This is a genomic window from Moorella sp. E308F, from assembly GCF_006538365.1.
GTDB lineage: Bacteria > Bacillota > DSM-521 > Neomoorellales > Neomoorellaceae > Neomoorella.
The window spans coordinates 1-56,997 of the sequence record NZ_BJKN01000001.1 but is presented as its reverse complement, the minus strand read 5'-3'; the positions used below and the strand labels follow the sequence as shown (position 1 = coordinate 56,997).

At 53.1% G+C, this 56,997-nt stretch carries 62 protein-coding genes, 2 pseudogenes and 2 riboswitches (1 of these 66 only partly in view); of the genes and pseudogenes, 56 read left to right on the top strand and 8 right to left on the bottom strand.

The annotated features are described in order from the left end of the window. From E308F_RS00305 to E308F_RS00270, 8 genes are all read left to right on the top strand, one after another. Positions 1-3,269, top strand: the 3' portion of a protein-coding gene (locus tag E308F_RS00305) for a DNA polymerase III subunit alpha (protein ID WP_141262709.1). The gene continues 271 nt to the left of window position 1, outside the view; only the last 3,269 of its 3,540 coding nucleotides appear in the window; the start codon falls outside the window, past its left edge; it ends in the stop codon at positions 3,267-3,269. An 81-nt stretch (positions 3,270-3,350) separates the two neighbouring features. After that, entirely contained in the window at positions 3,351-3,833 is a 483-nt protein-coding gene (gene coaD / locus E308F_RS00300) for a pantetheine-phosphate adenylyltransferase (RefSeq protein ID WP_141262708.1), read from the top strand. Positions 3,834-3,852: 19 nt separating this feature from the next. Beyond that, the gene (mtrB, locus tag E308F_RS00295; RefSeq protein ID WP_141262707.1) at positions 3,853-4,086 is read left to right on the top strand and encodes a trp RNA-binding attenuation protein MtrB; all 234 of its coding nucleotides are present in this window, start codon (positions 3,853-3,855) and stop codon (positions 4,084-4,086) included. A 5-nt stretch (positions 4,087-4,091) separates the two neighbouring features. Further along, a complete protein-coding gene (locus E308F_RS00290; protein WP_141262706.1) occupies positions 4,092-4,292 on the top strand; it encodes a glutamate decarboxylase in 201 nt (66 codons plus the stop codon). A 57-nt stretch (positions 4,293-4,349) separates the two neighbouring features. Then, entirely contained in the window at positions 4,350-5,309 is a 960-nt protein-coding gene (gene pfkA / locus E308F_RS00285) for a 6-phosphofructokinase (protein ID WP_141262705.1), read from the top strand. A gap of 19 nt (positions 5,310-5,328) precedes the next feature. Further along, the gene (gene pyk / locus E308F_RS00280; RefSeq protein WP_141262704.1) at positions 5,329-7,077 is read left to right on the top strand and encodes a pyruvate kinase; all 1,749 of its coding nucleotides are present in this window, start codon (positions 5,329-5,331) and stop codon (positions 7,075-7,077) included. A gap of 34 nt (positions 7,078-7,111) precedes the next feature. Beyond that, positions 7,112-8,506, top strand: a complete 1,395-nt coding sequence (locus E308F_RS00275) for an oxaloacetate decarboxylase subunit alpha (RefSeq protein ID WP_141262703.1) — start codon at positions 7,112-7,114, stop codon at positions 8,504-8,506. Positions 8,507-8,526: 20 nt separating this feature from the next. After that, a complete protein-coding gene (locus tag E308F_RS00270) occupies positions 8,527-9,303 on the top strand; it encodes a DUF169 domain-containing protein (protein ID WP_141262702.1) in 777 nt (258 codons plus the stop codon). A gap of 3 nt (positions 9,304-9,306) precedes the next feature. Here E308F_RS00270 and minC read toward each other — a convergent pair whose 3' ends face one another. Next, entirely contained in the window at positions 9,307-10,008 is a 702-nt protein-coding gene (gene minC / locus E308F_RS00265; protein ID WP_141262701.1) for a septum site-determining protein MinC, read from the bottom strand. Between minC and E308F_RS16070 the strand changes: the two genes are divergently transcribed. Both E308F_RS16070 and E308F_RS00260 read left to right on the top strand, forming a co-directional pair. Beyond that, the gene (locus tag E308F_RS16070) at positions 10,009-10,233 is read left to right on the top strand and encodes a hypothetical protein (RefSeq protein WP_216364420.1); all 225 of its coding nucleotides are present in this window, start codon (positions 10,009-10,011) and stop codon (positions 10,231-10,233) included. It begins immediately after the preceding gene. Between the two features lie 25 nt (positions 10,234-10,258). Further along, entirely contained in the window at positions 10,259-12,076 is a 1,818-nt protein-coding gene (locus E308F_RS00260; RefSeq protein ID WP_141262700.1) for a hypothetical protein, read from the top strand. A gap of 128 nt (positions 12,077-12,204) precedes the next feature. Here E308F_RS00260 and E308F_RS00255 read toward each other — a convergent pair whose 3' ends face one another. From E308F_RS00255 to E308F_RS00240, 4 genes are all read right to left on the bottom strand, one after another. Beyond that, entirely contained in the window at positions 12,205-13,440 is a 1,236-nt protein-coding gene (locus E308F_RS00255; RefSeq protein WP_141262699.1) for an NAD(P)/FAD-dependent oxidoreductase, read from the bottom strand. A 21-nt stretch (positions 13,441-13,461) separates the two neighbouring features. Then, positions 13,462-16,692, bottom strand: coding sequence for an FAD-dependent oxidoreductase (locus E308F_RS00250; RefSeq protein ID WP_141262698.1), 3,231 nt, complete (start codon positions 16,690-16,692; stop codon positions 13,462-13,464). 7 nt (positions 16,693-16,699) lie between these two features. Further along, positions 16,700-17,914, bottom strand: a complete 1,215-nt coding sequence (locus tag E308F_RS00245; RefSeq protein WP_141262697.1) for a (Fe-S)-binding protein — start codon at positions 17,912-17,914, stop codon at positions 16,700-16,702. 78 nt (positions 17,915-17,992) lie between these two features. Continuing rightward, positions 17,993-18,322, bottom strand: coding sequence for a MerR family transcriptional regulator (locus E308F_RS00240; protein WP_141262696.1), 330 nt, complete (start codon positions 18,320-18,322; stop codon positions 17,993-17,995). Positions 18,323-18,544: 222 nt separating this feature from the next. Between E308F_RS00240 and E308F_RS00235 the strand changes: the two genes are divergently transcribed. The 4 genes from E308F_RS00235 (at position 18,545) to E308F_RS00220 (ending at position 24,314) form a co-directional block, all read left to right on the top strand. Then, positions 18,545-18,928 (top strand): MerR family transcriptional regulator, encoded by a 384-nt coding sequence (locus E308F_RS00235; RefSeq protein ID WP_141262695.1) that lies wholly within the window; start codon positions 18,545-18,547, stop codon positions 18,926-18,928. Between the two features lie 120 nt (positions 18,929-19,048). After that, a riboswitch (cobalamin riboswitch) is annotated at positions 19,049-19,300 on the top strand. Positions 19,301-19,406: 106 nt separating this feature from the next. Beyond that, a complete protein-coding gene (locus tag E308F_RS00230; RefSeq protein WP_141262694.1) occupies positions 19,407-21,524 on the top strand; it encodes a ribonucleoside triphosphate reductase in 2,118 nt (705 codons plus the stop codon). A 15-nt stretch (positions 21,525-21,539) separates the two neighbouring features. Further along, the gene (locus tag E308F_RS00225) at positions 21,540-22,271 is read left to right on the top strand and encodes an anaerobic ribonucleoside-triphosphate reductase activating protein (protein ID WP_253260364.1); all 732 of its coding nucleotides are present in this window, start codon (positions 21,540-21,542) and stop codon (positions 22,269-22,271) included. An 87-nt stretch (positions 22,272-22,358) separates the two neighbouring features. Further along, positions 22,359-24,314 (top strand): FAD-dependent oxidoreductase, encoded by a 1,956-nt coding sequence (locus E308F_RS00220; protein ID WP_141262693.1) that lies wholly within the window; start codon positions 22,359-22,361, stop codon positions 24,312-24,314. An 86-nt stretch (positions 24,315-24,400) separates the two neighbouring features. Here E308F_RS00220 and E308F_RS16065 read toward each other — a convergent pair whose 3' ends face one another. Continuing rightward, positions 24,401-24,646 (bottom strand): hypothetical protein, encoded by a 246-nt coding sequence (locus E308F_RS16065; protein WP_216364419.1) that lies wholly within the window; start codon positions 24,644-24,646, stop codon positions 24,401-24,403. 25 nt (positions 24,647-24,671) lie between these two features. Here E308F_RS16065 and E308F_RS00215 point away from each other — a divergent pair, with 25 nt between their 5' ends. The 14 genes from E308F_RS00215 to E308F_RS00150 all read left to right on the top strand — a co-directional run bounded on the left by E308F_RS00215 (position 24,672) and on the right by E308F_RS00150 (position 35,413). Beyond that, positions 24,672-25,526 carry a metal ABC transporter substrate-binding protein gene (locus E308F_RS00215; RefSeq protein ID WP_216363873.1) on the top strand — a complete coding sequence of 285 codons (855 nt, stop codon included), beginning with the start codon at positions 24,672-24,674 and terminating at the stop codon, positions 25,524-25,526. A gap of 12 nt (positions 25,527-25,538) precedes the next feature. Beyond that, complete coding sequence (locus E308F_RS00210; protein ID WP_141262692.1) at positions 25,539-26,264, top strand: metal ABC transporter ATP-binding protein; 726 nt, start codon at positions 25,539-25,541, stop codon at positions 26,262-26,264. Positions 26,265-26,356: 92 nt separating this feature from the next. Next, positions 26,357-27,181: a metal ABC transporter permease gene (locus E308F_RS00205; RefSeq protein WP_172613541.1), complete on the top strand. Its 825-nt coding sequence runs from the start codon at positions 26,357-26,359 to the stop codon at positions 27,179-27,181. A 40-nt stretch (positions 27,182-27,221) separates the two neighbouring features. Beyond that, positions 27,222-27,827: a class I SAM-dependent methyltransferase gene (locus E308F_RS00200; RefSeq protein ID WP_141262691.1), complete on the top strand. Its 606-nt coding sequence runs from the start codon at positions 27,222-27,224 to the stop codon at positions 27,825-27,827. Between the two features lie 283 nt (positions 27,828-28,110). Beyond that, positions 28,111-29,172 (top strand): YedE family putative selenium transporter, encoded by a 1,062-nt coding sequence (gene yedE, locus E308F_RS00195; protein ID WP_141262690.1) that lies wholly within the window; start codon positions 28,111-28,113, stop codon positions 29,170-29,172. A gap of 23 nt (positions 29,173-29,195) precedes the next feature. After that, positions 29,196-29,747 (top strand): DUF3343 domain-containing protein, encoded by a 552-nt coding sequence (locus E308F_RS00190; RefSeq protein ID WP_172613542.1) that lies wholly within the window; start codon positions 29,196-29,198, stop codon positions 29,745-29,747. Then, the gene (locus E308F_RS00185) at positions 29,747-30,625 is read left to right on the top strand and encodes an NAD(P)H-hydrate dehydratase (RefSeq protein ID WP_141264039.1); all 879 of its coding nucleotides are present in this window, start codon (positions 29,747-29,749) and stop codon (positions 30,623-30,625) included. Before E308F_RS00190 ends, E308F_RS00185 begins: the two co-directional genes overlap by 1 nt. 28 nt (positions 30,626-30,653) lie before the next feature. Next, complete coding sequence (locus tag E308F_RS00180; protein ID WP_141262689.1) at positions 30,654-30,872, top strand: sulfurtransferase TusA family protein; 219 nt, start codon at positions 30,654-30,656, stop codon at positions 30,870-30,872. A 178-nt stretch (positions 30,873-31,050) separates the two neighbouring features. Continuing rightward, positions 31,051-31,186, top strand: a riboswitch (molybdenum cofactor riboswitch). Positions 31,187-31,274: 88 nt separating this feature from the next. Continuing rightward, positions 31,275-32,003 (top strand): Rossmann-like domain-containing protein, encoded by a 729-nt coding sequence (locus E308F_RS00175; protein WP_141262688.1) that lies wholly within the window; start codon positions 31,275-31,277, stop codon positions 32,001-32,003. 56 nt (positions 32,004-32,059) lie between these two features. Then, positions 32,060-32,845: a molybdate ABC transporter substrate-binding protein gene (gene modA, locus E308F_RS00170; protein WP_216364418.1), complete on the top strand. Its 786-nt coding sequence runs from the start codon at positions 32,060-32,062 to the stop codon at positions 32,843-32,845. Between the two features lie 19 nt (positions 32,846-32,864). Further along, the gene (locus E308F_RS00165; RefSeq protein WP_141262686.1) at positions 32,865-33,662 is read left to right on the top strand and encodes an ABC transporter permease; all 798 of its coding nucleotides are present in this window, start codon (positions 32,865-32,867) and stop codon (positions 33,660-33,662) included. Beyond that, entirely contained in the window at positions 33,659-34,726 is a 1,068-nt protein-coding gene (locus E308F_RS00160) for an ABC transporter ATP-binding protein (RefSeq protein ID WP_141262685.1), read from the top strand. Before E308F_RS00165 ends, E308F_RS00160 begins: the two co-directional genes overlap by 4 nt. A 46-nt stretch (positions 34,727-34,772) precedes the next feature. After that, positions 34,773-35,015: a CopG family ribbon-helix-helix protein gene (locus E308F_RS15660; RefSeq protein WP_172613544.1), complete on the top strand. Its 243-nt coding sequence runs from the start codon at positions 34,773-34,775 to the stop codon at positions 35,013-35,015. Next, entirely contained in the window at positions 35,003-35,413 is a 411-nt protein-coding gene (locus E308F_RS00150; protein WP_172613545.1) for a type II toxin-antitoxin system VapC family toxin, read from the top strand. Before E308F_RS15660 ends, E308F_RS00150 begins: the two co-directional genes overlap by 13 nt. Positions 35,414-35,509: 96 nt before the next feature. Here E308F_RS00150 and E308F_RS16060 read toward each other — a convergent pair whose 3' ends face one another. Both E308F_RS16060 and E308F_RS00140 read right to left on the bottom strand, forming a co-directional pair. After that, the gene (locus E308F_RS16060) at positions 35,510-35,686 is read right to left on the bottom strand and encodes a hypothetical protein (protein ID WP_216364417.1); all 177 of its coding nucleotides are present in this window, start codon (positions 35,684-35,686) and stop codon (positions 35,510-35,512) included. Beyond that, positions 35,652-36,005 (bottom strand): hypothetical protein, encoded by a 354-nt coding sequence (locus tag E308F_RS00140; protein WP_141262684.1) that lies wholly within the window; start codon positions 36,003-36,005, stop codon positions 35,652-35,654. The genes E308F_RS16060 and E308F_RS00140 overlap by 35 nt, the downstream gene beginning before the upstream one ends. Before the next feature lie 202 nt (positions 36,006-36,207). Between E308F_RS00140 and E308F_RS00135 the strand changes: the two genes are divergently transcribed. From E308F_RS00135 to E308F_RS00005, 28 genes and pseudogenes are all read left to right on the top strand, one after another. After that, entirely contained in the window at positions 36,208-36,462 is a 255-nt protein-coding gene (locus tag E308F_RS00135) for a FeoA family protein (protein WP_141262683.1), read from the top strand. Positions 36,463-36,481: 19 nt separating this feature from the next. Beyond that, complete coding sequence (locus E308F_RS00130) at positions 36,482-36,733, top strand: FeoA family protein (protein WP_141262682.1); 252 nt, start codon at positions 36,482-36,484, stop codon at positions 36,731-36,733. Between the two features lie 116 nt (positions 36,734-36,849). After that, positions 36,850-38,901 (top strand): ferrous iron transport protein B, encoded by a 2,052-nt coding sequence (gene feoB / locus E308F_RS00125; protein WP_141262681.1) that lies wholly within the window; start codon positions 36,850-36,852, stop codon positions 38,899-38,901. A gap of 334 nt (positions 38,902-39,235) precedes the next feature. Beyond that, positions 39,236-39,520, top strand: a complete 285-nt coding sequence (locus E308F_RS00120; protein ID WP_075516063.1) for a DUF2325 domain-containing protein — start codon at positions 39,236-39,238, stop codon at positions 39,518-39,520. Positions 39,521-39,549: 29 nt separating this feature from the next. Next, positions 39,550-40,173, top strand: a complete 624-nt coding sequence (locus tag E308F_RS00115) for an HD-GYP domain-containing protein (RefSeq protein WP_141262680.1) — start codon at positions 39,550-39,552, stop codon at positions 40,171-40,173. 134 nt (positions 40,174-40,307) lie between these two features. Further along, a complete protein-coding gene (locus E308F_RS00110; protein ID WP_141262679.1) occupies positions 40,308-41,651 on the top strand; it encodes an NAD(P)/FAD-dependent oxidoreductase in 1,344 nt (447 codons plus the stop codon). A 211-nt stretch (positions 41,652-41,862) separates the two neighbouring features. After that, positions 41,863-42,147 (top strand): DUF4405 domain-containing protein, encoded by a 285-nt coding sequence (locus tag E308F_RS00105; protein WP_141262678.1) that lies wholly within the window; start codon positions 41,863-41,865, stop codon positions 42,145-42,147. A gap of 23 nt (positions 42,148-42,170) precedes the next feature. Beyond that, entirely contained in the window at positions 42,171-43,094 is a 924-nt protein-coding gene (locus E308F_RS00100) for a radical SAM protein (protein WP_172613546.1), read from the top strand. Positions 43,095-43,167: 73 nt separating this feature from the next. Beyond that, positions 43,168-43,599, top strand: coding sequence for a hypothetical protein (locus E308F_RS00095; RefSeq protein ID WP_216363874.1), 432 nt, complete (start codon positions 43,168-43,170; stop codon positions 43,597-43,599). 176 nt (positions 43,600-43,775) lie between these two features. Next, positions 43,776-44,937: pseudogene (locus E308F_RS00090) on the top strand (MFS transporter). 295 nt (positions 44,938-45,232) lie between these two features. Continuing rightward, positions 45,233-45,667, top strand: a complete 435-nt coding sequence (locus E308F_RS00085; RefSeq protein ID WP_141262676.1) for an MOSC domain-containing protein — start codon at positions 45,233-45,235, stop codon at positions 45,665-45,667. 391 nt (positions 45,668-46,058) lie between these two features. Next, positions 46,059-46,283 carry an FmdB family zinc ribbon protein gene (locus E308F_RS16770; protein ID WP_141262674.1) on the top strand — a complete coding sequence of 75 codons (225 nt, stop codon included), beginning with the start codon at positions 46,059-46,061 and terminating at the stop codon, positions 46,281-46,283. Positions 46,284-46,302: 19 nt separating this feature from the next. Then, positions 46,303-47,145 (top strand): MBL fold metallo-hydrolase, encoded by an 843-nt coding sequence (locus tag E308F_RS00070; RefSeq protein WP_141262673.1) that lies wholly within the window; start codon positions 46,303-46,305, stop codon positions 47,143-47,145. Positions 47,146-47,210: 65 nt separating this feature from the next. Continuing rightward, positions 47,211-47,837 (top strand): SPASM domain-containing protein, encoded by a 627-nt coding sequence (locus E308F_RS00065; RefSeq protein WP_216364416.1) that lies wholly within the window; start codon positions 47,211-47,213, stop codon positions 47,835-47,837. A gap of 172 nt (positions 47,838-48,009) precedes the next feature. Beyond that, the gene (locus E308F_RS00060; RefSeq protein ID WP_141262671.1) at positions 48,010-48,387 is read left to right on the top strand and encodes an iron-sulfur cluster assembly scaffold protein; all 378 of its coding nucleotides are present in this window, start codon (positions 48,010-48,012) and stop codon (positions 48,385-48,387) included. A 3-nt stretch (positions 48,388-48,390) separates the two neighbouring features. After that, entirely contained in the window at positions 48,391-48,810 is a 420-nt protein-coding gene (locus E308F_RS00055) for a Fur family transcriptional regulator (RefSeq protein ID WP_141262670.1), read from the top strand. A gap of 80 nt (positions 48,811-48,890) precedes the next feature. After that, the gene (locus tag E308F_RS00050; protein WP_141262669.1) at positions 48,891-49,790 is read left to right on the top strand and encodes a metal ABC transporter solute-binding protein, Zn/Mn family; all 900 of its coding nucleotides are present in this window, start codon (positions 48,891-48,893) and stop codon (positions 49,788-49,790) included. Positions 49,791-49,840: 50 nt separating this feature from the next. After that, the gene (locus tag E308F_RS00045; RefSeq protein WP_216363875.1) at positions 49,841-50,566 is read left to right on the top strand and encodes a metal ABC transporter ATP-binding protein; all 726 of its coding nucleotides are present in this window, start codon (positions 49,841-49,843) and stop codon (positions 50,564-50,566) included. After that, a complete protein-coding gene (locus E308F_RS00040; RefSeq protein ID WP_373995619.1) occupies positions 50,553-51,362 on the top strand; it encodes a metal ABC transporter permease in 810 nt (269 codons plus the stop codon). Before E308F_RS00045 ends, E308F_RS00040 begins: the two co-directional genes overlap by 14 nt. After that, positions 51,353-51,781 carry a Fur family transcriptional regulator gene (locus tag E308F_RS00035; protein ID WP_141262667.1) on the top strand — a complete coding sequence of 143 codons (429 nt, stop codon included), beginning with the start codon at positions 51,353-51,355 and terminating at the stop codon, positions 51,779-51,781. The genes E308F_RS00040 and E308F_RS00035 overlap by 10 nt, the downstream gene beginning before the upstream one ends. Positions 51,782-51,947: 166 nt before the next feature. Continuing rightward, positions 51,948-52,199, top strand: a complete 252-nt coding sequence (locus tag E308F_RS16390; RefSeq protein ID WP_253256456.1) for a hypothetical protein — start codon at positions 51,948-51,950, stop codon at positions 52,197-52,199. A 44-nt stretch (positions 52,200-52,243) separates the two neighbouring features. After that, positions 52,244-53,707, top strand: coding sequence for a 4-alpha-glucanotransferase (gene malQ, locus E308F_RS00030; RefSeq protein WP_253260363.1), 1,464 nt, complete (start codon positions 52,244-52,246; stop codon positions 53,705-53,707). Then, the gene (locus E308F_RS16385) at positions 53,613-53,867 is read left to right on the top strand and encodes a 4-alpha-glucanotransferase (RefSeq protein WP_253260362.1); all 255 of its coding nucleotides are present in this window, start codon (positions 53,613-53,615) and stop codon (positions 53,865-53,867) included. Before malQ ends, E308F_RS16385 begins: the two co-directional genes overlap by 95 nt. Before the next feature lie 149 nt (positions 53,868-54,016). After that, a complete protein-coding gene (locus tag E308F_RS00025) occupies positions 54,017-54,634 on the top strand; it encodes an FmdE family protein (protein ID WP_141262666.1) in 618 nt (205 codons plus the stop codon). A 35-nt stretch (positions 54,635-54,669) separates the two neighbouring features. Beyond that, a pseudogene (locus tag E308F_RS00020) lies at positions 54,670-54,837 on the top strand (iron chelate uptake ABC transporter family permease subunit); the annotation flags it as partial. Between the two features lie 157 nt (positions 54,838-54,994). Then, positions 54,995-55,450 carry a DUF134 domain-containing protein gene (locus tag E308F_RS00015; RefSeq protein ID WP_141262665.1) on the top strand — a complete coding sequence of 152 codons (456 nt, stop codon included), beginning with the start codon at positions 54,995-54,997 and terminating at the stop codon, positions 55,448-55,450. A gap of 12 nt (positions 55,451-55,462) precedes the next feature. Further along, on the top strand, positions 55,463-55,966 hold the full coding sequence (locus E308F_RS00010) for a PDGLE domain-containing protein (RefSeq protein WP_141262664.1): 504 nt from the start codon (positions 55,463-55,465) through the stop codon (positions 55,964-55,966). 436 nt (positions 55,967-56,402) lie between these two features. Continuing rightward, the gene (locus E308F_RS00005; RefSeq protein WP_172613786.1) at positions 56,403-56,834 is read left to right on the top strand and encodes a replication initiator protein A; all 432 of its coding nucleotides are present in this window, start codon (positions 56,403-56,405) and stop codon (positions 56,832-56,834) included. The last annotated feature ends 163 nt before the right edge of the window (positions 56,835-56,997 follow it).

Sequence of the window (56,997 nt, the reverse complement as noted above, 5' to 3'; positions counted from 1 at the left end):
TCCTGGCTGCCGATGCTAACGGTTACCGGAATCTGGCGGCCCTTGTTTCGGCCGCCTACCTGGAGGGCTTTTATTATAAACCCCGGGTGGACAGGGAACTTTTGAGCCGCCATAGCCAGGGCCTCATTGCTTTAAGTGCCTGCCTGGCCGGCGAGGTACCGGGGTGGCTTTTAAAGGACCAGGAAGATAAGGCTTATGAAGCTGCTGCCTGGCTAAAGGAGGTCTTTGGCCGCGAGAATTTCTACTTGGAACTCCAGGACCAGGGCCTGGCGGAACAGCGCAAAATAAATCGCCGTCTCATTGAACTGGGGCGGAGATTAAATTTACCCCTGGTCGCCACCAATGATGTTCATTACGTCTTCCAGGACCAGGCCCGCGTCCATGATATCCTCCTCTGTATCCAGACTGGTAAAACCCTTAACGATCCCAACCGCCTCCGCTTTCCCAACACCCAGTTTTATTTAAAAAGCCCTGGAGAAATGGCGGCCCTTTTTACCGAAGTACCATCTGCTTTGACCAATACCCTGGCCATTGCCGAACGTTGTAACTTCGACTTCACCTTTGGCCAGCTGCACCTGCCGGCCTACCGGGTACCGGCGGGAGAGGATACAGCCAGTTACCTGCGCCGCCTCTGCTATGAGGGTTTTAACAGGCGTTACCCCCGGGATGACGGTACGGCGCGGCAGCGCCTGGACTATGAGCTGGCCATTATTGAACAAATGGGTTACCCGGGCTATTTCCTGATTGTCTGGGATATAGTCAATTTTGCCCGCCGGCGGGGTATCCCGGTAGGGCCGGGAAGGGGCTCGGCTGCCGGCAGCCTGGTGGCCTACTGCCTGGGGATAACCGCCGTAGACCCCCTGCGCTATAACCTCCTCTTTGAGCGCTTTCTCAACCCGGAGCGGGTTAGTATGCCCGATATAGATATTGACTTTTGCTTTGAGCGCCGGGACGAGGTTATCCAGTATGTTCAGGAAAAATACGGCAGGGAGCACGTGGCCCAGATTATTACCTTTGGCACCATGGCCGCCCGGGGTGCTGTCAGGGATGTTGGCCGGGTCCTGGGGATGCCCTTGAGTGAAGTCGACCGGATTGCCAGGTTGGTCCCCCTGGAGCTGGGCATTACCCTGGACCGGGCCCTGGCAACAACGCCAGAATTGAAGGAAAGCTATGAAAGCAGTACGGCCGTACGGGAACTCCTGGATACGGCCCGGGCCCTGGAGGGTATGCCCCGCCATGCCTCTACCCATGCGGCCGGGATTGTTATTACCCAGGAACCTCTAACCCACTACCTGCCCTTGCAAAAAAACGGCGAGGCCGTGACGACCCAGTTTCCTATGCAAGTAGTAGAAGAACTGGGTCTTTTAAAAATGGATATCCTGGGTCTCCGCACCCTGACGGTCATCGACCGGGCCTGCCGGGCTATCCGTATGAACTATGGCCGCGACCTGGATCTGGAAAACCTGCCCCTTGATGATGAGGCTACCTACCGGCTCCTGGCAAGTGGAGAAACCAGCGGCATCTTCCAGCTGGAAAGCAGCGGCATGCGGGCCATTTTAAAGGAATTAAAACCGGAACGCTTTGAGGATATTATCGCCCTTGTGGCCCTGTACCGGCCCGGCCCTCTGGGTAGCGGCATGGTAGAGGATTTTATAGAGCGCAAGCACGGCCTAAAGCCCATTACTTACCTCCACCCGGCCCTGGAACCTATCCTGAAGGATACCTACGGTGTCATCCTTTACCAGGAGCAGGTCATGCGCATTGCCAGCGAGCTGGCCGGCTTTACCCTGGGCCAGGCTGATATATTGCGCCGGGCCATGGGCAAAAAGAAGCCGGAAGTCCTGGCGGCCCAGCGTGAGCATTTCCTGGCGGGGGCTGTCAAAAAAGGCCTTCCTGAGGAGATTGCCCTCAAAATCTTTGAACTCATGGAATACTTTGCCGGGTACGGTTTTAATGCCAGCCACTCGGCGGCCTATGCCCTGGTTGCTTACCAAACGGCCTATCTCAAGGCCCATTACCCGGCGGAACTGATGGGCGCCCTGCTGTCCAGTGTGGCCGAACACCTGGACAAAATGGGGCCTTATCTTGCCGAATGTCAACGTTTGGGGATCAAGGTCCTGCCACCTGATGTCAACGAATCTGGTGTGGATTTCACCATCGCCGGCGGGCACATCCGCTTCGGCCTGGCAGCTGTCAAAAATGTCGGCCGTGCCGCCGTGGAGGCCATCATTGCCGCCCGGGAGGCCGGGGGTCCCTTTACTTCCCTCCTGGACTTCTGTCGCCGGGTGGACTCAAGGCTTGCCAACAAAAGGGTGGTGGAGAGCCTCATCCGTTGCGGCGCCTTCAACTCCCTGCACCCCAACCGGCGGCAGCTGCTGGCTATCCTGGATTCCTGTTTTGAGCTGGCGGCCCAGCGCCAGGAGGAACGCCGCAGCGGCCAGATATCTTTACTGGATATGGTACCGGAAGAAGTTAACGAACCCCCCCTGCCGGATCTGGCCGATTTTTCCCGGGCCGATATCCTGGATATGGAAAAGGAACTCCTGGGCTTCTACTTAAGCGGTCACCCCCTGGAACCCTATGCAGCAGCCTTGCAGCAGTTCGTTTCCCATACCCTGGCTGATCTCGCCGAAATACCCGACGGCAGCCAGGTTGTCCTTGGCGGTCTGGTAAGCGGTTTGCGCCGCCTGGTCACCCGCAAGGGTGAGCCCATGGCCATCCTCACCCTGGAGGACTTCAGCGGCCAGGGGGAAGTCGTCCTTTTCCCCCGTGTCTACAGCCAGGGCCGCGCCTGGCTCGCCCCCGACCGAGCGGTTATTGTTTATGGCCATACTGATAAACAGGAGGAAGGGGTCCAGGTCCTGGCCGACCAGGTTAAACCGGTAAGGGTAGGCCCCGGCGAGGCAGGAACACCGGCCGGCGGTCTTCCGGTCGAGACGTCGTCGACCGGAGCAGTGAGCCGGGAGCGGGCATACGGCCAGGAGGCAGTGGCAGCGCCGCCTGCCCATACCGGCACCGGGAAGGCGGGGGAGCGCAGGTCTGGTCGGCGCCTGTATCTGAAGTTGACGGGAAAAGAGCAGGGGGCAGCACTGCAGGATATTTTGACGGCTTTTCCAGGTGACTGCCCGGTGTACCTGCACTTGAGCAGCGAGGGGCGGACCCTTATTCTCCACCGCCGGCTATGGGTTGAACCGGTTCCGGCCCTGCTGGCAAGTTTGGCCCGCCTGTTAGGTGGGCAAGATAAAGTTAAATTAGTACCGGAAAAATAGATAATTTAAAGTCTCCTTAGCAGGAATATCAATGGAGGAGTGGAATTAGCTAAAATTAAGGAGAAAAGGGGGTGAGAGCCATTGAGGGTGGCTGTATATCCAGGTACCTTTGATCCTATCACCAACGGGCACCTGGATATCATCCGGCGGGCCATCGGGATCTTTGACCGGGTGATTGTAGGCGTTGCTGCTGATAATTATAAAGAAACCCTGTTTTCCCTTGAGGAAAGGGTAAAATTAATAAAGGCTGTTACCAGAGATTGGCCTGCGGTTACGGTCAAAGCCTTCTCCGGGCTGCTGGTTGATTTTGCCCACCAGGAAGGGGCTGTGGCCATCGTCAGGGGTCTAAGGGCTGTTTCCGACTTTGAATATGAGTTCCAGATGTCCATCATGAATAAAAAACTGGCCGGCGACCTGGAGACTATATTTTTAATGACAGCTACCGAATACTCCTTCATTAGTTCAAGCATTATTCGCCAGGCAGCCTCCCTGGGAGGGTGCATCCGCGGCCTGGTACCGCCGGAAGTAGAACGTGCTTTATTACAACGCTACGGATTTTTGTAAAAGGAGGTGGAGGCTATAAATGGAGGTTAGGGACAATGTGACCGCTGCCGATTTTATTGCCATTAAAGCCCTGGAGAACGGGGTAACCATCATTGGCTTGACGCGGGGCAAGGATACTAAGTTTCATCACTCCGAAAAACTAGATAAAGGAGAAATCATGATTGCCCAGTTTACCGAGCATACCTCTGCTATGAAAATCCGCGGCCGGGCGCTGGTGCTCACCAAATACGGGAGTTTAGAAGCGGGGGAGTGAGCGGTATGTGGACTGTGATCTACATTGCGTCCAACCGGAAACAGGCCTTGCGCCTGAAAGAGATATTGACCGGGGAGGGTATCATGGTAAACTTGCGGCCCATTGGCTCCTGCCAGATGGAAGACCTGGCGGGGTATGAGCTCCTGGTCCCCGAATCGGAAGCTGAAGAAGCCAATGAAATATTAAATACAGCCCTGGTACGATAAAAAGTGACGGGGATATATACCCCCGCGAAAACCATTTAGTTTTTAGGAGGGAACTTGTTGCGGACCATAGGAGTACTGACCAGCGGTGGTGATGCCCCGGGAATGAATGCGGCCATCAGGGCGGTAGTCCGCCAGGCTGCCGCCCTGGACATGGAGGTAATCGGCATTGCCCGGGGTTACGCAGGATTAATCCAGGGTGACTTTCGCCGCCTCAATACCGGTTCGGTGGCTGACATTATCCACCGGGGCGGTACTATTTTATTAACGGCCCGGTCAGAGGAATTTCGCACGGAAGCAGGTCGGGCCATAGCCCTGGACAACCTCAGGCGGGAAGGTATTGAAGGCCTGGTGGTCATCGGTGGCGATGGTTCATTCCGTGGCGCTGTCCACCTGGCAAAAAAAGGAGTACCGGTAGTTGGTATTCCCGGTACCATCGACAACGACATAGCAGGTACCGATCATACCATTGGCTTCGATACGGCGGTCAATACGGCCGTGGAAGCCATCAACCGCATCCGGGATACGGCAACATCCCACGAACGAATTTTTATCATTGAAGTTATGGGGCGCCATTCAGGCCAGATTGCCCTGGCAGCCGGCATTGCCGGGGGCGCCGAGTCCATCCTGATACCGGAATATCCCGTCGATTATGACCAGGTGGTCGAACGCATTGAGCGGGGCCGCCACCGGGGCAAGCTCCACAGCATTATTGTGGTAGCTGAGGGTGTGGGTAGTGCCCTTGAAGTTAGTCAGGAAATCGGCAAGCGCACCAAATTGGAAAGCCGGGTAACAATACTCGGCCATATCCAGCGGGGAGGAGCGCCAACGGCCTTTGACTGCCTGCTGGCTAGCCGCCTGGGTGCCTATGCGGTAGAACTGCTAGCTTCCGGTGCCAGCAGCCGTATGGTTGGTATCGCGGCCAATGAACTGGTAAACCGGGATCTGGAAACAGTCATCCAGGAAAAAAAGACCATCAATCCTGATTTATACCGCCTGGCCGAAGTGCTGGCTTTGTAAGGAAGTTAAGGAGGCAACCATGCGCCACACCAAAATTGTATGCACCTTGGGCCCGGCGAGTTCCCGGGTTGATATTATCAAAGAAATGATCCGGGCGGGCATGAATGTAGCCCGTTTCAATTTTTCCCACGGCAGCCATGCCGAGCACGGCGCGCGGATGGCTGCCGTCCGCCAGGCAGCGGCGGAACTTGGTGTCAGGGTGGCCCTGCTGCTGGACAATAAAGGCCCGGAAATCCGCCTGGGAGAAATCAAAGGCGAGGTAACCCTCAAGGATGGGGACGAAGTTATACTCACCACGGAACCCATTATCGGCGATGCCCGCCGCCTGCCGGTAAGCTTTGCCGGCCTGCCCGGGGACGTCCGGCCCGGCCAGACAATATTATTAGATGATGGCTTAATTGAGCTGGAAGTACTGGATACCACCGGCACCGAAATTCGCTGCCGGGTTCGCCATGGAGATGTTATTTCCAGCCATAAAGGTGTTAACGTTCCCGGAGCCGAGATAAGCCTGCCGGCCCTAACGGAACAGGACATTAAAGACCTGGAGTTTGGCCTGGAGCAGGGGATAGATTTTATCGCCCTTTCCTTTGTCCGTACGGCTGCCGACGTCATGGCGGCGCGCAAAGAGCTGGAGAAACGCGGCGCCAGGGTGGCGCTTATCGCCAAGATCGAAAACCGGGCCGGTGTAAACAACCTGGAGGAAATACTCCAGGTGGCCGACGGGATCATGGTGGCCCGGGGTGATCTGGGAGTAGAAATCCCGGTAGAAGAAGTACCCCTGGTCCAGAAAAAGATTATTGAGGCCTGTAACCGGGCCGGCAAGCCGGTAATAACGGCCACCCAGATGCTGGAGTCCATGATCCATAACCCGCGGCCGACCAGGGCCGAGGCCAGCGATGTAGCCAACGCCATTTTCGACGGCACCGATGCCATCATGCTTTCCGGGGAAACGGCCATGGGCCGTTATCCGGTAGAGGCGGTGGCCACCATGGCGCGCATTGCCCGCCGGGCGGAAAAGGAATTGCCCTACCGTGACCTTTTGCTGAAAAAGGGACTGGCCGCCGAACGGACGGCAACCGATGCCATCAGCCATGCCAGCTGTACCATCGCCTATGAGCTGGGCGCAGCAGCCATCATTACCCCAACAGCTTCCGGGTCTACGGCCCGGCGGGTGGCCAAATACCGCCCCCAGGCCCCCATCCTGGCTACCAGCCCAGATGAAAGGGTGCTGAACCAGCTCTGCCTGGTCTGGGGCGTCGAACCCCTGCTTGTCGAGCCCACCAGCGGTACCGATGAAATGGTCAACGCGGCCGTAGCAGCAGCTATACTTTCGGGCCGGGTCAAACAGGGCGACCTGGTCGTCATTACCGCCGGTGTACCTGCCGGGGTGCCCGGCACGACCAACCTGCTCAAAGTACATATCGTGGGCGAGGTGCTAGTGCGGGGCCGGGGGATCGGCAGGGAGGTGACCAGCGGCCCGGTGCGCCTGGTGAAGACGGCGGCCGAGGCCATAGCGAGGGTCCAAAAGGGCGATATCTTGGTTACGGCAGAAACCGGACCCGATTTCCTGCCGGCTATGGAAAGGGCAGCAGCCATTATCACCGAGGCCGCAGGCTTGACTTCCCACGCAGCCGTCAATGGATTCAGCCTGGGAATCCCTGTCGTGGTGGGAGCTAAAGGTGCAACCCAAAAGCTGGCCGACGGTATGATTGTAACTGTTGATGTTGTCCGGGGCCTGGTCTACCGCGGCCAGACGCGGGTGTTATAATGTAAGAAGCTAATTTCGCGAGAGGAGGAAGCTTATGCCCCGGAGGGTGGGTATAACAGATACAACCCTGCGGGATGGCCACCAGTCGTTACTGGCCACCCGACTCAAAACAGAGGATATGCTCCCCATAGCGGCCCAGATGGATGCTATCGGGTTTCATTCCCTGGAGGTATGGGGTGGTGCCACTTTTGATGCTTGTATGCGTTTTTTAAATGAAGACCCGTGGGAACGACTGCGGGCCTTACGCCAGGCCATGCCCCGTACCAGGTTGCAGATGCTTCTCCGTGGGCAGAACCTCCTGGGTTATCGCCATTATGCCGACGACGTTGTTACCGAATTTGTAAAAATGAGTATAAAAAACGGCATCGATATCTTACGCATCTTCGATGCCCTGAATGATGTCCGCAATATGGCCCTGGCTATGAAGGTAGCCAAGGAAGAAGGCGGCCATGTCCAGGCTACTATCTGCTATACCCTGGGACCCGTTTATGACGATGAGTATTATTTACGCCTGGCCCGCAAGCTGGCCGACCTGGGCGCCGATTCCTTGTGCCTGAAAGATATGGCCGGCCTCCTCACCCCGGCGGATGCCTACCGGCTGGTGCAGAAAATTAAGGCCGAAGTAGACCTGCCCCTCCAGCTTCACTGCCACTATACCAGCGGCATGGCGGCCATGACTTATCTCAAAGCCGTCGAAGCCGGCGTCGATGTCCTGGATACGGCCATGTCTCCCCTGGCCCTGGGTACTTCCCAGCCGGCTACCGAGACCATGGTGGCCGCCCTGGCCGGAACTCCATGGGATACCGGCCTCGAACTGGATAAGCTGGTCGAAATAGCCGCATATTTTCGCCAGGTTCGCAAGAAGTACCGGGAATTTGACGTAAGCGACGGTACTGTTGACGCCAACGTATTGCGCTACCAGATCCCGGGCGGAATGCTTTCCAATTTTATATCCCAGCTGGCCCGGCAGAATGCCCTGGAACGCCTGCCGGAAGTGCTGGCCGAAGTACCGCGGGTAAGGGCCGATCTCGGCTACCCGCCCCTGGTTACCCCTTCCAGCCAGATGGTTGGTGCCCAGGCAGTATTGAATGTCCTGGCCGGGGAACGCTACAAGATGGTCACCCGGGAAGTGAAGGATTACATGCGGGGTCTCTATGGCCAGCCACCGGTACCGGTCAATGAAGAGGTCCGCCGTAAAATCATTGGTGATGAAGAACCTATTACCTGCCGCCCCGCCGACCTGCTGGAACCCCAGCTGTCAGCGGCCCGCAAGGAAATAGCGCCCTACATGGAGAAGGAAGAAGACGTCCTCTCTTACGCCATTTTTCCGGCAGTAGCTAAACAATTCCTGGCCGAGCGCCTGGCCGCAAGTACCAGGGTGGATTACGAACTGGTAGCTGCAGCCAGGGAAGCATATTACCCGGCATAAATTAAAAAGGAGGAGAAACCATGGCCGATTTAGACAAAACCACTATGGCCAGAAGGTTGACTGAAGTCCTGCGCCTGGACACGGGTATCGTTGGAGTAAAGCTCTATAAAAATAGAAAGGACCTGCCCCGGCGGCCGTACAACTGGAAGATCAACATCTGCCAGCAGGTGGCGGCGGCCCGCTACCAGGGCCGGGCCAGTGCCGGTACGCCGGACCTGATGGTCTGCGCCATTGGCGCGGCCTGCACCGGCCTCATCAAGACCCCGGAGCGCTTCACCAGCGGTAAAGCCCCCCTGGGCCGCTATGTAGCCGATCTCGAAGCCGGCCGGCGCTTTATGGCCAATACGTATAAACTGGGGGATGCCGGTAAAATATACGACGGTATTTTTGTGGCCCCGGTAGAAGGCTTTACCCAAGAAGACCCCGATGTGGTGGTCATTTACGCCAACCCGGCGCAGGTTATGCGCCTGGTTCATTGCTGCCTACATGAAACCGGGGAACCGGTCAAGGCTGATACGGTAGCTGAAGCGGCTCTCTGTTCTTCCATTGCCTTTGCCCTGAAAGAACAAAAGCCTATCATTGGCTTCCCCTGTGCCGGCGACCGCACCTTCGGGGGCACCCAGAAGGATGAGCTGGTTTTCGCAGCGCCTTACAGTTTGCTGGAAACAATAGTCGAAAATATGGAGAGCCTGCTCATGGGCCACGGTCAGCTCTACCCCATCGCACCCTTTAACAATTACACACCAACTATGGTACCGGCCTATACCATGCAGCCGGAAGACCTGGAAGACAAGTAAAATTCAATTACGGGGAGCTTTACGGTTTAAATATGGTTCAACGATAATTTTGTCACCAACAAGGCGGGCTATCTCCGGATAGGCCCTCCTTATTTTTTCTTCGGGGGAGCGGGCGAGTATCCCGGCGATACTGAGTTGCTCCGGGACCAGCCGGTGGGCAACAATAACGGCTGCCCTGTTACCTGAGACTCCGGCATGGGCGCTGCCCAGGAGCGTTCCCATGACCAGGATGTTGCCGCCGGCTTTAATGGTGGCGCCCTGATGGACGTTACCCACCAGCACCACATGGCCGTTATAAGTTAGTTCCTGGCCGTTACGGAGATTCCCTTCTTCCAGCAGGGTAGAGAGTTCAGCTGCGTCGGCTACGGCAGGAGCAGGCGCTACCTCGTCATAATTGACCCCTGCTACATTAGTGGCAGGGGCGGGTCTTTCCCGCTTTATGTGGGGCCGGTAGCGGTCCGGCAAAGGTATATTTTTTCCCGGAACCAGGCCGTGTGCCCGGCAGATAGCTTCCAGTTCGGCTGTTTCCCGGCTGCTTAAAGGGGAGGTTGGTACCAGGGCAAAGGAAGCGCCCTGAAAGAAGCCCCGGGCTGCGGCGAATTTAGCGGCGAGGTTAGCCCGCAGTTCATTAAAATCCCGGCTGGCATCCAGCAAAATCAGCAGGCCGCCGCGGGTCCCTTTAAAGGTGATACAATCCTGCGCCATGTGGCTGCTCCTTTCCGGGGAAGGAAAGTCTTCGCTAGTAAATTACATCTTCCTGGAAAGATTCGCCTTGAAAAACCATTTTTCCTGCTGCAGGTAAAAAAGTTGCCGCTATTTGTTGCCGGGACCAATGCGGGTAAAATAGATGTAAAGCCTTGTCGATGTTTTAAAGGCAAAAAAGGATTCACATCTCTTCAGGTGAATAATAAGCTATTAATCTTTGGTTAACTTTCCTGGCAGGGGCAAAAGCAGGATGGTTAAAATTAAATTACGGCGTTATTTTTTAAGCTTAACAGCGTTTTTACTCTTGCCCATAGCGGCGAGTACCGGATGGTTGCAACCAAAAGCGGCAACCCATCAGGTACGGGCGGGGCTCTTAATTACGACGCCGGGGACAGATCAGGGCACCCTGGCGGCTTATGCGGCGGTCTTAAAGGAAGAAGGTTTTCCCTGGGTGGAAATTGGCCCTGGGGACCTGAACCTTCCTCCCGGGGAACTGGTAGCGCGCTACCCGGCCATGATTTTGCCGGAAGGGTTAAACCAGGTTTTACCGTCGCCGCTACCCCGGGTATTAACCGACTATGTCCTATCCGGAGGCAAGGTTTTACTGGTCTATGACCCGGGTACCAGGGGGGCCGGCGGGGAAAGGCTACCCGAGCCGGTCCTGGCTGGCCTTGCCGGGGTAAATTACGGCCCGGCCCCGGGTGGGGACCAGAAAACCTATGATGACGGCTACTGGCAGTTCCCCACGCCCCGGCTGGCGGTATCCTGGGGGATCACACCCGGTAAGCTTGACCGGGACAATGCTGTCAGCAGCTATGGGTACGGGCGGTTACGTTACCGCCATAACCGGGCAAGGCTTCTGGATGCCCGGCTGATAGCCTATGACAGCCGGGCAGGCTTAAATCCCGTTATCACTGAAAAATCTTACCCCTCCGGGGGCGTGGTGATTTTTGTTAACATACCCCTGGGTTTTTACAAGCAAATGTCCGACGACCTTCCCTTACGTTCCGTTCTCCGGACATTTTTAATCAAATATGCCCACCTGCCCCGCCTGGTCAATACTCCCCAGGGTAAAGGCGGGTTGGTAGTCAACTTTCACCTGGACAGCAATGCCCATATCGGACCGTTGCGGGCCATGATCCAGCGGGGGGTCTTCCGGCCCGACCTCCAGTATTCCATTCACATCACCGCCGGCCCGGATACATACCGGCCAGGAGATGGCTACGGCTTTGATGCCGCCTCGCCCTTCAAAGGCCGGCCCTGGGTGGAACTGATGCAGAAATACGGGGCCATCGGTTCCCACGGCGGCTGGATCCATAATTATTTTGCGGCCAACCTTAAAAAAATGCCGCGCCAGGAGGTCTGGCGCTACCTGGCCTTGAATTGCGATACCTTGACCAGGATTACCGGCCGGCCGGTGCTGGAATACAGCGCTCCCTCAGGGAATCATCCTCCCTTTGTCAATGAGTGGCTACAGCAACATGGCGTCCTGGCTTACTACAGCCCCGGGGATACCGGCTCCAGCCCTACCCGGAGCATTTTTCACGGCCGCCAGGTGAGCGGCAACTTGTGGTCATTTCCAATCACTCCTTACCAGGAGTATGCCGCCCTGGAGGAATTAATGACCGCCGGTGTACCCCTGGCGGAGGTTAAAGGCTGGTTCGATGACCTCCTTAATTTTATTGAAGAAGAACACGTCATCCGCTTGATTTATACCCACGCCAACAAAAAGGAGTATGCCCTGGAGGCCCTGGCTCACCTCGCCAACCGGGCGGCCCGGGATCAGGAAGAAGAACGCTTGCTGGTCTGGCCTATGAGCCGGTTTGCTGCCTTTTTAAACCGCCATGAACAAACAGAAGCCACCTTTAACCAGGAACCAGCAGGCTGGGTAATAAAGCTTCGGAATAAGGCCGGCCTGGCCGACCTGACGGTAGCCGTCTACACTGGCGGTCACCCTTATCGCGTGATCGGCCATCATCTGACGTGGCGGCAGGAAAGAGAATGGCTGTATATAACCACGACTGCCGGTATAGTTGAGAACGATATTTATTTGCGCCGGCTAAAATAAAAACTTGCCTGCCTTTTCAACACGTAACGACCTGGAGGTACATGCACTCCTGCCTGGGAAACAGAAAAACAAGAAAAGTGGCGTAAATTAACGCCACCTTTTAGAACGGTAGGGTCCTTTGAAGTTTATCAGGCCAGGGCCAGCTCGTCGAAACGGGCTTGATGTTGAATTGCAGTCGCTAACCGATCTATTATTTCCCGGACCATGCCCAGAGGCTTACCGTGGACTTGAGCACCAATAGTTGCCCCGGTTTCCCGGGCATAAGCCACCTTTACCGCCACATCTCTGGCTATCACGCCAGGAGCAATATCGACTGTTAGCATTTCTCTAGCCGTTTCCGGGTTCGTTCTTTGAATGAGACCCACGGAGCCAAAGGCATGATCGCCAATGGTGACAGAGAACTTCTCTAAAGCTATTTCCCTGGGGCGCTTGAGGGCGAAGAGATTGGCGGCGGCCACGCGGGCCTCGCGGCCGCCTTCTATAGCCCGTCTGGCATTAGCGCCCCCGGGACCGGAAAGAGAGCATTTCGCGGCACAATCGCCAACGGCAAAGATATCTCCATCACTGGTGCGCATATACTCATCAACGAGGATGCCAGCGTGTTCGTCGGTTGCCAGACCGGCCTCTCGGGCCAACCTGGTATTGGGCACGACACCTGTGGCCAGAATAACCGTATCAGCAGGTAAAGTCCGGCCGCTGGTGAGCTTCACCTGTTCAATCCGTTTATTGCCCTGCAATTCTTCTACTCCGGTTGCGGTTATAATGTTGATACCTCGCAGCCGGAGGTTTTCCTCCACCAGGGTGCAAATTTCATCGTCAAAAGCCCAGGCCAGGCAGTGGGGGAGAAGTTCTATCATGGTGATGTTTAACTGCCGGTTGGCGGTGCATGCCTCGGCAAACTCTATACCGGCGGGTCCGGCACCCACAATGACCAGGGACCTGGCAGAAGCCAGAGAAGCGCGAATGTTTTCCAGGTAGGGGAACTCTTTTTTTAAGGCAAACACGCCTTGCAGGTCGGCGCCTTTAAAAAAAGCCGTTGCCGGGAGGGAACCGGTAGCCAGAATTAATTTATCATAAATAATATCTTCAGCAAAGGCGGTGGTGACGCATTTGCCCTGGCGGTCAATGGCTGTCACTTCATCGATTACCAGTTCAATTCCCTCATCATAAAGACGGTCGTCCCGCAAGACATTGTTATAGAGCGTACCTTTGGCGCAATTGTAAGCAAGGCACCACGGAATTAAAGCCCGGACTTCTTTACGCACCAGGGTGATCTTTTTGCCGCCATAGTACCGCCTGGCAGCCAGCGCTGCCGTATACCCGCAAATACCCCCGCCCACAACCAGCACATCCGTCCGTTTCATAGCTGCACCCCTTTCCGGTTTTTAACCCAGGCAACTGGCCAGGCGCCCGTTATCCGGCATTGGTGGAGGGAGACGCAGAACCTTTACCGTTTCTTCGTCAATCCCGATTTCACCCAGTATCTTCTTGACACGGCGCCAGGCCTGCTCCTGGCAAAGCATAGGGTCGGGTCCAGAGCGCTGGCTGCCGAAGGCCCTGGCCGGCCGGAAGTGGCACTGGCCTTCAATGCAGCCCGTCAGCCAAATCTTCTGCGCGCCGGCTTCAATGGCCTTAAGCACCTCCAGGGTGCCAATCCGGCTTAAACACGGTACCTGCAATACAAAAACGTCATTCTGGCACTCCAGGCCAGCAGCATTTTCAAAGCTGGCATAAGCGCAGTAGCTGCAGGTGAAGATAACGGTAGGCAGCACCTTCCCTGGCTCATCTGGCAGGGCCTTGAGTTCAGCTTCCATTTCAGTATGACTGTAACCTGTAAGGGTAATGGCTTGCGCCGGGCATGCCGCCACGCAAGCGCCGCATCCCTGGCAGAGCAGGGGATCGATATAGGAACGGTGTTCCTTAATTGCAGGGGCACCATGGGGACAAACACGCACACAGGTAAGACAGGCCGCGCAGGCGCCTTCTACCCGGGCTACCCGTTCGGGAAGGGTTTGGCGCTCTTGCACCAGGAGGGCGGCCGCCTTTACGGCCGCGGCCTGCGCTGAAGCTATGGCTTCCTCGAGATTTTTAGGCCCTTCTGCCAGCCCGCAGGTGAAGATGCCTGGCACCGGCGTCTCAACAGTTTTTAATTTGGGATGGCTGGTAGCAAAGAAACCATTCTCGTCCAGGGGGATGTGGCATAAAGACGCCAGGCACCAATTCTCCGCCCGTGGCTCCATCCCGGTCGCCAGCACCAGGAGATCGGCATCAATGACAATTTCTTCGCCCAGAATGGGATCGTAAACCCTGACTTGTATTTTGCCCTCTGGTCCTGCTTTCTTTGCGGGCACCGTTACTTCCGGCGGCACTTCCAGGTTATAACGCAGGAACAGGATGCCCTGGGAGCGGGCGGTCTCGTACCACTGTTCCTGTAGGCCGTAGGTCATAATATCCCGGTTGAGCACGTATACATCAACTTCCGGGTTGATTTTCTTGAGTTCCAGGGCATTTTTTAAAGTTTCGCTGCAGCAGATCCGGCTGCAGTAAGGATGAGAGTCATCGCGGGAATCTACGCATTGAATAAAGACAACCTTTTGCAGGCTCTCCAGCCGCCGGCTCCGGGTTTTAAGCAGGTCTTCTAACTCCAGGCCGGTAATTGCTGCCGGGTGCTGGCCATACAAGTGCTGCCGCGGCTTCTTTTCTGCAGCACCGGTGGCAATAATAATTACGCCGTGCCGGATGTTCTCCTTTAGCCCGCCTGTGCCTTCTATCTCTGTAGTAAAACTTCCCAGCCGGCCGGTTATGGTCCTGGCTTGAGCGTTCAGGTGGATATGGATGCGGGGGTGTTTGCTGAGACGCTGGCTTAGCCTGGCCAGATATGCCTCAACGTCGGCGCCCTGTAAGGTGTACTGCAGGCGAAGGGCATTACCACCCAGTCGTCCCTCCTTTTCTACCAGGTGGACTTCCAAATCTAGATCGGCCAGGGTAAGGGCGGCAACCATGCCGGCCACCCCACCCCCGATTACCAGGGCGGCGGGTGTTATTGACCATTCCTCCACCATGCCGGCAGGAGCAGTCAATGCCCTGGCCGCTGCCATCCGCACCAGGTCCCTGGCTTTTCTGGTAGCGCGATCTTTCCTGCCACTGTAAATCCGGACCGCATGATCCAGGACATTAACCACCTTTGCTACATGGCCCGGCAGGCCGGCCTGCCGCAGATAAGTTTTTACCAGGGGTTCCAGAGCACGCGCGCTGCAGGCAGCTACTACAATACGGTTTAAGCTATGTTCCTTTATGGCCTGGCGTAATTGTTCGCCTGCCCCCCCGGCGCAAAGGAATAATCTTTCCACCCAGGCAACCCCAGGCAAGGAGCGGCTATATTCTTCCAGCTCCTTTAAATCCAGGCCGGCAGACAACTGGTCACACCCGCAGACAAAGACGCCGGTCCGCGGCGGGATACTATTGCCGCCAGGAAGTGAAACCAATTGTATTTTAGGGGGCAGGGAACTCCTATAAAATAAACCTGCTTCTTTTAGCCAGGAAGCGCAGGCAGCGGCAGCGGCCGAGCCCTGGGTGACGGCATCGATTACGTCGCAGGGGCCGCTAAAGGCGCCGGCGACAAATACTCCTTCCCGTGTGGTGGCCAAGGGAGAAAGGGTAGGGGACTGGCAGAAACCATAGGTATCGACCTTAATGTCCAGCTTGGCGGCGAGGTCCCGGGCGCCATCCGGCGGTCGCAAGCCGGTAGCCAGTACTGCCAGGTCAAATTCTTCGACGTTGATCTGGCCGTTTTCCCGGGCATAGCGAATGACCAGCCGGGGTTCTCCTGGAGACTGGATAATGCTGTGAATGCGGGAACGAACAAGCCTTAATCCGTATTCCCGCCGGGCCTTCTCCAGATATTCCTGGTAAGTTTTGCTGTAGGTACGCAGGTCCATGTAAAACAGGGTTATTTGCGGTAAAGGGAGTTTCAAATTAGCAGCGGTCTCATAAAGCATCAGGGCCTCCTTCAGGGCATACATACAGCAGACGGCCGAGCAGTAAGCCACTCCGTTGGCGGGATCGCGGGAGCCGGCACACTGGATGAAAGCCACCCGTTGCACCGGCTCTTTGCCCGGGGGACGGTGCGGGTACCCACTGTTAGCCAGCTGTTGCTCCAGCTCCAGGCCCGTCAAGACACCGCTATAACGGCCATAACCGTAACGGGCGTTTAAACTAGGGGGTAAATATTCCTCATAACCGGGACAAAGGATGATGGCAGCCACATTGATGGTTTCTTCCCGGCCCTGCCGGTTAAGATGGAGACAAAAATGGCCTGCTTTCCCGGTTAAGTTTTTAACTTCAGCACCGGTCAAGAGTACGATTTTATCTTCCCCGGCCAGCCTGATAAAGTGCGGGGAGCGTATACAGAAGAAACCATTCCAGGGCGTCATAGCGCAGGCGCTGCAGTCGTTGGTGGGAAAGGTCTTGGGTAAAATAGCCAGCTTGCCGCCCGGCCGGGCAGCGCGTTCTACCAGGATTACCTGGTAGCCGAGGCAGGCCAGGTCTAGAGCCGCCTGGACCCCGGCGATACCTGCTCCCAGTACGGCTACCGGCAACGAACCATTTTTAACCATCAATACCTCACTCCTTGCCATTAATTACGAGAGCGTCGGCTACCAGCTCGACTATGTTTTTCGCCTTAACATCGAGGTGATAATGACGGCATAAATCGTTCAATTGGTCAACGCAGTTATGGCAGGGAGTGGCGATAATCTTTGCTCCCGTGCGCCGGATCTGTTCTATTTTCACCTTTCCTTTAGCCATGCGTTCCTGGCCAAACTCGCTCAAAGAGAGCAGGCCGCCACCGCCGCCGCAGCAGTAGTTATTCTCACGGTTGGGTGTCATCTCCCGGAAATCTGCTACCGCCGCCCGGAGTATCTGCCGCGGTTCTTCAAAAATGCCCTCCTTGCGGCCTAGATTGCAGGGATCGTGATAGGTTACCGGTTCGCTGTTGCGGGAGGGGTCAAGGCGGATGCGGCCGTCTTGCAGGTATTCGGCCATGAGCTGGACGATACTGCGCACGCTGAAGGGGAGTTTGTACCCCAGCCACTGCTCCGGCCCCCAGCGAATGGCGCGGAAGGCATGGCCGCACTCGGTCATGATCAACTCCTGGCAGCCCAGGCGCTCCACCTCATCGGCCAGGCGTTGCACCAGGATAGCGCCGGCTTTGTCGTCCCCGGAGAAAAGGGCGTAGTTGGTCGCGTCCCAGTAGCGGCTGGAAAGGGTCCAGCTTTCGCCGGCGGCATGGAACACTTTGGCCGCCGCTAGAATGGAGAGGGGGAAGAACTTCGCTTCCCGCGGGTTGATAACGTACAATATCCTGGCGTCCTTCTTATCAACGGGTATTTCCGCCTCACTGCCGAACTCCGCCTGGAGCTCTTCCTGCATCCAGTCCAGGGTGTCGAGGTAATCCTCCTGGCTGATCCCCATATTATTGCCAGACTCTAGAGCCAGGTCTACCACTTTCTGCAGGTTTACGGGGACGCGGCCTTCTGCCGCCAGTTCCGACCGCATGGCCCGGACCAGGTCGCCCATATTCACGCCCACCGGGCAGTAGACTGTACAGCGGCCGCACATGGTGCAGAGCCAGATCATATCTGACGCCAGGAGCCGGTCTTCCATCCCCAAAAGGAGCAGGCGCACCATTTTACGGGGGTCTACGGGGGCGCCGATGTCGCCGGTAGGGCAGCCGCCGGTGCACACGCCGCAGGCCAGGCAGGTCTGCAGGCTGGCTCCGCCCATGGCCCGGGAGATTTTTGCAAGGCCAGGCGCTTCTGTAGCCAGCAAAATGGACATAAACAACACTCCTGGATAAAATTTAATGAATGGTGCTAGAAGTTAAAAAACGGATATTTCCTTGCCTTGTAACCCTGACTATACTTTCCGGTGGAACTGGTAGCCACAATACCAGTTTTTCTTTTGCCAGCAGGGACGCGCCCCTTCCTTTGGCTCTTCTAAAGGGGTGCTTATGCATTTGCCATCCTGCCAGCAGGGGTAAAAGGCGAGGTAATTAGGGAGGTTTGCGAGCCGGCAATGTTTGCCATCAAGGAGGCGTTTAATAAACATTAACCGTTGTAAGTCCAGTTCCGAATAGCAGCGCCGGCCGTTTTTCCTCATGGGAACAACCAGTCCCTTTCGTTCCCAGCGACGCAGGCGGTGGGGAGAAATATCTAAGACCTGGATAACCATACCGATGGGATACACCGGCCTTCTTCGCCCCGCTTACTATTGATCTTACTTATATCATATTTGTTGAACAAACCCATGTCAATAAACTTATAAAAAATCTTACAACAAAGTTATTTAGATATAGCAAAATTATGTTTTCAGATAGGAGAAAAGCGATACTTGATCTGGGATGATAAGTTAACGTAAAATAAAACTGCCAATAATTTATAAACTGATTGTTAAGCGAGGCGGCTTTTAATGCCTGAACAAATGTTATATACCATCAGCGTGGTCGCCGATTTACTGGGCATACAGCCGGGCACCCTGCGGGTCTGGGAAAGACATAAACTCATCCAGCCCGCACGCAAGAACGGGCGGCGCCTTTACTCAAATAATGACTTGAAACGGCTGCGCTTCATTCAAAAGCTCATCGATAAAGGCTTCAATTTAAACTCCATCAAACACTACCTGGCCTTCTATCCTTGCTGGTTATACGAGGACTGCCCGGCCTGCTCCCGGAAGACTGAACGCATAGGGTGCGCCAAGCCATGCTGGAAGGAGGAAGGGACTTACTGCCAGATCTCCTTTGACGATCCCTCCCTTTGTAATACCTGCCCCCATAGAAAACAGGAAACAAAGTAATTCCAGCAAGGAAAAATAGCCCCAGGTGAATAAAAACAGTGCTTAACCGGGGGATGAGAAGGTTATATAGCGGCAGGATTTTGCCTCATCTTTGTCGAAGATTACTGTGTTGAACATTACCAGAAAAGGATTCTCGCGGGTGCCAGGGAAGCCGGTGCAAGTCCGGCGCGGTGCCGCCACTGTGAGGGGGAGTACCTGCTAAAGGAGCCACTGGTCCAGCACTCAGCAAGATATTTACAGCTACGGGTTAATTTCTTATAGTATTAAGAAGTACCCGGAGTAGTGCATCTAAAGGAGCTGAGTGCTGGACTGGGAAGGCAGCAGGGAGCGTTGAACCCGAGCCAGGAGACCTGCCCGTGAGATTTCACCGTTAAACCACGGCCATGGTGAAGGTGAGGTAAGGGAGGATTTACCCCAGCTACGCAGGCGTGGTTGGGGTTTTTCATTCAGGCAGGCGAAAGGAGATTTAAATTTTATCATGATACCCAAGAAGATCATCAAGCGCGACGGCCGGGTAGTGGACTTTGACGAGGAGAGGATAATCAATGCTATTTACAAAGCGGCCCAGGCTGTCGGGGGCCAGGACCGCCGCCAGGCCAGCCAGCTGGCCAACCAGGTGACGGCCCTTCTGGCGGAAAAATTTGCCGACAGGCTGCCTACCGTCGAAGACGTGCAGGACCTGGTGGAAAAAGTATTGATTGAGAATGGCCATGCCCGGACGGCCAAGGCTTATATCCTTTACCGGCAACAACATGCGGAATGGCGGGATTTCCGCCACCTTCTGGTCAACGTGCAGGAAATGGTCCAGGGCTACCTGGACGGCCAGGACTGGCGGATTAATGAGAACAGCAACATGAATTATTCCCTCCAGGGCCTCAACAACCATATCATCGCCGCCGTCAGTTCCAGGTATTGGCTGGAAAAGGTCTACCCGCCGGCTATCCGCGAGGCCCATGAAAGGGGCGATATCCATATCCACGACCTGGGGTTGTTGGCGCCCTATTGCTGTGGCTGGGACCTGGCCGATTTACTGGAAAGCGGCTTTGCCGGCGTGGGGCAGAAGGTAGAAAGCGCGCCGCCCAGGCATTTCCGGACGGCCCTGGGGCAGATAGCCAATTTCTTTTATACTTTGCAGGGAGAAGCTGCCGGTGCCCAGGCCTTTTCCAACTTCGATACTTACCTCGCCCCTTTTATCCGTTACGACGGCCTGGACTACCGGGAAGTCAAGCAGGCCCTGCAGGAATTCATCTTTAACCTCAATGTACCCACCAGGGTGGGATTCCAGACGCCCTTTGTCAACCTGACCATGGATGTGGTTGTGCCGCAGATTTTAGCTAACGAGCCGGTGATTATCGGCGGCGAGCGCAGGAAAGAATGTTACGGCGACTTCCAGCAGGAGATGGACTGGCTGAATACGGCCTTCTGCGAGGTGATGATGGAGGGAGACGCCCGGGGCCGCATTTTTACCTTCCCCATACCTACCTACAATATCACACCGGATTTTCCCTGGGAAAGCCCGGTGGTAGAAAAAATCCTGGCCATGACGGCCAAATACGGCATCCCCTACTTCGCCAATTTTATCAATTCCGATTTAAAGCCCGAAGACGTGCGGAGTATGTGCTGTCGCCTGCGTCTGGATAACCGGGAACTCAAGAAACGCGGCGGCGGTCTCTTTGGGGCCAACCCCCTCACCGGGTCGATAGGTGTAGTCACCATAAATTTGCCCCGACTGGGTTATCTTTCTAAAACGAAGGAAGAATTTTTCACCGGCCTCAAAGCGAAGATGGACCTGGCAAAAGAGAGCTTGCTTCTCAAACGCAATATCCTGGAAAAATTTACTGAGCAAGGGCTTTATCCTTACTCCCGGTTCTATTTGCGGCAGGTTAAAGAACGCTTCGGCAGGTACTGGGAGAACCATTTTAACACCATCGGTATCGTGGGCATGCACGAGGCCCTCCTGAATTTTATAGGGAAAGGTATTAATACCCGCGAGGGAAGGGGTCTGGCTTTAGAAATCCTGGACTTCATGCGTTCTGTCCTGGCCACCTACCAGGTAGAAACCGGCCAGCTCTTCAACCTGGAAGCCACGCCGGCGGAGGGGACGTCCTACCGTCTGGCGCGGCTGGACAAACGCAATTATCCCGACATCTTCACTTCCGGAACAGAGGAGCCGTATTATACCAATTCCACCCATCTGCCGGTCGGCTACACCGACGACGTGTTTACCGCCCTGGAGCACCAGGACGAGCTGCAGCTAAAATATACCGGAGGTACGGTCTTTCACGCCTACCTGGGGGAAAGGGTGACAGATACAGCAACCTGCCGGCGTTTTCTGCAGACGGTGATGGATAATTTCCGCCTGCCGTATTTCACCATTACTCCTACCTTCAGCATCTGCCCCGAGCACGGATATCTTTCCGGCGAGCAGTGGACATGCCCGGCCTGCGGCCGGGAAACGGAGGTCTGGAGCCGGATCGTCGGCTATTACCGGCCGGTGAAGAACTGGAATAAAGGCAAGCAGGAGGAGTTCCGGGAGCGGCGTGGCTTCCGTCCTGTCTCCTGCGACGACGAACAAACACGCCAGGCGGCAGTTTAGGAAAGGCTGGATAATATGACGGCCATTGCCTGTTTTAAGGAAATGATCCCTATCGCCATTAGAGGCATCCAGCAAACGAGCCTGGTGGACTTCCCCTGCGAGGTTTGCACTACCGTCTTTTTGGGCGGGTGCAATTTCCGCTGCCCTTGGTGCCACAATGCCGACCTGGTGCTGCGCCCTGCTACTTTGCCGGAAGTCAGCCCGGCGGAGGTTTTAAACCTGTTGCTTCGGCGCCGCTCCTGGGTGCAGGCCGTTTGTATAACCGGGGGTGAGCCAACCCTGGCGCCGGGCCTGGAGGAATTTATCCGGTCACTGAAATCCCACGGTTTTAAAGTCAAACTGGATACCAACGGTTCACAGCCTGATGTTATAGCCAGGCTGCTGGCCGGTGACCTCCTGGACTATGTGGCCATGGACATAAAAGCGCCGCCGGAGAAGTATGACCTTTTAACCGGCACCAGGGCGAACCTGGAGGCTGTAAAGGAAAGTATTGCTCTCATTAAAAACAGCCGGGTTGCTTATGAATTTCGTACCACGGTAGTTCCCGGCCTGTTAATGGAGGAAGATTTCCTGGCCATAGGCCGGCTGCTGCGTGGAGCACGGCGTTACGTACTACAGCAGTACCAGCCCGCCGGAACGTTACTGGATGCAGATTTCCAGGCGCTCCGGCCTTATCCAGGGGCAACCTTGCAGAGCATGGCGCAAAAATTGCATCCATTTATTCACAAGGTAGATGTTAGAAATTAGAACTAAACGGGAAAAATAATTGACAATAGCTTCTACCTTAAGTTATAGTAGATAGTAGTAACAATCACAAAGTAGGGTGGGAGTAATATGACATACTTTCCAAACCTTTTTTCGGAAGGTAAAATAGGAAACCTGGTAATCCGGAACCGCATTGTCATGCCACCGATGGCCACAAATCTTGCCAATGAGGACGGATCAGTAAGCCAGAGGCTTATTGACTATTACGTAGCACGTGCGAGGGGTGGGGTAGGACTTATAATCTTAGAAAATGTACAGATAGATTACCCCCGGGGCAAAAATATTGCTTGTCAGTTGCGGCTCGATGATGATAAGTACATGACCGGATTTTTTGAGCTGGCAGAAGCTGTCCACAACTATGGTGCTAAAATCTTTATGCAGATACACCATGCTGGTCGTCAGACCACTCCTGGTATAACAGAGGGGCTTCAACCGGTAGCTCCCTCTCCGGTTCCTTGTTCATTTCTTGGTACTCAACCGCGGGAGCTTACAATCAACGAAATCGAAGAGTTAATCCAGAAATTCGTTAATACGGCTGTGAGAGCTAAAGGAGCCATGTTTGACGGGATAGAACTGCATGGCGCCCATGGGTATCTTATTGGACAGTTCATGTCACCGCGGACAAACCGGCGAGTCGACAAATATGGCGGTAGCTTTGAGAGAAGGATGCGCTTCCCGTTGGAGATAATCAGAAGGATTAAGGAAGCTGTGGGAGAAGACTACCCGATCAGTTTCCGCTTCAGCGCTGACGAATTTGTCGAGGACGGCAATACTTTAGAAGAGGGCAAACAAATAGCTAAGATGCTAGAGGATGCAGGCGTCCATGTATTACATGTAAGTTCGGGCATATATGAATCAATGCCTACACTTCTGGAGACTTCGAGGTTCGAACAGGGATGGCGAGTATATCTGGCAGAAGAAATCAAGAAGGTAGTCAGTATCCCGGTAATTACAGTGGGCGTGATTCGTGAACCGGAGTTTGCTGAAAAAGTCATTGCTGAAGGAAGAGCGGATTTTGTAGCTATTGGTCGTGGCTTGATCGCTGATCCGGAATGGGCTCAGAAAGCTAAAGAGGGACGGCACAATGAGATACGAAAGTGTATTTCTTGCAACATTGGGTGTATAGGCGGTCGAGTGTTCCATAATCTCCGCCTCCGTTGTACGGTTAACCCAGTGACGGGCCACGAGGGTGTATACAGTGAGATTAAGCAAGCCCCTGTAAAGAAGAAAGTGGTAGTTGTCGGTGGAGGCCCGGCAGGTATGCAGGCAGCTATTACGGCAGCCAAACGAGGTCACCAGGTTATCCTCTATGAAAAAAGGGAACAACTGGGGGGGCAGCTGGGGATTGCTTCGGCGGCGCCAGGGAAAGCTAAAATTAATTGGTTCCGTGATTGGCTTGAGGCGGAGCTTTCAAGGGCGGGCGTAGAAATCAGAAGCGGTGTTGCTGCCGAGGCTGAGACTATTGCAGCGCTTTCCCCGGACTATGTGATCCTTGCTACGGGGTCTGAACCTGTAGTACCCAGGATTAAAGGTGCGGAGAGTGAAAGTACGTTTGTCGTCCAGGCATGGGATGTACTTGCCGGGAAGCTATCTTTCGAAAAAGATGAAGAAGTTGTTGTCGTTGGTGGGGGATTAGTAGGTTGCGAAACTGCCCATTATCTGGCTGAAAAAGGAGCCAAAGTTACTGTGGTTGAAATGTTACCCGATGTAGCTATAGATATGGAGCCGATCAGCCGCTTTGATATAATGCAGCAACTCACCAGGCTCGGTATCACAATAAGGACAAGCAATATGGTTACTGAGATCACTCCTGAAGGTGTATCTGTAGTTGGTAAAGAAGGAAAACAGGACTTCATACGCGGCCGTAGGGTTGTATTAGCTATTGGACAGTCACCTGTAGGAAAAGAACTTAATAAAGCTTTGGAGGATAAAGGTATTCCTGTAAGAGTGATTGGAGACGCTGGGAATGTTGGTAAAATCATTGATGCGGTTTCCAGCGGTTTCCAGGCAGCCTGGCAAGTATAGTCTTTATTCACGTATAGTTAAAGCCTCGCATAGAGAGATAAAACCTCTTATGCGAGGCATTTTTTGATTCACCCGGTACTGGGGCATTAAACGTTTTTCACCGGCGGTGCCGTGACGGCGGGGGCATCAGCACAAATGAGGGAAAGGGCCGTTTTTTGCTGTTCAGAAGCCTCCAAAGGAGGAATTTTTAAACCAGTGACGAATATAACTAACGGGTAAATTACCTGGCAGGTAGCCAGGGTAAAAAGAGAACCATGGAGGTTCTTCGCCGGCGCGGAGCTGCTTCCATGGTTTTTTGTTTGCCAGGAATAGGCTCCGGGCCAGAACTGCATTCCAAAGTTTTGGGAGGTCGATATTATGTTTTCCTCAAGAAATATGGCTCGTTTCATGGCCAATATCGTTTTACTGTTCCTTTTGCTATTTGTTGTTACTGGTTGTAATTCCCGGCAGACGAGTAATAAGCTTAAGGTAGTAACCGGCACCTCTCTTTTGATGACTGCTGTGCAGGAAGTAGGTAAGGACAAGGTGGAAGTAAAGAATATTATCCCGCCGGCTTCCTGCCCCGGACACTTCGACATCAAGCCTTCCGATGTAGCCGTACTTAGCCAGGCCCGGGTTTTCCTGATGCATGACTGGCAGGGTAAACTTTTTACCAAAGAATTGGTGGCTTCCGCCAATAATCCCCAGTTAGAAGTAGTTCCGGTGGCAGTAAAGGGTAACTGGATGGCACCACCGGTATGGCAGCAGGCGTTACAGGCAGTAGCCAGTATACTCGCAGAGAAAGACCCGGCTAATAAAGATTACTATAAGGCTAAGGCCCAGGAAGCTGTTGACCAGGCAGCCAGGGTGGGACAAGAAACGCAGGCCCGCCTGCAGGCAGCGGGCGCGGGGAACTTGAAAGTTCTTTGCTCCGACCAGCAAGAGGACTTTGTTCGCTGGGCCGGTTTCCAGGTTATAGGTACTTATGGCCGTCCGGAAGAACTTACACCGCAGCGGGTAAAGGAACTGGTAGATAAGGGCCGGCAGGCAGGTGTGCAATTAATAATTGATAATCTCCAGAGCGGGCCGGATGCCGGCGCCGGTATTGCTAAGGAACTGGGAATACCCAGGGTTACTATTTCCAACTTTCCCGGCGGCCTCCCTGGAACAGATAAATGGGACCAGGCTTTACAAAAAAACGTCGAATTGCTGCTGGCGGCCCTCCCCAAATAGGGAAGAAAAGCAATGGTACCAGTAGTTATTAAAATTAAAAATGCCGTGGTGTCCTATCGTGAAGATGTAGCGCTGCGTGGCGTGTCGCTAGAAGTTAAAGCAGGGGAACTAATAGGGATCATTGGTCCCAATGGGGCCGGGAAAACGACACTGCTAACTCTGGTCAATGGCCTGGGACATTTGCTCCAGGGAGAAGTGTGGGTGCTGGGCCATAACCTGGCTCGTGGCTGCCCGGCGGCCCTGCGCAGTAAAATCGGCTACGTCCCCCAGTTGCCGGCCATCGATCCCCGGATGCCGGTAACGGCCAGGGAAGTAGTCATGATGGGGCGTTACGGACGGCTGGGCTTTTTCCGCCGGCCGGGACCCGGCGATTGGCAGGTAGTAGACCGCATGCTGGAGCTGGTAGGTATGACGGCTTTGGCCGGGCGTCCCATCGGCCATCTTTCCGGCGGCGAACAACAGCGGGTAGCCATCGCCCGCGCCCTGGCCCAGGAACCGTCAATTCTCCTGCTGGATGAACCCACCGCTTCCCTGGACCGGCGGGCGCAGCAGCAGATATTACAGCTGGTACAACGTATTCATAAGGAACGCAACTTAACTACTTTAATGGTTACCCATTCCCTGACAGGGTTGACTGAATTGTGCGACCGCCTGGTGCTCATGAAAAAAGGGCGTATTTGGAAAACAGGAAACCCGGAAGAGCTTCTCCAGGACAGGGTGCTGGAGCAGCTATTTTAACTTGCTTGAAAATAGCAACTGCCATTTTCATCCTCTCGTAGTGCCGCCTGCCGGCCTGGGTGTTTCAAATTAATTTTAGGAAGAAGCAGGAAATGTGTATTTTAAGCTACAAGTTTATGCAGGAGGCCTTGCTGGCCGGCCTGCTGGCCGGCGTAGCCTGCTCCTTAATCGGCGTTTTTGTCGTTACTATGCACCTTTCTTTTATTGGGGTTTCCCTTTCCCATGCCGCCTTTGCCGGGGCCCTCTTTGCTACCTGGCTGGGCTTTGAACCATTGCTGGGAGCCATACTCTTCAGCCTGATAGGGGCGGCTGTCATCGGGCCCCTGGCCGACCGGGGCGAATTTAACCTCGATACGCCCATCGGCATCATATTTTCCATAACTATGGGTCTGGCTTTCCTTTTTATGGGCCTATTGCCCGGTCCCAAAACCCAGGCCTTAGAACTCCTATGGGGCAGTATCCTGACGGTCACGACAGCGGATCTCTGGCTACTGGCCGTGGTGACGATCATAGTTACCGGGCTGGTTGTCATGTTTTTTAAAGAGATCCAGGCGGTTATCTTTCACCGGGAAATGGCCCGGGCGGTAGGCATACCTGCCGACGCCATCTTTTACAGTATCCTTTTTCTTACCGGAGCAACGGTAACCGCTTCCCTGCGCAGCATTGGCGGGCTGTTAATTTTTAATCTGATTTTAAATCCGGCAGCCGCTGCTTACCAACTCACCTATAGCTTGAAACGCATGTTCTTCCTGGCGGCGCTTTTTGGTGTCCTTTCCTGCTGGGCCGGGCTTGGTGTTTCATATATCCTGGATGTTCCCAGCGGGGCGGCGATAGTCCTTACTTCGGCGGTTATTTTTGTCCTGGCAACAATTTTCTCCCCGAAACGCAAGGTAAAACAGTGGCAAGAAAATGAGTGATTGCGGGTTAAAACAATATGCGAGCGCAGGAGGGAGTTATATGCTTACCCACCGCGAGTATTTTAACAGCAAGGCTGATATTTGGGACAGCCTGTGTGCGCCGGAAGAAAAAGCCAAGCTGGAAACAATTATTAAAGGATTGAACATTGCTCCCGGCAGCACGGTGTTAGATGTGGGTTGCGGCACAGGGATATTAATTCCCTATTTACTGGCTGCCGTAGGCCCTGCTGGCCGGATAGTGGCCCTGGATATAGCCGAGGCCATGCTGGAACGGGCGCAAAGTAAAGGGTTCCCCGCTAATGTGGAGTTCATTTGCGCCGACGTTGTTTCCATACCCTATCCGGATGCTACTTTCGACGAGGTTATCTGCAACTCGGCTTTCCCCCATTTTCCCCATAAACTTAAGGCCTTAAAAGAGATGGCCCGGGTGTTGAAACCAGGCGGGCGGGTGGTTATCTGCCATACGAAAGCAAGGGAAACCATAAATAATTTGCATAGATCCCTGGGGGGCGTTATAGCCGGGGACCAGATCCCGCCGGGCAACGAAATGATGGGTATGCTGGTAGCTGCCGGGTTAACGGAAATAGAGATTGACGAGGGTCTTGATTATTACCTGGCATCTGGGTTCAAGGCGAGGTATGAGTAATCGCTAAACTACCAGCAGGATTTTTTGTACGGTTCAGAGACCCTTTTAGAGTTTGTTTAAAAGGTCTCTGAACCATTTTTTATTTTTAGAGCTCTGTTTTGTTTCATAGGTATAACAAAAAGTCATATAAAATATGAAGGAATATCCTTCCGGCGGATAGAAATGGTTATAGACAAGTGACCAATATACCGATCGAATAAAAGGAGGCAAGGGGGGGTGGCAAATCCTTTAATCATTTTATATTTATCCCTATTAATTTTATAACCGGAGGTGTTTTAAATAAATGAATAGGGTTTTTTCACCAAAAAACTTCATGATTATGGCAGGGTTTGTTGGCGGTGCCCTGGCAGCCTTTATGAGCTACCTTGGCAATCCCGCCAATATGGGCATTTGTATCGCCTGTTTCTACCGGGACATTGCCGGCGCCCTGGGTCTGCACCGGGCAGCGATAGTCCAGTATTTGCGGCCGGAAATTATGGGGATCGCTTTAGGGGCCTTCCTGTCCGCCATTGTTTTCGGTGAATTCCGGGCCCGCGGTGGCTCAGCACCCCTGGTGCGGTTCTTTTTGGGCGCCTTTTTCATGATAGGTGCCCTGGTGTTTTTAGGATGCCCGGTAAGGGCTGTATTGCGCCTTGCCGGCGGTGACTTGAACGCTGTCGCCGGCTTGGCGGGGGTAGTGGCAGGCGCCCTGGTGGGCATTTATTTTCTTAAGAAAGGTTTCAACTTGGGCCGCTGGCAATCTACCTATACAGCGGCCGGCTGGTTGATGCCGCTCTTTATGCTGGGGTTGCTCCTTCTTGCTATTGCCAAACCCTCATTTATTTTCTTCAGCAAGGAAGGCCCCGGCGCTGCCCATGCCCTGTTGGGAGTATCCCTGGCGGCAGGTTTAATTATCGGTTTTTTAGCCCAGAGAACCAGGATGTGTTTTGTCGGCGGCTGGCGCGATCTTTTCCTGGTAAAGGATACCTACCTCTTCAGTGGCATCGCGGCCTTTTTTGCGGGGGCTCTTGTAGTTAACGCCATCCTTGGTAAAATTAACATAGGTTTTGCGGGCCAGCCCGTGGCCCATACAAATCAATTATGGAATTTTTTAGGAATGGCCCTGGCCGGACTTACCGCTACCTTGCTGGGCGGCTGTCCATTACGGCAAACAGTTCTCGCCGGTGAAGGTGACACCGACGCGGGAGTGGTTATAATGGGCATGCTGGCAGGGGCTGCCTTTGCCCACAATTTCCAAATTGCCTCTAGCCCCCAGGGCCCCGGCCCCTTCGGGCCCACAGCTGTAATAATAGGTCTGGTTTTCGCCGCCGGCGTCGGGTTCTTTATGCGGGAGAGTCTAGATTAACGTAATAAGCGGGGGAATGCCAAATGGTTTTAAGCTGGCTGAAAAAAAGCTTAGAGGCCCGGGCCGGAACTGCTGACGCCAGGGGTTTGGTGATTTTCACTACGGTGGAGGAAGCTATGAAAGCCGAAAAGGTGTTGAAAAAAGCCGGCTTCGACTGCAAACTGGTAGCGCCCCCGCCCGATATGCGCAAAGGCTGCGACCTGGCCCTGGAAATCGACCTGGTCGAGCAAACGGCAGTAGCCAGGACCCTTACCGGCAGGGTGTCCTTCATGGGTATTTATCCCTTCAAGGGCGAGATGGAACCCCTACAGGTAGAAAAAGTAACCCGGTTTGCCGAGCACATTATGATAAAGTTAGGTAATATGAAACTTGTTTTTGATATAAAGACAGGTGTGATAGTTAATATTTCCGGTGGAGGGTGTCCCGATATCCCCTATCTTTATACCAGGCTGGTGGGCACCCACCTGGCTGCAGCCCCCCGGCCCAAGGACGAAGGCCGTACCCTGTGCGCCCTGATGCTCGACCGCGCCCTGGAAAAGGCTTTAGAAATTTGGAAAGGGGTAGCGCTCAATTGATGCTTATTGCCGGGACCGTCCCAGTAACAGACATGCCCCTGATCCTTGGCCGGGTGGAAAAGGAAGGAGAAAAACTTCGGGTCGACGGCCATTATTTGCCCTGTACCCAGGGGACAATGGCCATGGTAAGTGCGGCTCTGGCCACTACCTGTCACCTCGGGCTGGAACCGCCCCGGGTATTGCTGGCAGGCGATATTGGCACAGGAAAAGGAAGCAGGTTGATTTATCAGTATCTAATAGAACATATAGAGGAGCTGGCGCCCAGGGTTTTAGCTCTCCATTATTGTCTACCCATCGTTACGTTAATGCAAAAGCTCTATACCGCAGTAGAAAAATGCCGCCCCCGGCCGGTGCTAATTGCCGATGCCGGCTCCATGTATGCGGCAAAGGCGGCAGGTGTAGCGCCCCACTTTGATATTTTCACCCCGGACCCCAGTGAAATTGCTTTCCTGGCCGACCCGGAAGCCGTTCACCCGGCTTATATCAGCCGCCATCTGTTCGAGGATGCCTTCGCCCGCGTACCAGAACTAATTAAACACGCTTATGCTAACGGGGGTGCGGCCAAATGCCTCCTGGTTAAAGGAGCTGTCGATTATATAGTAAAAGATGGGGTTATCGTTGATGAGATTAAAGAGCCGGATATCCCCCAAATGGAGTGCATAGGCGGCACGGGCGATACCATCACCGGTATGGTCACTGCTTTTGCTTATGCTGAACTGGATCCGGACCAGGCGGCCAGCATCAGCGCAAAAGCCAACCGGGTAGCAGGCCAGAGGGCAAACCCGACGCCTGCCACCAGTGTTGCTGAAATCATCGACCAGTTGCCAGTCGTTTTCAGGGAAAATCTCTGCAGCTGGAGCGGTATTTGCACGAGGTAACTTCAGAATAAAAGGAGGAGATGTTTTTATGGTGGAAGTTGATGTGCGCGGGCTTTCCTGTCCCATACCTGTAGTAAAGACGAAAAAGGCCATGGAACAAAACCCGGGCCAAACCCTGGCAGTATTGACCGATAACGAGACCACCAAAGAAAACGTATCCCGCCTGGCAGAAAACCGGGGTTATCAGGTTCAGGTGGAAAAGATGGCCGGTGGCTACCGGCTATTGTTGACCCCCAATAAAAGCTAAATTGGCTTCCTTCAATATGAAATCCCTGGTATAGAATAGATGCCAGGGGTTATTTTTTACTCTGTTTGCCACCTCCCACAGCAGCACCAGGGAATCTGTTTTAGGCGGTATTATAAAATTAGAACTACCGGCAGGAATTTGCTATCTTACAGCGAATAATATAAAGAACATATGCTTAAATATTTACATCCTCCGAGCCATCCTGCCTAAAGGAATAACCCATGGCAGGTTGGCCTGGACCGCTGGTCCACGGGGTGTACCGGGAAACGGGTATGCCTTCCAGGTATTGAAAAGGAGGGGGTTGGCTATAAGAGAGCTCTCGCTTTTTAAGTTAAACCCCGCTCCGCCGTGGAGACGGGGTTTTTAATTTATTGCTGATTAACAGGAAAGGAGATAGCTTCGATGCATTTCTTAGAAGGCATCAGAGAAAAATTTTACAGGCTGGTAAAAGACAGGCACCTGAGCGGTGAGGAAGAAATCCAGGTGGTCAGCGCCCGACCCCTCACGCCTGAAGAAGCCATCGGCCGGCCGGAACGCCAGGACTTCCCTCTCTTGAAAGGTAAAGAAGTGATGCTCCAGGCCACCTTTGCTGGCGCGGTGGGGCAGGCATATACCGATATGCCGGGGAATTACCAGGGCACCCTGAAGGATGTCCTTTCCCTACCACTGCGTAACAACTACGAACGGGCCATATTTATAGCCACCCTGAACGCCGTGATGCGGCATTTCAAGCTGGTAGACAAGACCATCCACTGCCGTGATCAAGAACCGGGGCTGTGTGCTGCCCGCCTGGTAGAATATGTCCGGGAGCGTTTCGGCAACCCCCGGATTGCTTTTATCGGCCTGCAGCCGGCCATGGTGGCCAGCCTGGCCGGTCATTTTCCCATCCGGGTAACCGACCTGGACCCGGATAATGTCGGTCAGCGCAAAAACGGGGTTATGATAGAAGACGCCCGGTATACAGAGGAAATTATTGAATGGAGCGACCTGGTACTGGCGACCGGTACGACAGCGGTAAATGATACCCTGACAGCGATAGTGGGCCGGAAACCGGTTATCTTTTACGGGGTAACCATCAGCGGTATTGCCCGCCTGGCCGGTTACGAGCAGTATTGTTCTTTTGGGCATTGATTGTTGGAATGGAGGAGGAAACAACAGTGAGGCTTGCAAAATCTGTAACATTATTATTGGGCTTACTATTATTTGGGTTGCTGGTGCTGGCCGGCTGCGGTAAAAGCCAAAGCCAGCTGGGAGGTAATAATAAGGAGGCGGACAACGCTGCCGGGCGCTCCCTTTTAGTCTATAGCGGCGCCGGCCTCAAAAACCCGGTCGAGGAAATTGGTGCCGCCTTTCAAGCCAAAGCAGGGATAAAGGTTACCTATACCTTTGGCGGCGCGGCCCAGCTCAACAACCAGATCCTGTTAACCGGGCAGGGAGACGTCTACCTGCCGGGGGATATAGCGGAATTAAAGCCTATTAAAGAGAAAAACCTGGTAGCATGGGAAAAGAATGTTGTTTATCACATCCCGGTGCTGGCGGTACCGAAGGGCAACCCTGCCGGCATCCACAAATTAGCCGATCTGGGGCGGCCGGGAGTGAAAGTAGCCCTGGGTGATCCCCAGGCCAATCCTATCGGCAAGCTGGCCGACCAGCTCTTGCAAAAGCACGGCCTTCTGGAGGCAGTCAATAAAAATGTGGTGGTCAGGACGCCGACGGTAAACGAACTGGTGGTATATTTAAGCACCAAACAAGCCGACGCCGCCGTCATCTGGGAGGAAAATTACCAGGGGGCAAAAGACAGGCTCGATCTGGTGCCAGTACCCGAACTAAAGGATTACGTCAAAACAGTACCTGTGGCAGTGCTGAATTGTTCTGAAGACAAGGAGCTGGCCCAACAGCTGGCCGAATTTATAACTTCACCACCGGCCTACCAGATTTGGCAAAAATGGGGTTACAAGCCGGTTAACCCGTGAGGTTTCAGGGGGGAAAACCTTGGGGGCAAAACTTTTTAAAATGGTTAACGTGTTGATAACTTCAATGGTAGTGCTCTTTATTTTAGCAGCCGTAAGTACTGTGCTGATAAGGGGTATTCCTTACATTCCTGCCTCTCTGAAGGCGCCGGAACTGGTCTTCGCCATCAGGCTCAGCCTGATAACATCTATAGTTTCAACAACCGCCTGCCTGCTGGTAGCTATGCCGGTGGCCTATACCCTGGCCCGCTACAACCTGCCGGGCCAGGGTATAGCAGCCAATCTTTTAAGAATCCCTTTAACCCTGCCGCCAGTTGTCTCCGGCGTTTGCCTGCTCCTGCTTTTTGGCACTACGACCTTTGGCGAAATCCTAACCAGGATGGGTTTACGTTTTGTGTTTACCGTACCCGGGATTATCCTGGCCCAATTTTTCGTCAATCTTCCTTCCCTGATTACCGTTCTAAAGGCTGCTATCGAGGCCGTGGATATCCGCCTGGAATATGTGGCCAGGACCCTGGGCTGTACCCCGTCCCGGGCTTTTCTGAAGGTGACGTTACCGTTAATACGTAATAATATCCTTGCCGGCCTGGTTCTTACCTGGGGTAAAGCCCTGGGGGAATTTGGGGCGGTGCTTATGCTGGCCGGCGCCACCAGGTTTAAAACGGAAACCCTGCCCATCTCCCTTTACTTAAATATGGCTACCGGCGACATGGAGGCCCTGATGGCTTCGGCTGCCATCCTGATCCTGATCGCCGTGATTTCCCTGGCCGTTTTTGAACGGGCAGGAGTAAAGCTGTACGAGCGGGTGCCGGGCCTGTGAAAGAACGATTGTCTGGGCGTTCGCTGCGGCTATTCCGGATAACTAAAAAGATAGGCGAGTTTCAACTCCGGGATATATCTCTAGAAGTCTTTCCGGAAGAATACTTCGTTATCCTGGGGCCGACGGGTGCCGGCAAAACCGTTCTCCTGGAGGTTATTGCCGGCATGCACGCGCCGGATGCCGGCGAGATATGGCTGGGGGAAGAAAATATAACCGCCTGGCCGCCGGAAAAGAGGCGCTTTGGTTTTGTTTACCAGGATTATGCCTTATTCCCCCATATAAACGTCAGGGAAAATATTGTCTTCGGGCTCAAAAACAAAAAATTACCTCCGGGCGAGATAAAAAGGGAATTAGAAGCCGTGGCGTCCCTGCTTGGTATCGCCCACCTTCTCCGGCGTCTTCCATATACTTTAAGCGGCGGCGAGCAGCAGCGGGTGGCCCTGGCCCGGGCTTTAATAATGAAGCCCCGGGTCCTTTTACTGGATGAACCCCTATCAGCCCTGGACCCCTGTACAAAGGAGACGCTTCAGCAGGAGCTAAAGCGCCTGCACCGGTTTACCGGTACCCTGATTGTTCATGTAACCCACGATTTTGAAGAAGCCTTATACCTGGGCGACCGCATCGGGGTTCTCATGGGAGGCGGTTTGCTCCAGGTGGGCTCACCGGAGGAAATTTTTACTCGGCCGCGGACGGCGGCGGTTGCCCGCTTTGTCGGGGTGGAAAATATTTATTATAGCGATATTATCCTGCGCGGCGGCCGGAAATACGTCACCCTTGGAGGGGCGCTGCTGCAGGTAGAGACGCAATTAACCGGCCGGGCGGGTTTTTCCGTCAGGCCGGAACATATCCTGGTGAGCAGTTTGCCGCGGCCCGGGAACTGCCTGCCGGGAAAGGTGCTCGCGGTTTACCCACGGGGCTTACTGACCAGGGTAATAATCGATGCCGGCGAAAGGCTTGTCGCACTGGTTGTTGCCAGGGAAGATAAAGGTTGTTCCCTGTCGCCGGGCAGCACAGTTTACTGCACTATCCCGCCGGCCGCCATTAATGTTTTCCCGCATTATTGACATGTAAGTATTTGCATACTAGAATACTTATATGAGGTGATTAAACATGCGCACTACCATTGAAATCAGCAATGAAACCCGGGCTAAACTTATGGCCCTGGCGGCCAGGCGAGGTTTACGGGGTTATTCAGAAATAGTAAATGAAGCCCTTGAGGAATATTTAGCAAGGGCGGAGAACCGGGAAAAAGAGATTAACGAGATTCTAAAACTTGCCGGTAGTTTAAGCGAAGAAGAAGGCCCAAAATATGCAGCCAGGGTGAAGGAGTTCTGGTCGCGGTGGGAGTCGTAACCGATACTTCGATAATTATTGGCTTTTTGAAGGGTCACCAGCCGGAAGTTGATTATGTCGAGCATGCTTTAAGAAATGGTACGCTTACCATAACAGCTATAACAGTTTTTGAACTCCAGGTAGGTCTTGCTGCCAACAGTAAAAGGGAAAGGCTGCTGGCTAAATTTTTTCAGCAGGTTACCATCTTGCCCTTTGATGGCCAGGCAGCCATGGCAGCGGCTATGATCGAAAATAGATTGCGGTCTGGCGGGGAGGTAATTGGGGTGCCTGATACCCTCATTGCCGGCATCTGTCTGGCGCGCAACCTGCCCCTGTTTACATTAAACGTAGAACATTTCAAACGGGTACCCGGGCTAGAAGTGCTTACCCCCGCCTCCCTCTCGTCGTCGCAGGTGTAGCTCGAAAACAGAAGATCTCTGGAAGGGTCTTCTCCGGTGATTAGTCTTTAATCATTACCACCAGGGAAGGGCCGCTGGTGCTCTTAGGCTGCGGTTTTAATAAGGACAGTCAACAACAATTCCAGGGATAAAATCAAAATGCTTTTTATTCTTTGTGGCGAGAACAGCGTCCAGATGTAATGCTGTTGCCGCTATCCCATTTAAGCCCTCGAACAGCAGGGCCATTTTTTCTTGCTGTTCAGCCGTAATATGCGGCGCGGCATATAATTCCATAACGGTTATGGAACTGATCCATCGTTTTCTCCAATCTCTTTTGTGCGGCTAAACGGAGTTCCTCGACATACTTTGAGTCTACATGTGGCCATATTCCTGCTGTTTCTTCAAGTATCTGCTGCCAATCTTCTTTTTTGGATTTATTAAGTGGTTCAATTACAACTTTATCGCCCACCAGGTTAACAATTAAAATATCACCTTTTTTTATACATGCTTTTTCCTTAATTTGGCAGGTAACACAATCTGGCCTTTGCTGGATACTTTTATCATACCCTGCAATTTTACTACACCTCCACAAAAGTAAGTCGCGTCTTACCATAATTATATCCCAAGTTATAGCTAGTCAATATTGCACATTATTTGCGCCAGATAGGAGGTGTGCGGCATTACCGGGCGAGGGCTTGACAATTTATTTACCTGTGTGGTATTTTTTTATTAACCTAATGAGAATGAATGTCATTATCTTTTAATGAAAATTAAGCAACCTTAATTTGCTTAAAGAAGGAAAGGAGGCTGTTGTCATGGAGGCTTTAGAAACCATTAGCACACGGGCCTTAAGCGAACTGGGGAAGGGCTCTCGCGGCAGGGTGATTAAAATTACCGCTACCGGCGAACTCCGCCGCCGGCTCTTGGACATGGGAGTAGTTCCTGGTACTGAAGTGGCTGTCGCAGGAGCAGCTCCTCTGGGCGACCCTATAGAAGTAAAAGTAAAGGGTTACCATTTGAGCTTACGCAAAAAAGAAGCAGCCGCTATTTTTGTCGAGCAACTCAATTAATGTTAAGAGGTGTTCAGTTATGGGCAGCAGGTTATTACCCCTGGAATTTTTAAATACAGGCCGGGAGGCAGTTATTAAAGAAGTCGCTGGCGGCATAAGTTTGCGTCGCCGGCTAACAGAGCTGGGCCTGGTACGCGGGTCAACCATTAAGATTATCCGCAATGATAACTTTGGACCCATAATTGTTTCGCTAGGGAATGGTTCAGGGGGCGGCCGCCTGGCAATCGGGAGAGGTATGGCCCATAAGATTATGGTAGAAGAAGTAGGTTAAGGGCAAGGGTAATCCTTTTTGCAGGCAGGGAGTATATGTCAGCAAGATGATGTAAGTTGATGTTAGGCATACTTAACACTTTTCGTTGGGAACTGGCATTTTAAGGAGGGGAACCCATGGAGGCAGTAGCAATGGCTAAACCTGAAAGGGAAAAGGTTATCGCCCTGGTCGGCAATCCCAATTCAGGTAAGACCAGTATTTTTAATGATCTGACTGGCGCCCGCCAGCATGTTGGCAACTGGCCAGGCGTGACGGTGGAGAAAAAAGAAGGGAAGCTTAGCTATCAAGGACAAACTTTCAATATTGTTGATTTGCCTGGGACTTACAGCCTTGGTGCTTACAGTGAGGACGAGCTTATCGCCCGCAATTTTATCCTCTTTGATAAACCTGAGGCCGTTATCAATGTCGTCGACGCCTCCAACCTGGAACGCAACTTGTACTTGACTACCCAATTGCTGGAGATGGGGGCCAACGTCGTCGTCGCCTTAAATATGGTTGATGAGGCCCGGGCACGCAAGATCGAAATCAATATCCCCCGCCTGGCGCAAGCTCTAGGAGTGCCGGTGGTGCCGACCGTAGCCACACGTAACGAGGGTATAAAAGAACTTGTGGCTACGGTTGCGAAGAGGGTCCAGGAGACAATATGCCAGCCGCTAAAAGTTAACTACGGACGGGAAATTGAAAACGAACTAGATAAATTAGAACAAATCATTAAGCAGGACGCTAAGCTGGCAGCGAAATACCCTCCCCGGTGGCTGGCGATAAAACTCTTAGAAGACGATGAGCGCTTAGAGGCAGAGCTGCAAAAAGAAGGGGCCAGGCAGGTCCTTGATGCGGCAACTAAAAGCAAAAAACAACTGCATGAGATTTTAGGAGAAGAAGTAGAAGCCATTATTGCCGATCGGCGCTATGGTTTTATCAACGGCCTGGTAAAAGAGGCTGTTACCAGGCGCCAGACCCTGGAAGAAAGGCTTACTTTATCTGATAAGATTGACAACATAGTAACTAATCGATACCTGGGGTTGCCGATTTTTCTCCTGACTATGTGGGCTGTCTTTCAATTTACCTTTAAGCTGGGTGACCCCATGATTGGCTGGGTGGAAAGCGCCTTTGAGGGGTTAACCGGCCTTGCTACCGGCTGGCTGGAAGCCCTGGGTGCCCCGCAACTCCTGACTTCCTTCATAGCTGATGGGATAATCGGCGGTCTGGGTTCGGTGCTTGTCTTTATACCCCCCATCTTCTTGCTCTTCCTGGCCATTTCTCTCCTGGAGGACAGCGGTTATATGGCCCGCGCTGCTTATATCATGGACCGTCTGATGCACGCCCTGGGCCTGCACGGCAAATCCTTTGTCCCGCTTTTAATCGGCTTTGGCTGCAACGTCCCGGGCATCATGGCTACCAGAACCCTGGAAAGCCGGCAGGACCGCTTGATTACTATCCTTATTAATCCTTTGATGTCCTGCACGGCCCGCTTACCGGTATACGTCCTCTTCACCGGCGCCTTCTTTACGGCTAAACAGGGATGGGTAATCTTTTCCCTGTACCTTTTAGGTATTGTGTTGGCTATTATCATGGGAAAAATCTTTAAGACCTTTCTTTTTAAAGGAGAAACAGCTCCCTTTGTCATGGAACTGCCGCCTTACCGGGTACCGACACTTAAAGGCACGATGATTCACATGTGGGAGCGAGGCAGTTCCTTTGTCCGTAAAGCCGGTACCGTTATTGTCGGTGTCGTGGTGCTTATCTGGGTACTTTCCAACTTACCACTGGGTGTGGAATACGCCAGCCAGGAGAGCCTGATCGGGAGATTGGGAACTATACTGGCGCCGGTCTTTAAACCGGCCGGTTTTGGCACCTGGGAAGCGGCGGTAGCCCTGGTATTTGGCATCCTGGCTAAAGAAGTGGTCGTCGGCACCCTGGGCGTCCTCTACGGCGTAGAGGAAGACGGCTTGACAGCGGCCATCGCTCAATCCTGGACGCCCCTTTCAGCGTACGCATTTATGGTTATGACCCTGATTTACATCCCCTGCGTGGCGGCCATTGGCGCCATCCGCCGGGAAACCAATTCCTGGGGCTGGACTGCCTTTACCATCGGCTACAGTTTGCTGCTGGGCTGGGTGATGGCGGTGCTGGTCTTCCAGGTAGGCAGGCTCCTCGGGCTTGGCTAAAACGGGCACCCGGAATGTTTAAGCATGGTTAAAAGAGACGGAAAGCGATGGAGATAACCATTTTAGCCGGAGCAGGTATTATAGCAGGTGCCATCCTGGCGCGTCATCTGTTGGAAACTGCCAGAGGGGCAGGCTGCCCACGTTGTGATCAAGTTTGTAACGGTGGTCAAGGAGCCAGATCGGGAAGACAATATAACCCGTAGCCTTTACAGTCTGAAGGGGACCTCAGGAGGGAAGCCTGAACTGCCAACCTTCTCTGCTGAGGAAATTAACCCCTTATTTTAACAGGAACAAATGAGAAAAATTATCAACTTAGACAAAGGGGGACATGGCTTTGTCTATTTTAATCGTTGGCGGTGACCGTTTGGGGAACATCCCTGATAACCTCAAAAGCCTGGGTTTCACTGAAATCGAACACTTAAGCGGGCGTAAAATTGGCCATATAGCTGTAGATTTGCCCCACGAGATTGATGTCGTGCTGGTGTTTACTGACTATGTCAACCATGGGCTGGCCGCAAAGATCAAAAAGGATGCCCGGAAAAAGGGGGTTAGAACTATTTTTGCCCGGCGTTCTTGGGCCTATATAGCTAAAGCCTGGAAGGGCTTTATAAACGGCTAAAATAGCGGCGACGGGGAAGGGGAACCGGGATGCTTTCCTGGATATGCGGGCATACCCTGCATGGGGTCTACCATGACATTATTGAATGTTTAACGGCTGCCCTGGAAGCCAGGGATCATTATAGTGAAGACCATTCGCAACGCGTGGCTGATATGGCCTTTGACCTAGCCAGGAGAGTTGGGATTAAGGGCGCAGAACTCGAGAATATACATATGGCTGCCCATTTGCATGATATCGGGAAAATTGGCGTCCCGGACCAGATTTTGCGCAAACCGGGCCGCCTTTTACCTCACGAATGGGCAATGATCAAGCGCCATCCCGAGATAGGCTATAAAATCTTGAACAAATCGCGGCGATTGAGCTCGATAGCTCGATTGGTCCTTTACCATCACGAACGCTGGGACGGTAAGGGTTACCCGGCTGGTTTAAAAGGCGAGGCCATCCCTTTAGGCTCACGGATTATTGCCTTATGCGATGCCATTGATGCCATGACCTCAGAAAGGCCTTACCGCCCGGCCCTTACCTGGCACCACTGCTGGGAAGAAGTTGTTGCCAACAAAGCCATCCAGTTCGATGCTGTGCTGGTGGAGGCGGCGGAGGCATTGTGGCCCATGTGGGAGAATAGGTGGTCCTTGACAAAGGTTAGAGTGTAGCTATAAATTTAAAACCGATTATACTAACGGAGATTTTTTCTCTATCTATTATTGACATATGACCTAATAAATACTATGCTATTTAAAAAACTAAGTTCTAGTATTAACAAAAAACATGGAAAGGGGCGGCTGGTTTGAAGGGTACGGATGTACTAGTTATCGGCGGGAGTGCGGCGGGCCTTACGGCAGCTATTACTGCCAAAATGTATTTTAAGGACAAAAAGGTAACCGTGGTACGTAAAGAAGAAAAGGTTTTGGTACCCTGCGGTATCCCTTACATTTTCGGTACTGTGGGGAGCCCCGACAAGAACCTCATCCCGGACGCCACACTGGTTAATAACGGCATAGAACTGGTGATCGATGAAGTTATAGGGATTGACCGCCAAAGCAAGGCTGTTTCTACGGTGAACTCTGGTAGCATAGCTTATGACAAACTCGTCCTGGCTACCGGGTCGTCTCCTGTTGTTCCACCGGTAAAAGGGGCTGACCTGGAAGGTGTTTTCGTCGTCAAAAAAGACGTAGCCTATCTTGAGAATCTCAAAAATGCCCTGGATAAAGCGAAAAATCTGGTGATCGTCGGTGGAGGGTTTATAGGAGTTGAGTTTGCCGATGAGTGCCGGAAGGGGCGGGAGTTGAATGTTACCGTCGTCGAACTTTTGCCCCATTGCCTGGCCCTGGCATTTGATGATGAGGTCTGCACCCTGGCGGAGGATAAGCTGCGCTCACAGGGAATAAACATTATTACTGGAACGAAAGTAGAAGAGTTTCTGGGAGACGGTAAAGTAGAACAGGTGAGACTTGCCAACGGCGAAACCCTGCCTGCTGACGTTGTTATCTTTGGCATCGGCGTGGCGCCCAATATTGAACTGGCCCAAAAGGCGGGACTGAAAGTTAACAATCGCTTCGGCATCTGGGTTGATGATTATATGCGTACCAGTGACCCAAGTATTTTTGCCATTGGCGATTGCGCCGAAAAAAGCTCATTTTTCGGGCACGGGCCATCCCTCATCAAACTAGCTTCCGTAGCCACCCATGAAGCCCGCGTAGCGGGGGCCAACCTGTTCGGCCTCAGGCGGGCCAGGGGGGCGGCAGTAGGAGTGTTTTCGACGATTGTCGGCGACCTGGCCCTGGGGTCGGTAGGCCTGACGGAAAGGGCGGCCCGGGAAGCGGGTATTGAGGTCGTAAATGGTAACGCCAAGGCGCCTGACAGGCATCCGGGGAGTATGCCGGGGACCAGAGAGCTGGGCGTAAAGTTGATCTTTACTAAAGATACTGGTGTAATTGTAGGCGGGCAGGCTTACGGCGGTACTGCGGTGGGCGAGCTGACCAACCTGCTGGCGGCTGCCGTGCAGCATAAGATGCGGGCTGACGAGCTGGAAACCATGCAGGTAGGGACCCACCCGGCCCTTACCGCCTCGCCTATTGCCTATCAGGTAACCAATGCCGCCGAGGATGCCGTGCTAAAGTTAAGGAGCTAATTCCAGCCTATCAAACTTTCCTTCAGGGAGCACGATTTTTCAGGGATACAATTTTTGTGATAGCCCCCCTCTTTTTTGGCAGGGGGGCTTTTTTACAACACAATATTGACGTATGTTCTTTATAGATTTATACTGGAAACGGTTAGGGATGATATAGCAAAGTTATATGCCATCCTGAATTTAGAATGTGATCCGGGAAGGAAGTGGGAAGTTGTATAAATGGAAAGTTAATTATTTTGTCGATTTAGCCCTTTTCCTGAGTGCCCTGGGGGTAGCCCTTTCTGGTTTTATCCCGTGGCTAATTCTCCCGGCAGGGAGATATGGCCGACAAGCTTTTGCTCCCACTTTTATTTTTAGCCGCCAGGAATGGGGAGCGATACACCGCTGGCTGGCGATAGTGACGGTGGTCCTGGTTTTAGTTCATCTTTACTTGCACTGGGACTGGATTGCAGGTATGACCAGGCGTGTTTTCGGCGGCAGGGATAAGTTGCGCTAATGCTAAAAAGGGGGAGAGGGAAAATGAGTTATGTTTTTGGCCCTGTCCCGTCACGGCGGCTGGGGTGGTCCCTGGGTATCGACCTTGTTCCCTTTAAAACCTGCAGCTATGATTGCATTTACTGCCAGTTGGGCCGAACCACATTACATACCGTCCAACGCAAGGAATATGTACCGGTAGCGGCTGTGCTACAGGAAATAGAGACAAAACTTAAAGGAAATCACCGACCGGACTATGTAACAGTTTCTGGCTCCGGTGAGCCCACCCTTAATGCAGGGCTCGGCCGGGTAATCCGGGGTTTAAAAAAATTAACGTCCATACCGGTGGCCGTGCTAACCAATGGATCACTCCTGCATGATCAGAATATACGGGAAGAGTTAGCGACGGCAGATGTGGTGATACCTTCCCTCGATGCGGCTACAGTTCCGGCCTTTAAGCGAGTCAACCGACCCTGCGATCAGATTAGTTTAGAGCAGGTTATCAAAGGGTTGCAAGATTTCGCAGACATGTTCAGGGGCCGCCTTTGGATAGAAGTGATGCTGGTCCGCGGGCTCAATGATGGGGAAGAAGAGATTGCTGCCCTCGCTGCCGTTTTAAAAGATCTGCCGGCAGAGAAGATCCAGCTTAATACCGTTAGTCGCCCCCCGGCGGAGGCATTTGCCAGGCCCCTGGAACGGGAGCAAATGGAAAGAATAGCTGCCCGACTGGGTAATAGGACAGAGATTATTGGCCATTTTGCCGGCAAGGTGTACGGGGACGGGAGCCAGCAGGATATCGAAAGGGAGATTGTGACCCTTTTGGGGCGGCGCCCCTGTACCTTGACGGAAATTGCTTTTTTAACCGGCTTACATCAGGCGGAGGTTACAAAATATATTGGCCGGTTGGTAGAAACTGGCCTTATCCAAGCGGTTTACAAGGAAGAGGTTTATTATAGAGTTCGACAGTAAAGACGACAACTGTTAGAACGTGTTTATGAGATGATGCGCTGGTTCCCGGCCGCCTGTCCATAGGCCAGAAGCGGTGGAGGAGGGAGACGTAGAAGCGCTGTTGCAGGCGTTTGGAAGGAAATGGGACGCTGCTGGAAAAACTGAGGAGGCGAGGTATGTCATGTGGCGAAATACCAGGTTTCTGACTACGACCGCCCTGCTTTTGGCGCTGACGGTCGCAGTTCAGATGGTCGGGCTCCCACAGCCGGGGACAGGCCCGCTAGTAAACGCGATGCTGTTCCTCGCGACTTTAACCGTAGGCATGGGGGGCGGTGTCGTCATAGGCGCCCTGACGCCGTGGATCGCTCTCATGCGGGGCATCGTGCCCCCGCTCGCCCAGCCCATAACGCCGTTCATAATGGCAGCCAACGCTACGCTGGTGATAGTCTTCGGCCTGCTGGTAAGATTTAACCCTGGGTCGGCGTCATTGCCGCCGCGGTATGCAAGTATGGGGTCTTCGTGTTAGCGCTGAAATTCATTCTGGTCTTGCCCCCCAAGCTGGCGCAGGCTTTCCAGATTCCCCAATTGCTCACGGCCCTGGCAGGAGGGGTTATAGCGGTTATAGTGTATAAAGCCTTGCCAGAGATGGGAAAGAACCGTTAAATCTTTGGACGGCTCATTAAATTGCAAGGGGTTCTTTTCATGTTTAACGTCCTCATCACCTGCCTCACTAGCCTGCTGACTGATATTTTCACGGAGATGGTTTATCCTTTGTTACCCCTTTACCTGACCACGGCCCTGGGGGGCCAGCCCTGCTATCGTCGGTATTATTGAAGGATTGGCCGAAAGCCTGGCCAGCATCCTCAAGGTTTTTTCCGGCGCTATTTCCGATCGTCTGGGACGCAGAAAAACCTTGGCTATCGGCGGCTACGGCTTTTCAGCCCTGGGCAAGGTCTTTCTCGTCCTGGCGACCTCTTGGGGCTGGGTGTTGGCCGGCTGTTTGGCCGACCGCTTTGGCAAAGGGGTGCGCACTGCTCCCAGAGACGCCATTATCGCTGAAGCTGCCGCGGCGGGGCAGCGCGGGGCCGCCTTTGGCTTGCACCGGCTCATGGATACCCTAGGGGCCAGCCTGGGGGTGGTGCTGGCTTATTATTTCTTGACAGGCTACCGAGGGGATTACCGGGCGGTTTTCTTGTACTCCCTTATCCCCGCCGTTTTAGGGGTTGCCGTCCTGTTGCTGGTACGGGAAAGGGGCTTCGCCGGCCTCCAGGCGAAGAAAATATCCTTTAACTGGCGGGTCCTTGACCCACGCTTACGATCCCTCCTGGTGGTTGTTTTCCTCTTTACCCTGGGTAACTCCTCCAACCAATTTTTGCTGTTGCGGGCCGAGAATCTGGGATTTGCCCCGGAAACGGTCATACTCTTATACTTCGTTTATAACCTCGTCTACAGCCTGGTTTCTTACCCCGCCGGTCGCCTGCAGGACCGCATCGGCCGGCGGACGTTGCTGGTCCTCGGTTACCTGGTTTATGGCCTGGTATATCTAAGTTTTGCGGTGGCTCAGAACCCGTCGGCTATGTGTTGGCTCTTTGCCATATACGGCCTCTATAACGGTTTTACCGAAGGTGTAGAAAAGGCTCTGGTGGCGGATATAGCGCCTCCGGAGCAGAAGGCAACCCTTATCGGCCTCCACGCCACCGTAGTGGGCATAGGCCTTCTGCCGGCTTCCACCCTGGCCGGCTTTTTGTGGGATACCTTCGGTCCCCAGGCGCCCTTCTACTTCGGAGGCGTAGCAGGTATGCTGGCCTCCTTGGGCATGTGGTGGATCTTTCGACCGGGTATAACGGACTATCAACACAAGTAAGGAGGCTTTTTAAAAAATGCGCTGTGATCAAGGTGGAGTTTATGCCTGTAGGACTGGGGAACTGCAGCGATTACCGGCTAATTGTCCCATGCAGGAGAACGACACCATTTATCAGGAAGCCAGGGCTGAATACCAAAAGCCGGAGATAAAAAATTGCTTTGAACGCCGCTCGAACAGAGGCTGCCGGCTACGGCGTCTGGACACGGTTGGAAGAAATCATGGAGTTTTCACCCTTTAAAATCTACGAACCTTAGAACCCTGCTAATTTTTAATTTGTAAAGGTGAGGCAGAGAGTATGTCGACAGGCAAAGTTATCGGTGTTAATCTTAGTGCGCGGAGAGGAATAAAGAAAATTAACGTTGGTTCAGGTTATTTGCTGGCTGATTACGGTTTGCAAGGGGACGCCCATGCGGGAACAAGCCGGCAGGTGAGCGTTTTTATGGCTGAAAGGGCTGAAGAAATGGCCGAGGCCTTAGGCCTTCCCTTTCAACCGGGTGATTTTGCCGAAAACATTACCGTCCAGGGCATTAATTTAGAGGGAGTTGGGGTAGGGGCTAGACTTTTAGTAGGAGAAGCAATGGTTGAGGTTACACAAATCGGTAAGCAGGAAGATGAACCTTCAAGCCTCTTTTTTCCGGGGCCGGCGCCTTTGAAGACCGAAGGTATTTATTGCCGGGTGATAAAAAGCGGTTGGGTAAAAACAGGTGACCGGGTAACCATAATTACGTAAACTTAAAACGAAAGGGGAATAAATATGCCAGGCGGTTGGAGTGCAGGAATGGGGAGCGGATGGGGAAGGGTTACAGGTGGCGGCAGAGGGAGAAGAATGGGAGGAGGCAGGGGTAGGGGCCAAGGCATCTCATCCACAGGCGGGAAGGGCCAGAGCTCTTGGGCCGGAAATTGCGTTTGTCCTCAGTGTGGCCTGCAGGTGCCGCACCAACTGGGGAAGCCCTGTGTTGACACAATCTGCGCCCAATGTGGGGCAAGAATGATTAAGGGGAATTGAAGGAGTATAATTTTCCCGGTAGCCCCCTTGTGTGGCAAGGGGGCTTTTTTGCAACACAATATTGACATATGTTCTTTATAGATTTATACTAGAGTCAAGCGGGGGTGAACAGTAAATGCCGGAATTTGAATTCAAATGCAGCGATTGCGGGGCTATAAGTACATTTAGCAAGCGAGAAGATGCGGATATTTGTCCTAACTGCGGCAGTACGAGATTAGTAAGGATATTCTCGGCGCCGCATATAGTAAAAAGCCGTCCCGAGGCGGGTGGCAAAACCCTGTGCTGCGGGAGGGATTCCCGGCCGGAAGGCTGCACGCCCGGCGGTTGCTGCCACGGTTAAAAGGGGAGGGTAAATAAGAATGGCCGGAACCATTGAAATTATCAACCTGGTAGACAATACGGTCACCTCCAGGGGCTTGATAGCCGAGCATGGCCTGGCTTTCCTGGTACGAACCGGGAAAAGGACCATCCTTTTCGATACCGGGGCCGGGGGTGCCGTTGTCCAGAACATGTTGAGCCTGGGCCTCGATCCGCGGGAAATTACAGCTATTGCCCTGAGTCACGGCCATGACGACCATACCGGAAGCCTGAAAAAGATCTGCGAGATTACTGGCCCCCTTCCCGTATACGCCCACCCCGATATCTTCGTGGCTAAATACCGCCTCCGGGAAGGGGAGGAAGCCAGGTATATCGGCATCCCCTGGTCGCGGGCAGAATTAGAGGCAAGCGGTGCGGTATTTCACCTCTCCCGGCAACCCGTCGAGCTGGGGGAAGGAATTTTTTTAACCGGCGAAATCCGTCGTCGACAGGCTTTTGAAGCTATAAGCCGGGAATTTCGCCTCCTTGCCGGTGGCGAATACCTCCAGGACAGCCTCTGGGACGACCAGTCTTTAATCATCACTACCAGGGAAGGGCCGCTGGTGCTCCTGGGCTGCGCCCACTCCGGCTTGATCAGTACCCTGGAGCACGTCCTGGACATTACCGGTGCCAGCCGCATCTTCGCCGTCATCGGCGGTACCCACTTGAAGGACGCCGGCCCGGAGCGGCTAGAGGAGACGATAAAGACTCTACCGCGGTTTGGTCTCCAGTACCTGGTAGCCTGCCACTGTACCGGTTTTCGGGCCAGTGCCGCCCTCTACCAGGCCCTGGGAGATAAGTTTATTTACAATGAAGCAGGACGTACCTTCAGGTTCGATTGTTAACTACATACAGGACATGCGAGGCTCATATTACAAGTCTCAAGCGATTGCTTACTAATATTAGCCGCTTGGCAGATATCAAACAAAAGCGAGGTAGCCCTTTACCCAAAATTATCTGTTCTTACCTGATGACCAGGAAAAATTTACTTGAACTCCCGGCCTTCATAGAACTTGCGGCCAGCGCCGGGGCTGATGAAGTGGTGGCCACCAACCTGGATCTCACCCTTTCCCCGGAGATGGAAGAGTTAAGGGTGTTTGCTTGTCCGGGAGAAGCACTTCCTGGAGACTACCTTTTTGCTGTTCAGGCTGCCGAAGAGCAGGCCGGGCGTCTGGGCCTTAATTTAAGAGTTTATCCACTGCAGTTTAATCTTGACGTCATGGTCTGCGATGCCTGGCCCTTAAAACATATTTTCATCAATAGCCACGGCGAGGTAGCCCCTTGTGTTTACCTTGGACTGCCCTATAAAGGTGTAGCACCCCGTTACTTTTGCCGGCAGGAAGCGCCCTTTACTCCTTTTAATTATGGCAAAATTACTGAAGGCTTGACCAGGGTGATTAAAAATAAAGCCGCCCGGGAATTTAAACAGCCCTTTCGTTACCGGCTGGACCTGACCAACCCTTTTCTCCTGGATAATCCGGAAGTACCGGCGCCTCCCCCGCCGTGTACCAACTGCTACAAGCTCTTTGGCTTGTAGCGCTATACGAAATAATGCGCTGCGATTGCCTTGAACGCCGCTCGAACTGAGGCTGCCGGCTACGGCGTCAAGGCCTTTAATATTTATTGACATGGGGCCATAAGGCGGATATAATAATAATGAACAAATGTCCAAAAGCAAGTTGAAGCTGATTCTCAGGGGGCTAGAGATAATGTACGGCGAACTGCTTCTCGATCATTTTATAAACCCGCGTAATGTAGGCGTCATAAAAGATGCGGATGGCATTGGCACTATAGGCGACCCTGACTGCGGCGACTATCTCTGTATTTATATAAAAGTAAAGGATAACCGGCTGGCAGACGTTAAATTTCAGGTTTACGGTTGCCCGGCGGCCATAGCTACCAGCAGCATTCTTACGGAAATGGCCAGAGGTAAGACATTGGAAGAAGGCCTTAAAATTACCGACGCCGATGTGGCGGCGGCAATTGGCGGTCTGCCGGAAGTTAAGCTACACTGTTCCAACCTGGGAGCCAGCGCCCTGCATGAAGCAATTCGCGATTATCAAAGAAAGTTTAAGGAAGGGGGTTAGGAAATGCCTGTCATTACCTCTTTACACCTGGAAAAATTTCAAGAAAGCGATCGGCGTTTAACCCCCCAGCGGCAGGCGGTTCTAAAGGCCTTTATGGAACTGTCCCGGGAACACCCTACGGCAGAAACCATTTACCATGCGGCGCGCCGGTACTGCCCGACGGTTGGAAGGGCGACCGTTTATCGGACATTGGATTTATTTACCCAGATGGGGATTATTGTTAAGGCTCCGACCCTTAACGGTTCGGCCAGATATGAGATGAATAGAAGCCCCCACAGCCACTTTGTCTGCTTAAAGTGCAGTCGTACCTACGAGTTTCAGAGAATGCAAGAGCCTCTAGGGAAATATACAAATGAGGAAGGGTTTGAAGTCCTAAGCACCTCTACAATCTTTTTCGGTTACTGCCCGGCCTGCCGCGAATAAAATTCATTGACATTTTTTAAGAGAAAAGTTATATAATTATAATGCAAATGCAAATCGATTGCAGGAGGCCGGGAGGTTAAATGAAAGTCGGTTACAAATCGCGGGGCATCGTCTTAAAATTACTGGTTATCGCCCTCATTTTTTTTATTGCAGGTTGTCGGGAAAAGGAAGGTCTAGTGCCGGCGGAAAGCGGCCCTTTAAAAATTTATACTACCTTTTATCCCCTTTATGATTTCACTAAAAAGATAGTTGGGGATAGAGCCGTGGTAGAGAATCTACAACCTGCAGGTGTCGAACCCCATGATTATGAGCCTTCGCCCCGGCAGATTGCTTCGATTTACAGCGGGAAATTATTTATTTTTTTAGGTGAACCCATGGATGCCTGGGCAAAGAAAATTGAGGGCCAGCTGCAGGAGAAGGGAGTCGTGACCTTGGAAGCGGGCCAAGGTCTGATAGAAAACAATGACCCCCACATATGGCTGGATCCACTCCTTGCCCGGGAGATAGCCAGGAGGATATTTGAAGCAGTGGCGACGGTAGACGGCGATAATAAAAGTTATTATGAAAAAAATTACCATGAATTGGATAAAAAATTTGCCATGCTGGACCGTGAGTACCGGGATACCCTGAACGCCGTTACTAGAAGAGATATCGTAACCTCCCATGCCGCCTTCGGTTATCTTGCCAGGCGTTACGGCCTCAACCAGATTCCTATCAGCGGGCTTTCACCCCAGCAGGAACCGTCGGCCCAGCAGATGGCGGAGCTCATAACCCTTTGCCGCAGCAAAGGCGTAAAATATATCTTTTTTGAAACCCTGGCCAGTCCTAAACTGGCCGAAGCCCTGGCACGGGAGGCGGGAGCGGGGACTTTGGTTTTAAATCCTATCGGCGGATTGACTAAGGAAGAGATGGAGGCCAGCGAAGACTACTTTTCCATTATGGCAAAAAATCTGGCGGCCCTCAAAAAAGCCCTGGAGTAGAAAGGAAAATCATTATGGACCGTTGCCTTGAATGTGGAGAAGTAGTTCGCATGAACGATGTCACCTTTGCTTATAACGGCATCCCCGTCCTTGAAGGGGTCAATCTAAAGGTGAACTGCGGCGATTTTCTTGCCCTTATCGGGCGCAACGGCGCCGCCAAGTCCACCCTGCTTAAAATAATGGTGGGTCTTCTTAGGCCGAAGGTCGGGGAAGTAAGGCTATTTGGCAGGGACATTAGGAACTTTCGGGATTGGGGCTTGATAGGTTACATTTCCCAGAATGCCGGCGATATCAATGCTTCTTTTCCCGCAACAGTGGCCGAGGTAGTGGCTTCCGGGTATTACGGGGGCTTGAAAGGGTTTTTGGATAGACGCGCCAGAAAAGATAATATAGACGAAGCCATGGAATTGGTGGGTATTAGAGATTTGGCGGGTCGCCTCATTGGCGAACTTTCCGGCGGCCAGCGCCAGAAGGTTTTTCTCGCGCGGGCCCTGGCCAAAAAGCCGGCGGCTCTGTTCCTTGACGAGCCTACCACCGGCATAGATGCCGCCGCACGGGAAGATTTTTATCGCCTTCTCGCCCATCTAAACCGGGAAAGGGGCATGACGATAGTTATCGTAACCCATGATATAGGGGCGGCTTTTACTAGGGCCCAAAAAATTGGCTGTGTTCGCGATCGACACGTCTACATTCATGAGCAAATAAATGAAGTGGACCAGAACCACATCGCCGACGTTCTCGGTTACCGTATAGGTGATGATTATGTGGATCTTTAGCTTTGATTTCATGCAGCGGGCCTTGATAGCCGGTATGATTACCGCCGTTCTGGCCGCCACCCTGGGTGTCTTTATTGTACTTAGAAGGTTATCCCTGGTGGGTGACAGTCTGGCCCATGCCAGCCTGGCCGGCGTCGCCGGAGGGATGCTCTTGGGTTTTTATCCTTTTTACGGCGCCCTACTTGCGGCGGCCGGCGCCGCTTTAATCATCGAGTTTATCCGCCGGGCCTTTCCTCGCTATGCCGAAGTAGCCCTGGCGGTAGTCATGTCCGGCGGCATGGCCCTGGCTGTGATAATGATCAGCTTAAAAAAGGTCTTTAACGCCGATCTCTTTTCATATTTGTTCGGCAGCCTGGTGGCCGTATCCCCAAGGGATGTGGCGGTCATTGCCGGTGCCGGCATATTTATCCTTATGTCCGTAACGCTTCTACATCGCGAGCTTTTTGCCATTACCTTTGACGAAGAGGCGGCGCGCCTGGCGGGAATACCGGTCACTGCCGTGAGCATTTATTTTACCTTGCTCACTGCCCTGACCGTCGCCCTGGCGGTAAGGGTGGTGGGGACCCTTTTGGTGTCGGCCTTAATGGTAATACCGCCGGCGGTGAGCCTGCAGGTTGCCCGCAGTTTCAAAGAAACTTTCGTTATAGCCATCCTGGCGGCCCTTATTTCGGTGACTTGCGGCCTGTACGCTTCGTTTATTTTCGATCTGGCCCCCGGGGGGACTATTGTGCTTATTGCGGCGGGGTTGCTGGTGGCAGTTATGGTTGGGAAAGGAGTAATAAAAAAGTGGATGTAGAAGAACTGTTAAGGCAAAACGACCTCAGGGTAACTCCCCAGCGAAAGGCCATCCTGGCGGTCCTTAAAAACACCCGCTCTTTTTTAAGCGCTCAAGATCTGTTCCAAAAGGTCATTGAAATTCTTCCCGGAACAAATTTTTCTACCGTTTACCGCAACATAGATTTATTGCTCGAAAAAGGGCTTTTATGCCGCGTTTCTTCCCAGACAGGTGCCGATTTATACGAACTGCGGCGGGAGGAAGGACACCATCATCACGCCGTGTGTAAAATGTGCGGCGCTTATTTTGCCGTTGACTTTTGTCCCATGGAAGAATTAATACAGGAATTGGACCGCAAAGGGTTCTTGCCGACGGAACATTGTTTTGAAGTTTACGGCTTGTGCGCGAAGTGCCGGGAGGGAAAAAGAAAAATTGAATAACCTTGGGAAGGGGAAAATTATATTTAATAACATCGCCTGGCAGGTAATAATTGATGGTTAGACGCGAAAAAGAATTGCATCTTTTGTACCAACTTGCTGCCTATATGGCGTAGAGCCCGCCTATCGCGATGGTGAGGGTAACCTCCAGACGGCTGAACCGGAAACGTTGCTGGCGGTTTTACAGGCCCTGGGAGCGCCGGTGGCTAATATGGCCGACGTCTTAAGGGCCGTGCGGGAGCGACGTCAGGAGCGCTGGCGTAAATTTTGTGAGCCGGTAACCGTGGTTTGGTCCGGTAGTAGTCCCTGCTTAGAACTCCGCCTGCCTGCGGCAAAGATTGCTAGCCGCCTGGAATGCAAACTACATTTAGAAGGAGGCGGGTTGTGGCGGTATAGCATGTACCCTCTTCCCTCCCCCTAACCCGGGCAGCCGTGGTGGAAGGAGCTGTTTATGAAGCCCGGCTGTTGCGGCTGCCTATAAAATTACCCTGGGGCTATCACCGCTTGTCTTTAAGTTTTGCCGGGGACGATAAAGAGGTAATGCTGATTTCCGCCCCTTTTCAGGCATGGAACCTGCCGAAAGGCCGGGAAAAAATATGGGGCTGCTTTGTGCCCCTATATGCCCTTCATTCGCAGCGCAGCCTGGGATCCGGTGATTTCGGAGACCTGGAGGCCTTTTCTAATTGGGTGGAACGGCTGGGCGGCAGTTTTGTCGCCACTCTACCCTTCCTGGCTGCTTTTCTGGATGAACCCATGGAGCCCAGTCCCTATCAGCCCGTAAGCCGCCTTTTTTGGAATGAGTTTTATTTGGACGTTTCTCAGCTGGAAGAAGTGCAGAAATCCCGAGAGGCCCGGGATTTCTTAAACTCGAAGGAATTCCAGGACGAAGCGGCTTTTTTACGGAAAACATCTTTTGTCGATTATCGACGGGTAATGGCTCTCAAGAGAAAAGTCTTTGCAATCTGTGCCCGTGAATTTTATAACAGTAACGTAAAAGGACAGGCGGAATTAGCCACCTGGGTGGCCGGCAAAAGGGAAGTTCTAGATTACGCCCGGTTTCTGGCCGCCGTGGAAAAAAGGCGTGCCGGCTGGACGGCGTGGCCGGCACGAATGCGGGACGGTTTTCTAAAAGAGGGCGATTATGATCGGGAAGTCGCGGCGTATCATTTGTATGTCCAATGGCAGGCCTATCGCCAGTTTCAATCCCTGGCCAAAGGCAATTTGTATCTCGATTTGCCCCTGGGAGTCCACCGCGAGGGATACGACGTCTGGCGCTACCGCCGGAATTTTTGCCTGGCGGCCAGCAGCGGGGCGCCGCCCGATGCTTTTTTTCGCGAGGGACAGGACTGGGGATTTCCTCCCCTGCACCCGGAAGGAATACGGGAAGACGGCTACCGCTATTATATAGCCTGCCTGCGCCATCACCTGCGCCATGCAGGTATTTTGCGCCTGGATCACGTCATGGGTTTGCACCACCTTTTTTGGATACCGAAAGGGCTTACAGCCGCGGAAGGAGTTTACGTTCGCTATCACGCTGAGGAATTTTACGCAATTTTGGCCTTAGAATCCCGGCGCCATAAAGCATTACTTGTCGGTGAAGACCTGGGTACGGTGCCGGGTTACGTCCGCCGTGCCATGGAGCGGCACAAGGTCAACCGCATGTATATCCTGGCCACCGAATACACCGGAAAGCCGAGCCGGGCCCTGGCACCGGTGCGTGCCGGGTGTTTGGCCGGCCTGAGTACCCACGACATGCCGCCCTTTGCTTCTTTTTGGCGGACAAGGCGGCCGTCTAAAGGCGGCTCTCCCCCTTTTCCTGTATCATCAAGGTTTTTTGTCAGTAGCCACGACGGAGGCTGGCAGCCTTTTACGTGGTTGCCTAGCCTATCTAGCCGCAAGCCGGGCGCAGCTTCTTCTCGTCAACCTTGAGGATCTATGGTTGGAAAGAGAGCCCCAGAATGTCCCGGGTACGGGAAACCGTTACCCCAACTGGCGGCGGAAAACGCGCTACAGCCTGGAGGAATTCAGCGGGATGTCGCAAATAGTGTCCCTGTTTAAAGAAGTCAACCGCCTGCGGGATGGGGATTAAGCGGCAGGATTTTAGCTTTGCATGGCGAATAAAATATTTAACAACCATGGAGGTTGTAAGATGTAACCACGGAGGGTATGTGCCCCAGAAGGGGCGCCTGAAGTGGTTATTTTTATTTTCTAGATGGGAGAAAAGGAGAGATTTAAATCATGGAACCAATTACCAACGATTGGGAAAGGGCCGTGGCCTTTCACGGGCATAGCTGCCCGGGCCTGGCCATTGGCTACAGGGCGGCAAAAATAGCCCTGCGGGAACTGGCTGCCGGCCGGGCAGGCGATGAAGAGCTGGTGGCCATTGTAGAAACCGATGCCTGCGGGGTGGATGCCATCCAGGTGCTTACTGGCTGCACGCTGGGAAAAGGCAATCTCCTTTACCGGGACTACGGCAAGCATGTATTTACTATTGGTGATAGGAAGACTGGTGCTGCCGTCCGGGTAGCCTTAAAAAGTGGAGCATGGCAGGAAGACGAGAATTACCGGAACTTGCGGGAGAGGGTTTTTAACGGCCAGGCCACACCTGCGGAAAAGGAGCTCTTTGACCGTTACCAGGAACAGCGCTTGCAATTTATCCTGGAGGCGCCGGAGGAGGAAATATTTAAAACAGAACATGTGAAGCTCGCCATGCCAGCGAAAGCCCGCCTTTTTAACTCCGTGACCTGCGCTTATTGCGGGGAGCTGGTGGCAGAAGTCCGAGCCAGGGTAAAGGAGGGGCGGTATGCCTGCATCCCCTGCGCTGAAAATTACAGCCGCGGCTGGGGGGTAAAGTAACCTTTCCGGTAGTTGTGATTGTGGACGAAGTGGTTTCTTTTCTGGGCATTATCGGCTTTATCGGCCTGGTAGGGCCGCACCTATTGCGGCGGGTGATTGACGGCGACCACCGCTTTTTAATCCCGGCCGCCAACGTGATGGGCGGGTTTTTGCTGCCGGCCTCCGAAACCCTGGACAGGACTGTCATTGCGCCGGTTGTTTTGCATCGTGATGGTCAATTAGTTATAGTTGGGAATGAGGTCTACCCGCATCGGCAAAAATAACGTAGAGTTGTAATTGGACATTCTTTCCTAATGGTTGACATAAGTCCACATTGAGGTTATGATAAGGTAAAGTAAAGCTTGAAAGCGGGGGACCATCATGCCGAGGCCACCCAAGTGCCGGCGGGTAGAATTTATACCAGGGATTACTTATTTTAAACCGGCAGCCGTACCTTTACGCCAACTGGAAGAAGTTGTCCTGGCAGTGGAAGAACTGGAAGCCATTCGCCTGAAGGATATAGAAGGCCTGGAGCAGGAGGAATGCGCGGCCAGGATGAGGGTCTCACGGCCTACCTTTTTCCGTATCCTCGGCGCAGCCCGGAGTAAGGTGGCCGACGCCCTGATTAATGGCAAAGCTATCCGGGTAGAAGGCGGGGTTTACCGCCTGGCAGGGGCAAAGGCCCGCTGTGAAGAATGTGGTTATGAATGGGAACCGGAAACTGAGGAGACTGGAACCTGCCCCCATTGCGGCAGTACAGATATCGCCGGCCCGGGCAGGGGCCGTTGCCGGCGTCACGGCTGGCAGGAAAGGAGGCGCACTTCAGAACCTTCCTGACCCAAGGCTCCTTTGGCCCATCTCCTGGTGGCCGGCCCGGCCGAGGGGATAGTTACCGGCCTGGTGGTCCGCTACCTTGAACGGGCTAACCCCGGCTTACTGCAACTTTACCCGGAGGCCAGGCCGGCAGCTCCGGCCGGGGCCGGCGCCCCTGGCCTCAAGGGACTGGCTACAGGGCTGGGTATCCTGATCCTGCTGTCACCACTGGGAATCTTGGCTAGCAGTACGGCCTGGGGCGAATGGGCACCGGAAGAGTTACAGCAGATGCTGGGTTTTGTCCCGGCCGGGATGGTTAAACTGGCCGCCAGCTGGTCCCATACCCTCTTCCCGGATTATACCGTTCCTAGGCTGGCAGGCAGTTTTGGGGCCGAGGCCCTGGGTTATATTCTGTCAGCCCTGGTGGGACTGGGGATAATTATAGCTATTTTCCTGAAGCTTTTAATGCAGGGCAACCTTATTGACGCAGCCTTTCATGAGCACCACCACCAGGGCTATTTTCACCTGCACGCCCATTAACTAGGTTATAGGAAATTACGGAAAATGCCAGCAGCTGCTCCCGGCTACTGGCATTTTTCTATATCTATATAAAGAAAAATACCAAGGCTCTCACGCCTTGGTATTATTGGTGCCGAAGGCGGGGGTCGAACCCGCACGGCCTCGCGGCCACCGGATTTTGAGTCCTAAAGATTAGGGTTTCGACAGTATTCGACAGTACCTTCTAATCCCTGCAAGTGTTGATTCTTCTAGGTTTCACGTGACAAATAATTTTTCCTGTACCCTTCTGGGTTGCTCAATATTATTACATCTGTTTGCGGTTTTGTTTGCGGTTTTTATTTAAAAAAATAAGGGGAGCCACCCAGTAAAAAAGTTAGCACTACCAATATTCTAGCAGACAGCAACTATAAAACCAAATAAGATAGCTAGCTCTCCTTTAAATGGGAGGGCTATGATTTTGGGAGAGTATTTCAAAGTCAATGAAGTAAACTCTATTCGATTCGTTATGGTGCCCAAAGTGTTATTGAAAAATCCGAAATATAAAGAGTTAAGCCTTGCGGCAAAGCTTGCTTACGGCTTACTATTGGACCGTATGGAGCTTTCAAGGAAAAATGGTTGGTGGGACGATAAGGGATGTGTTTACGTGAAGTACGCACGTGAGGAAATTGCGGAAGATCTGGGTGTTTCCATACCTACGGCGGTCAAAGTCATGAAAGAATTGGCAAAATATGATCTCATCCAGGAAATAAACCTTGGACGGGGACAATCCAAGGTTATATACATTATGAAGCCAATTCTAGAGGAAATAGACACGTACAAAAAAGAACCCGAAAGCCTTGAAACTCAACAGACTTTAAAAATTTTAAAGTCTAGACTTCAAAAAATTTAAAGGGAAAGATACTTACAATAATGATACTTACAAAAGTGTAGATTCTCACTTTAATTCGGAAAAGCTTCTCACAATAAATTAGACGAAGATAGCAGCAAAAGAATAAAGTTTCTCAGATTAAACCGGATATAGACAAACATCATTCTAAGATTGCGCCAGCAAA

Bases quoted from the DNA above. Each gene is read 5' to 3' on its own strand.
- E308F_RS00190 (WP_172613542.1), top strand. From the start codon at position 29,196: ATGGTTTTAAGCTGGCTGAAAAAAAGCTTAGAGGCCCGGGCCGGAACT.
- E308F_RS00180 (WP_141262689.1), top strand. From the start codon at position 30,654: ATGGTGGAAGTTGATGTGCGCGGGCTTTCCTGTCCCATACCTGTAGTA.
- E308F_RS00185 (WP_141264039.1), top strand. From the start codon at position 29,747: ATGCTTATTGCCGGGACCGTCCCAGTAACAGACATGCCCCTGATCCTT.
- E308F_RS00245 (WP_141262697.1), bottom strand. From the start codon at position 17,914: ATGTCCATTTTGCTGGCTACAGAAGCGCCTGGCCTTGCAAAAATCTCC.
- E308F_RS00255 (WP_141262699.1), bottom strand. From the start codon at position 13,440: ATGAAACGGACGGATGTGCTGGTTGTGGGCGGGGGTATTTGCGGGTAT.
- E308F_RS00210 (WP_141262692.1), top strand. From the start codon at position 25,539: ATGGTACCAGTAGTTATTAAAATTAAAAATGCCGTGGTGTCCTATCGT.
- E308F_RS00260 (WP_141262700.1), top strand. From the start codon at position 10,259: ATGGTTAAAATTAAATTACGGCGTTATTTTTTAAGCTTAACAGCGTTT.
- mtrB (WP_141262707.1), top strand. From the start codon at position 3,853: ATGGAGGTTAGGGACAATGTGACCGCTGCCGATTTTATTGCCATTAAA.
- E308F_RS00275 (WP_141262703.1), top strand. From the start codon at position 7,112: ATGCCCCGGAGGGTGGGTATAACAGATACAACCCTGCGGGATGGCCAC.
- E308F_RS00015 (WP_141262665.1), top strand. From the start codon at position 54,995: ATGCCGAGGCCACCCAAGTGCCGGCGGGTAGAATTTATACCAGGGATT.
- E308F_RS00115 (WP_141262680.1), top strand. From the start codon at position 39,550: ATGCTTTCCTGGATATGCGGGCATACCCTGCATGGGGTCTACCATGAC.
- feoB (WP_141262681.1), top strand. From the start codon at position 36,850: ATGGAGGCAGTAGCAATGGCTAAACCTGAAAGGGAAAAGGTTATCGCC.
- E308F_RS00290 (WP_141262706.1), top strand. From the start codon at position 4,092: ATGTGGACTGTGATCTACATTGCGTCCAACCGGAAACAGGCCTTGCGC.
- E308F_RS00215 (WP_216363873.1), top strand. From the start codon at position 24,672: ATGTTTTCCTCAAGAAATATGGCTCGTTTCATGGCCAATATCGTTTTA.
- E308F_RS00205 (WP_172613541.1), top strand. From the start codon at position 26,357: ATGTGTATTTTAAGCTACAAGTTTATGCAGGAGGCCTTGCTGGCCGGC.
- E308F_RS16060 (WP_216364417.1), bottom strand. From the start codon at position 35,686: ATGGAATTATATGCCGCGCCGCATATTACGGCTGAACAGCAAGAAAAA.
- E308F_RS00270 (WP_141262702.1), top strand. From the start codon at position 8,527: ATGGCCGATTTAGACAAAACCACTATGGCCAGAAGGTTGACTGAAGTC.
- yedE (WP_141262690.1), top strand. From the start codon at position 28,111: ATGAATAGGGTTTTTTCACCAAAAAACTTCATGATTATGGCAGGGTTT.
- E308F_RS00175 (WP_141262688.1), top strand. From the start codon at position 31,275: ATGCATTTCTTAGAAGGCATCAGAGAAAAATTTTACAGGCTGGTAAAA.
- E308F_RS00235 (WP_141262695.1), top strand. From the start codon at position 18,545: ATGCCTGAACAAATGTTATATACCATCAGCGTGGTCGCCGATTTACTG.
- E308F_RS00055 (WP_141262670.1), top strand. From the start codon at position 48,391: ATGCCTGTCATTACCTCTTTACACCTGGAAAAATTTCAAGAAAGCGAT.
- E308F_RS16770 (WP_141262674.1), top strand. From the start codon at position 46,059: ATGCCGGAATTTGAATTCAAATGCAGCGATTGCGGGGCTATAAGTACA.
- E308F_RS00140 (WP_141262684.1), bottom strand. From the start codon at position 36,005: ATGGTAAGACGCGACTTACTTTTGTGGAGGTGTAGTAAAATTGCAGGG.
- E308F_RS00200 (WP_141262691.1), top strand. From the start codon at position 27,222: ATGCTTACCCACCGCGAGTATTTTAACAGCAAGGCTGATATTTGGGAC.
- E308F_RS00060 (WP_141262671.1), top strand. From the start codon at position 48,010: ATGTACGGCGAACTGCTTCTCGATCATTTTATAAACCCGCGTAATGTA.
- E308F_RS00085 (WP_141262676.1), top strand. From the start codon at position 45,233: ATGTCGACAGGCAAAGTTATCGGTGTTAATCTTAGTGCGCGGAGAGGA.
- E308F_RS00070 (WP_141262673.1), top strand. From the start codon at position 46,303: ATGGCCGGAACCATTGAAATTATCAACCTGGTAGACAATACGGTCACC.
- E308F_RS00050 (WP_141262669.1), top strand. From the start codon at position 48,891: ATGAAAGTCGGTTACAAATCGCGGGGCATCGTCTTAAAATTACTGGTT.
- E308F_RS00045 (WP_216363875.1), top strand. From the start codon at position 49,841: ATGAACGATGTCACCTTTGCTTATAACGGCATCCCCGTCCTTGAAGGG.
- E308F_RS00250 (WP_141262698.1), bottom strand. From the start codon at position 16,692: ATGGTTAAAAATGGTTCGTTGCCGGTAGCCGTACTGGGAGCAGGTATC.
- E308F_RS00220 (WP_141262693.1), top strand. From the start codon at position 22,359: ATGACATACTTTCCAAACCTTTTTTCGGAAGGTAAAATAGGAAACCTG.
- E308F_RS00130 (WP_141262682.1), top strand. From the start codon at position 36,482: ATGGGCAGCAGGTTATTACCCCTGGAATTTTTAAATACAGGCCGGGAG.
- E308F_RS00230 (WP_141262694.1), top strand. From the start codon at position 19,407: ATGATACCCAAGAAGATCATCAAGCGCGACGGCCGGGTAGTGGACTTT.
- E308F_RS00025 (WP_141262666.1), top strand. From the start codon at position 54,017: ATGGAACCAATTACCAACGATTGGGAAAGGGCCGTGGCCTTTCACGGG.
- E308F_RS00135 (WP_141262683.1), top strand. From the start codon at position 36,208: ATGGAGGCTTTAGAAACCATTAGCACACGGGCCTTAAGCGAACTGGGG.
- E308F_RS00040 (WP_373995619.1), top strand. From the start codon at position 50,553: ATGTGGATCTTTAGCTTTGATTTCATGCAGCGGGCCTTGATAGCCGGT.
- E308F_RS00100 (WP_172613546.1), top strand. From the start codon at position 42,171: ATGAGTTATGTTTTTGGCCCTGTCCCGTCACGGCGGCTGGGGTGGTCC.
- E308F_RS00225 (WP_253260364.1), top strand. From the start codon at position 21,540: ATGACGGCCATTGCCTGTTTTAAGGAAATGATCCCTATCGCCATTAGA.
- E308F_RS16065 (WP_216364419.1), bottom strand. From the start codon at position 24,646: ATGCAGTTCTGGCCCGGAGCCTATTCCTGGCAAACAAAAAACCATGGA.
- E308F_RS15660 (WP_172613544.1), top strand. From the start codon at position 34,773: ATGCGCACTACCATTGAAATCAGCAATGAAACCCGGGCTAAACTTATG.
- minC (WP_141262701.1), bottom strand. From the start codon at position 10,008: ATGGCGCAGGATTGTATCACCTTTAAAGGGACCCGCGGCGGCCTGCTG.
- pyk (WP_141262704.1), top strand. From the start codon at position 5,329: ATGCGCCACACCAAAATTGTATGCACCTTGGGCCCGGCGAGTTCCCGG.